Source organism: Janthinobacterium sp. SUN026 (assembly GCF_030397625.1).
GTDB classification, from domain to species: Bacteria; Pseudomonadota; Gammaproteobacteria; order Burkholderiales; family Burkholderiaceae_D; genus Janthinobacterium; species Janthinobacterium kumbetense.
The window spans coordinates 1-57671 of record NZ_JAPQNU010000007.1; the positions used below are offsets into that span (position 1 = coordinate 1).

Here is a 57671-nt window from a genome sequence, read left to right on the forward strand (position 1 = left end):
GCACTGACATCAAATGCCCACACTTATCGACTGTTAATTGTTAAAGAACTGTATTCGGTACTGCTTTCGCGCTATCGACAAAGCGTTGTGTTTGTCAGCTGCGAAGAAGGAAGAGTATGAAGCAATTTGCTACGTCCGTCAACTCCTTCTTTTTCTCGTCTCACTCGGCATTTGCATGCGTCGTTCAGCGAGGGGGCGAATTATAGCCAAGCAACAGCGTGTCCGCAAGAGCCATTTATGGCAAGACGAACGATTTCACCAAGGTCAGTTCGCCGGCGGCCCGCATCGGCACCTGGAAGCTCTGCAACTTTTCACGTGGCGTGCCTTCGTTGGTGATGACCGATATGCGGGCGACGGTCAGCATCGCGGTATTCTCGCCGCTGCCGTAGTAATTCACATAGACGTGATAATTGCCCTTCACGGGCGCCGCACTGGAGAAAATTTCCGGACCATAGCCGGTGGTCACGTCCACATCCAGCGCGCCGCCATCTTTCAAGACGCGATTGCCGTACCAGGCATGGCCACCGTCCGGCGTGACCACGTGCATATCGAGGTCGGTGCCGGCGCTGTCCCAGGACAGCACGATGCGCAAGCGCGCCTGGGTCTTGCCCTGGTAGCTGTCGACAAACTGGGTGCGCGCGCGGCTCCGGCCATCCGGCGAGCGCACTTCCACGCTGTTCGAGCCGCTGCCAAAGCCATACGGACGGCCATAGCTGCCATCCTCTCCCACTTCCATCGGCATCGCCACGCCATTGACCACCAAAGTAGCGGGCTTGCCCTTGACGGCGCCTGCGATGCGTCCCCGTATCTGCGCCGTCTCGGCCTGGCCCGGCTGCAGGTTGACCGACGCGGCGGGGTAGTTTACCGCTTGCGTGTATTGCTCGCTGGCGCCGGCCGAATTGCGCCAGCCGCTCCTGGGGGCGTCGATGGTGACCTGGGCCTGCGCCCAGATTGGCAATAGCATTAGCGGAATCGAGCAGCGGATATAAAAACTCACAGGGCCTCCAGGTTAAGGTCGACGAGCCGGCGGGCCAGCCGCTCGACATATTCTTCGTCCTGGCCGCGCGGATGGTTGCGCAGGCCAAGATGCAGGTATTCATGGGCCAAGGTAATGCGGTCTTCGCGCGTGGCCAGCGGCCGCATGAAGATGCGGTTACGCGACTGCTCTGAATACGGCGCGCCGCTCTGCAAGGCGCAGACCAGCGGCGCTTGCGACGGCGTCTCGTAACCGGCCTCGCGCAGCAGCACGCGCTGCCAGCGCGGCACGGACCGCGCCAGCCAGTCTTCGTTCTGCGCCAGGCGCCGGCAACGTGCGCCGGTATTGCCAAAGGTACTCAGCGCGCCACCAGGATACGCCGCCGCCAGCAATTCATCATAGTGCTTGCCTTGTCTGGCCTGCCGCACCGCCTCGCTCCACGCCATCGTCCCCTCGGACGGCTGGTTACTGTGATAGCGCACGGTGACGCCATCGACGATCAGCTGGTCGGTCCAGCGCGCAATCGCCAGCGCCGCCGGCGTGGCGGGGCTGGGACTGACACGCTGGGTCGCGCTGCTGTCGGCGATCTGCTGGCAGCCCGCCACCGTCACCGCGTTCTGCTGTAGATACGTGCGCGCGGCGATTGCCAGCGCCTTGGCCGCTTCCGGCTCGCCGGTGTTCGCTTCGCGGTCGAGCACGCGCGCCACATATTCATTGACGCCGAAGCGGCCGCGCAATTGCGGGCGGCCGCCCTTCTCCTGCAACAGCATCAGTTCACCGGTGCTGCGCAAGGCGAGGTTCTGACCATTCTCGAATTGCACATGGTAGCGGCCATTCAGCGGGCCAGCTGCGGCCACGCCACGCTCGCCGCGCACGGCGCGGATCGGATAGCGCTTGAAGTAATCGACGACCACGCAGCCGCCATCGTCGGCCGCGCCCACTTTCGGCAAGCTGGCGGCCAGCCTGGGTGCCCACTGTGCGAAGACATTGCTGCTGCCGCCCGCGCCGCCAAACCAGATCGGCGTGCCGTCGGCCAGCCAGCCGGCCGCGCCGCCGATACGCTCTTCTGCCTGACCCTTTTTCTGCTCGTGCCAGGAATACGTCTTTACGCGCAGCTGGCTGCCGAACCAGCGAGCCGTACCGGCGCCGCGTCCGTCGAGCACCACGCGCAGCAGCGCTGCCTCGGCATCCACGCGGCTGGCGGCCGGGATGCTGTCCAGCGCGCGCAGCAGGCTATCCAGGCGCACCGTGCGCGCCGGCGCCATCTGCGCGGGATCCGCCAGCCAGGCAAAGTCGCCTGCCGGCGCGCTCCCCAGACGGCCGGTCCAGTAGTTGCGCCACGGCGCTGCCGTGATCATCAAGCGCCTGGGCGAGAAAAATGGGCCGCAGGACTGCGCCAGCGCCGCGTCGTGACCGATGCTCTGGCCCGCATCGCAGCAATACACCTCTTCCGGATCGCGGCCGCCGCAGCGGTAATCCGGCATCGCTACCTTGTTATCCGTCGCATAGACATACACGAACAGCTTCCACAGGCTGGCCAGCGGTACTTGCCGCGCGCCGTCAAACGGCGGCGAGGGGGGCTGCGTGGCGCCGCCCTGGCGCAACTGCCGCACTTCCGTCTTGCCATCGCGCCACCAGGCCATGTCCAGCGATGCAGACCACGCAGGTACGGCCAGCAGCAGGGTTGCCGTCAATGCAGGAAGTGCCACGCGCATCACTCGACCTTCAGCGCGCGCGTGGTCTTGCCGCCGCCTTCGAAGGCTTTCTGCTCCGGCTGGTACATGCGGTAAAAGCGCGCAGGCGGCAGCACATAGCTGCCCTTCTGCGCAAAGCGCAGCAAATGGCGCACCGTCACGTCGCCGGCCAAAGGCTCGATGGGCACGGCATAGCCGTCGCGGCGTTCGGTGTGGCGCGCGCGTTCCAGCGCGGCCGGCTTGTCACCTGCCATGACCATGCCCCATGTAGTCGATTCGACCATGGCGCCAGGTGGCAGCGCCACTTCCAGCAAGCCAAAACGGTGCTTCGCTCCCGGTGCAGCCTTCAAGGTGATTTCATCGAGATACAGCGCGTCCGTGCTCAGCGCCTCGCCCGGCTTGACCAGCTCCGTCGTGTAGCCGCCCTTGCCCGCCTTCATGCGCAGGATGCGGCGCTCGACGGCAACCGGCAAGGTTTGTGCTTCGACGGCGTGGCTGTCGTACTGCAGCACGGCCACCGTGCCTGCGGGCGCCGGTGCAGCGAGACGCAGTTTGTCGGGCTGGCCCTTGGCGTCGCTCCAGCGCCAGACCGGCTGGCCGCTGCGGCTGTCGCGTTTTTGCCAGGCGCCGTCCAGCGTGACGGCCGCCCCCTTGCCGAACGATGCGCCGCCCAGCTTCTTTTGCACCCACATCAACGTCATCGCGCGGTCCAGGGTCGGCATCTCGGCGCGCACGCCAGCCAGCACCGCGTCGGCCTGCGATGGCGATACTTCGCCGGCCAGCATCAGCAAGGCTTGTGCCACCGGCGCTTTCGATTCGCGCAAGACTTGCCAGGCGCTGGCCACTTGCAGTTGCAGCCCATGCGGCAAGGCGATGCCATTCTGGCCGGCGACCAGCGCCACCAGGCCCAGCGACATCGCTTGCGCTTCGCGGTCAAGAGCCCCGCCCAGCAGCAGGCTGCTACTGTCGCCCGCCTGGCGCGGTTTACCGCCCAGGACAGCGATGGCGCTGTCGTCCACCAGGCCAGCTGCCAATGTCTGCGTGGGCAAGCCCATCTCGCGCGCCATCCACAGCACCAGCGCGCGGTCGCCCATCGCATCCTTCAAGCCATGTTCGCTGTAGACGGCCAGCAGCTTGTTCCAGTGCTCGGGCGACAGCTCGATGCGCAGCACGCGCGCCGCGTACCAGTCCGCATAATAAGCGTAGGCCGTCATCAAGGCATTGCCGGCCGTGGCGTTGCCCCACCAGCCGAAGACGGCGTTGGGGCCCGCCATGGACACCAGGCGCAGGCGCTGCGCCGTCAGCAGCGTTTGCAGACGCTCACCCGCCGCGCCGGCGTCCGGCCCCAGGCTTTGCGTGGCCAGCGCCAGCGGAATCAGGCGGCTCGCCGTCTGCTCCACGCAGCCATATGGATAGTCGATCAGGTCGTCGGCAATGCGCGCGAACTGGCTGGCGGCTCCTTGCGCGAACGAGACGCGGATATTGCGCGCGTCCGCCGGCAACTTGAGTGGAATATCACCGGCGGCGCCATCGAGCGGCAGCACCAGGGTGCGCGGGCTGCTCCAGGCGGCGGGCAAGGTTTGCATGGCCGTGTCCAGCGCGTCGACCAGCTTGTCGTTCTGTTTCAGCTCCAGGCGCAGCGGCCCGGTAGCGCCAGCAGCGAGCGGAAACTCGACGTAGTTGACGCCCGGTTTGGCGGACAGTTTTTCCGTCTTCGGCTGCGCACCGCCGGAGAGAACGACGTCAAGCGCCTGCTCCTTGCCAGTCTGGTTGAACACGGCCACCGAGGCACGCGGCGCATCGCCAGCGCGCATCCAGTCGGGCGCCGTCCACTTGGCATAGAAGTTTTTGTCCGAACGCAGATAGGCCGTGCGTTGGCCCACGCGCCCCTGCTCGTCCATCGCGCGGCCCGTAATCCTCCAGCGGGTCAGCGCGTCCGGCATGGAGAAACTCACGCGCGCATTGCCATTCGCGTCGGTCTTCAGCGATGGCGCCCAGTACGCCGTATCGATATTGTCGCGGCGCGGACGTTCGAGCACCTTGACGCCGCGCTCGTTGTAATTGTGGCGCGCGGGCGCACCGGCGGTGCGGCCCTGCGCCATATCGTAGCTGATGAAAGACAGGCTGGCCGTGGTGCGCACGTTGTTGCGGCGCGGATGGTAGAAGAAGTCGCCGATGTCCGGCGCGATTTCCGGCTGCAGCACATAAATCATTTCATCGACCACGCCCAGCGCCACCATGGTGCTCAACGGCTTGCCGTCGAGGGTGGCCTTGACGTCCAGGGTCACCTTCTCGCCGGGCTGATATACCTCCTTGTCGCTCTTGAACTGCAGCGCGATGCGCGGCTCGATCACTTGCAGGCCCGCATTCTCGAAGACGAAATCGCCATGGCGCGTGTACGCCACCGAAAACGTCATGTTCGGGCCATGCTCCTCCCTGACGGGAATGCGCACGCGCCACTGCCGCGGCGCCACGCGCTTCGCCTGGTACCAGTCCGCGGCGCCGGCCATCAAGCCATGGTGCTCCACCTTGTCGCGTTCGAGCGTCAACAGCGCTTGGTCGACCTTGTCCGAGAACGTGATCAAGGCTTCGGCGGTGTCGCCCGGACGATAGCGGGCGCGGTCCAGCACGATCTCGATGCTGCCCGGCGTCGTTTGCACGCCATCGCCGGCGACCCAGTGGCTGGCGGCGGCCAGCAGGTTGCCCCGTTCGTCGCGCAGCGCCAGCTGATACGAACCCGAAGCGGGGAATGTCACGTCCCAGCCCTTGGCGTTTGGATCGAATGCGCCCTCGGTCTTGCTTTGTTTTTCCAGCTGCACCATCTCCCAGCGCACGGGCTTGGCCGCGCCCTGGCCGTCGGCCAGCAAGTCGAAGTGCACGGACTGGCCCGGATCGGAAAACTGGCGCGCGGCCTTCAACTGGTAGCTGCTGCTCGAACGCTCGATCATCAGCTCGCGCGTCGCCTTGACGCGGTAGGCCGCGCCATCGGTCGCCAGCACGGTCAATATATAGCGCGACGGGTCGGCGGCGGGCGGCAAGGTGAAGTCCACATTGCCGCTGCCGTCGCTCGTCACCTCTTCGGTTTTCAAGGCCACGGGGAACAGGCCGCTGTAACGCAACTCACCCTCGACCATGGTGTTTTGCTGACCGCGCAGCGACAGGGTCATCTTCGCGTTTTTCACCGGCTTGCCATCGGGGTAGCGCAGCGCGATGCTGCCCTTGACCGCCTCGCCCGTCTTGAATTCCGGTTTCGCTGGCTGGACGTTGATTTCAAAGTGCGGCTTGATGTATTCGGCCACGCGGAAGGCCGCGCCATATGCGCCATCCTTGTAATTGAAGCGCAGTTCATAGCCGCCGGCGGTGGCTTCCGTCGGCAGGCGGAAGCGCGTGTCGGCGCCCGTGTCGCCGGACAGCTGCAGCGTTTGTGTCAGCAGCGGCGTGCCGTTCGGATTGAGCACGGTCAAGCTTAGCGGTGCGCTGGCCGCCGCCTGCGAATTGCGCGCCGACGTGAATTCGCGGCCCACAAACTTGACGTTGACCTCGTCGCCTGGCCGGTAAAGGGGCCGGTCCGTCACCGCATAAATCTTGGTGTTATAGATTTCGCTGTCATAGTAAAAATTCTCGGACACGAACACGCCGCCGGCGCGGTCCTGGCCCAGCACATACGTGTGTTCGGGGCTGCCGCGCTCGAGCGATGCGACACCGTCGGCGCCCGTGGTGGCCGACTGCAGCACACCGGTGCCGTCGGTCCACGCCACGCTGGCGCCGGCCACGGCGGCGCTGTTGTCGCGCCGCGCCGTCCACACCAGCATCTGGCCGGACGATACCTTGGTGACGGCCACCGTATCCGACACGAACACCAGGGTGGTGGCGCGGTGTTCACCGATGATCGCTTCGATCAGGTACAAGCCAGGCTGGCGTTTGCCCAGCGGGATCATCACGTTGCCGGCACCGGCGACGATGAAATCGCTGCTCGATCCATCGAGCTTGACGCCTTTCGGCGGTGTGATGGCCTTGGCTTGCCAGATCGGATAGCGGAAGCTGTCGACCAGCTCCATGCCCTTGATCGGCTTGTATTGCGGATGGTTGGCGAACACAGTGCGCCGGCGGATCGCGTCATTCGTCGCCAATTGCGGCTGCTCCTTCGTTACCGCAAGGCGCGCCTCGCCGGAAAACAGCTTGCGCCAGGCCAGGCGCGACTGCTTCCACCAGCTATCCCACAGAAAGCTCAAGGTGTTGGCCAGGCCCTCGCCCTGGTAATTGCCCTCCACCTGGATGCGGTGCAGATTGCGCTGCTTTTTCAGGAATTCCATCGGTTCGGGCACGCGGTAGACGACGATGTCGGCGCCCGAATACGCTTCCAGGTTCATGCGCCCCATGTCGCGCCCCGGCACTTCCAGGCGCACGCACGCTTCATCAAGACTGCCGTAGCTGGCGTCCGACAGCAGAAAGAAGGGTTCGCCCTTGAAGGTGGCGTAGTTGCTCGGTTCGCGTTCCTGCGCCGAGGCGCCGCCAATGAGGACCAACGCCAGCAGGCTGGAAAATAACAGCGTCATGAGAAGCTTCATGACAGGAACGCCAGCCGGAACACACCGGCGAAATTCGGATTGTTGACCACAGGTTGCCACCGCGTGTCCTTCCAGCTCGTAAGTTCTTTGATATCGACGGTCCGCAGACCATTGTCGTCGGGGGTGACGGTGCCGGTGTGGTAGGCGATGCGCGCCCCCATCCAGACCATCAGATGCTGTTCATCGCCCTGGTCGAAAAACAGCAGGTCGCCGGGCAGCGCCTGGCTGATTTCGCGGGCGATGAAACGGCTGTTGTGCTGCACCAGCGCCAGCGCCGTGACGAAATGGCCGACCTTGCCATCCGTCTGCACCCAGCGGTTGCGCAGGGCCGCCTGGGCCCCGCTCAATTCCAGCTCGGGCGGCAGGCGCCGGTCGCTGGCGATGCCGTTCGCGCGTAGCCACTTCGCATCATGCACGGTGAGCGCCTCATTGACGGCAAAGCGCACGAGGCCTGCGCAATCGCGGTGCGTCCAGCGCGGCGACGGCCCCCGTTCGATCTGCACATTGACAATGCGCAACATCCAGGCCTGGAAGGCGCGGCTCTGGGCTTGCGACAGCTGCACTTGCGGTTCGGCGGCCGCGCGCAGGGCCCACGCCCGGGGCACTGCCGCGGTGGCGGCACAAGCCGCGAGCCAGCGCAAGGTGGCGCGGCGCGCGTGCCGCACCGTCATCGCGCAGTCTCCTGCCATTCCAGCGCTTCCCATGCGGTGCCGCTGGCTGGCTGCCGCTTGAGCACCATGCGCAGCGGCGGATATTTTTTCAAGGCGTTCAGGCGCGGCACCAAGTGTTCGTTGGCGGCCGCGCGCAGTACCGGTTCGTTATTCGCCGGCAGGGTATCGAAGGCTTCCAGCTGGATCAGCCGGGCCAGCGACGCGGGCGCGATCAGGCCGATGGTGTGCGCGCCATCGGGCAGCAGGTCGCTGGCCGCCGGCGCCTGCTTGCGGCGCACGGCCAGCACCTGGTCCACCAGCTTGCCGTCGGCCGAGAAGACAACCGTATTGCCGGCCACAGCCAGCGCCGGCGTGGACTGGCCCAGGGCCGTGGCGACGCTGCGCTCCCAACGTACGAACCCACCTTTAGCATCCTTGCCGGTAGTCTTGCGCACGGGGTCCTTGCCGCCGATGGCCGCCTCGAACAGGCTGCCATATGCAGCGTCATCCCCGGCCTGCGCACTGCGCGTGGCGACAAACACCGGCGTATGCAGGCGCGACGTGCCGTACCAGCAGGCGGCGGCCGGCCCTTGCAAGTGCCCGGCCAGCGGCACCACCGGCTCGGAAGTCTTGCTCCCCAGGCGCTTGAGCACGGGTTGCAGCGCGGACCAGTCCACCGGCACGCTGAAGCAGGCGCTGGGACTGTGCGGCAGCACGGGCCACAGGGCGCTGCTGTCATAGCCGCCGTTTTTCAGCTTGTCGGCATTGAGCAGCACCTTGGACTGCCAGGCGCCCTGTTGAAAATCGAAGCGCAGCGCTTCGAGCGCGCCAAAGAAGGGCTGGTAGCCGAACGACAGGAAGTCCGCCTTGACGGCGATGCTGTGGCCCTCGGGCGCGGCGCCGTCGAGATGGAATTGCGCATGAAAGACGTTCTGTTTGGCCGCTTCCGGCGCCAGCAGGCTGGCCACGGTTTTCTCGGCCGTGCCATCGCCGCTCTTGCCGTCGCTGCCGCCATACAGCATGCCGGGATGGGACAGGATAACCAGGCGCTGGCCGTGCGCGGCAAACAGCAAGGTGCGCTGGTAGGCGTAATTGAGCGCATACACGGGCACCTGGCCGCCATCGACGCGCAAGCTGCCGGCCACGCGCATTTGCGTATCCTTCAAGGCGATCTTGCCCGCTTCCTCGAGCAGGCGCGTCAGCTGGTTGCGCGACACGGCGATGGCGAAATGCTTGAGCGAGCCGTCGGCGTCGCGCCACAGGGCCACTTCCGCGGGCTGATCCAGCACCATGCGCAGCAGCTGGTCGCCCCAGCCCAGTTCATGTTCGTAGGCGATGCGGCGCAGGCTGCCCTTGAGCCCCAGCCGGTCTTCGCTCTGCTCGTAATAGAACAGGAAATCCTCGCGCAGCACGTCGCGCGCCAGCGGCACCGTCAGCAAGTCGCGCGGCAAGGTCGACAGACTTTTCGTGCGGACCAGCGCGTCGGGCCTGGACAAGTCCAGCTTCAAGCCGTTGACCGGCCCCAGCATGCCCCAGCCGAAGACCCGGTAGCCGACCAGCGCGGCAGCCACCACGGCCACGCCAGCCAGCGCCCCGAGCAGAACTTTCTTATTGAGTACTTTTTTCGCCAGCACCGTATATCCCTTTTACCCGCCGTAGCATTGACAAGTTAGTAATTATTGACAAATGGTAACATGGCATTTGTGGCCGCAGCGCACAGCTGACGCGACAGCGTAAAATAGCGGTTTCGCCGTTTCAATCGCCTCCCATGACCATCCTGCTCTCCACCCTGAACGCCCGCTACACCCACGCCTCGCTGGGATTGCGCTATTTGCTGGCCAATATGGGGCCGCTGCAAGCGCAGACGCGGCTGCAGGAATTCGTCATCGGCACGAAAACCACGGAACTGGTCGAGCGCATCCTCGTCAACAAGCCGCGCATCATCGGTTTTGGCGTGTATATATGGAACGTCGAGGAAACGACGAAGCTGGTGGCCATGCTCAAGCGCGTGGCGCCCGAGGTCGTCATCGTGCTGGGCGGGCCGGAAGTGTCGCATGAGGCAGGCGAGCAAGAGATCGTCAAGCTGGCCGACTACCTGATCACGGGCTGGGGCGACGTCACCTTCCCCAAGCTGTGCGGCGAGATCCTCCACGGCCCCAAGCCGCTGATGAAGATCCACGCGGGCGTGCAGGCGCCGCTGGCGGAACTGCAGCTGCCCTACTCCTTGTATACGGACGACGATATCCGCCACCGCACGATCTACGTGGAAGCGTCGCGCGGCTGCCCGTTCAAATGCGAATTCTGTCTGTCCGCGCTGGACAAGACGGCCTGGCCCTTCGCCCTGGAAAATTTCCTGGCAGAAATGGAATCCCTGCATGCGCGCGGCGCCCGCCTGTTCAAGTTCGTCGACCGCACCTTCAACCTGAACATCAAGACCAGCCTGAAGATCATGCAGTTCTTCCTGGACAAGATCGAGGCGAATCCCAACGACCCGATCTACGCCCATTTCGAGCTGGTGCCCGACCACCTGCCCGATGCCTTGAAAGAAGGCATCAGCAAGTTCCCGCCCGGCGCGCTGCAGTTCGAGATCGGCATCCAGAGTTTCAATCCGGACGTGCAATCGCTGGTCAGCCGCAAGCAGGACAATCAAAAGGCGGCCGACAACATCCGCTGGCTATGCGAAGAATCGAACGCCCACTTGCACGTGGACTTGATCGCCGGCTTGCCGGGCGAGGATGAAGCGAGCTTTGCAGCCGGTTTCAACAAGCTGGTGGCCCTGAAACCGCATGAAATCCAGTTCGGCATATTAAAACGGCTGCGCGGCACGCCCATCATCCGCCATACGGAAAACTATGGCATGGTGTTCGACCCGCACCCGCCGTACACCATCCTGGCGAACAAACAGCTCGATTTCATGAGCATGCAGCGCCTCGTGCGCTTCGCCCGCTACTGGGACCTGGTGGCCAACTCGGGCCGCTTCGCCAATACGGTGCAATGGATGCTGGGCGATGCGCCGTTTGAAAACTTCATGGACTTTTCGAACTGGCTGTACGCCCACACGGATGCCACGCACCGCATCGCCATGGAACGCCTGGCCAAGCTGGTGGCGCAATGGCTGCAGACGCGCGGCATGAGCGCGCTTGAAGCCAATGCCCTCGTGGCCAGCGACTATGCGGGCGGCGCGCAGGCGGCCGCGCACGCCAAGCCAGCCGAAGTGAGTACTAGCAATGCCAAGGTGCGTCCGGACGTCGCCCTGCCGCAGCGGCAGGCGCGCCACCTGGCGTCCTGACAGGCCGGCGATTGAACAGCGGTGGCGGTCTGCGCCATTCTCCCTTAAACTGGCACGATGCCGACTGTACAATCGCCGAAACTGACCCTCTCCCAGACCAGCTCCCAACAGGGAGCCCTTGTCACTGCCAGCGGCACCTGGCAGGTGCACGCGCTGGCGCATGACAATGCGATCAAGGCCATCGAGGCCCAGCTCAAGCCCTTGCAGGGCGATGCGAAGGCGCAATGGGACCTGTCCGCCATCGACAGCATGGACCATATCGGCGCCCAGCTGTTCTGGAATGCCTGGGGCAAGCGGCGTCCCGCGCAACTGACCCTGGCGCCGTCGCAGGAAGAGTTTTTCCGGCGCATCGAGGAAACGGGGCCACTGGAAACGCCGCCCTCGCGCGCCAACCGCCTCACGCCCGTGATGAAGCTGGGCATGGCTATTTTGCTGTTTTTCCAACATTTAAAGGGTTTTATCGCCCTCGTGGGCCAGGTGACGCAGGATATCGGCCGCTTTGCGCGCCATCCCATGCGCGGGCCGTGGCGCGAAATTTCCGCCAATATCTTCCATGCGGGCTTCCAGGCGCTGGGCATCACGGCCCTCGTCGGCTTCCTGATCGGTGTCGTGCTGTCCTATCTGTCCGCGCAGCAACTGCGCGCCTTTGGCGGCGACATTTACCTGGTCAACCTGCTGGGCATGAGCGTCATCCGCGAACTGGGGCCATTGTTGGCCGCCATCCTCGTGGCGGGCCGCTCGGGCTCCTCCATCACGGCCCAGCTGGGCGTCATGCGCGTCACGGAAGAGCTCGACGCCATGCTGGTGATGGGCATTTCGCACGGTTTCCGCCTGATCATGCCGAAAGTGCTGGCCCTGGCCATTTCCATGCCCCTGCTCGTCATCTGGACGGACACGGCCGCGCTGATCGGCGGCATGGTGGCGGCCAAGGTGGAACTGAACCTGTCGGCGCGCTACTTCATCCAGAAGCTGCCGGATGCCGTGCCGCTGGCCAACTACATGATCGGCCTGGGCAAGGGCGTGATTTTCGGCATGCTGATCGCGCTCGTCTCGTGCCATTTCGGCCTGCGCATCAAGGCCAACACGGAAAGCCTGGGGCGCGGCACCACCACTGCCGTCGTCACGGCCATCACGGTCGTGATCCTGGCCGACGCCGTGTTCGCCATCGTCTTCAATGGAGTGGGCTACTGATGGCGGACGACACCAATATCGCCTGTGGCACGGGCAAGGAAGGCCAGTTCAACCTGCATGGCGACGCGCCCGTGGTGGAAATCACCAATCTGTGGACCAAGTTCGGCCGCACCGTCGTGCACCAGGACTTGAACCTGGAAATCGAACGGGGCGAGATCCTTTCCATCGTGGGCGGCTCCGGCACGGGCAAGACGGTGCTGCTGCGCCAGATGCTGGGCCTGGAACATCCGGCGCGCGGATGCGTCAAAGTCTTTGGCGAAGATATCAACCAGGCAAGTTCCGACCAGCTGCAGCAATTGCGCAACCACTGGGGCATGCTGTTCCAGCAAGGCGCCCTGTATTCGGCCCTGACCGTGTTCGACAATGTGGCCCAGCCCATGCGCGAATTGCGCGTGCTGCCCGAGGCGCTGGTGTACGACGCGGTACTATTGAAGATGAATATGGTGGGCCTGGGTCCGGAACATGCGCTGAAAATGCCGTCGGACTTGTCGGGCGGCATGATCAAGCGCGTGGCCCTGGCGCGCGCCCTGGCGCTGGAACCAAAGCTGCTGTTCCTCGACGAGCCGACGGCCGGCCTGGATCCGGACCTGTCGGAAAGTTTCGTGTCCCTGATCCAGTCGCTGCACCGCGAACTGGGCTTGACGGTGGTGATGGTCACGCATGACCTCGACACTTTGTTCGCCCTGTCCACGCGCATCGCCGTGCTGGCGGAAAAACACGTGATCGCCATCGGCCCCACGCGCGAAGTGATCGAAGTCGACCACCCGTTCATCAAGCAATTTTTCCTCGGCGACCGCGGCAAGCGCGCGCTGGCCGTCCTCGACGAGAAACAGGCGGCCGGCAAGGCGGCGCAGCCGGGCGACGACGCCGGCACAGACAAGAAAGCGGAGAAGTAATGGAAAACAGATCACATGCCCTGATGACGGGATTTTTTACACTCACCCTGCTGGTGGCCGCCATCCTGTTCGGCGTCTGGTTCAACCGCGACCGCGTGGAACGGGTGCCGTACCTGCTCGCCACCACCCTGTCCGTGCCGGGCCTCAATCCGCAGGCGACCGTGCGCTACCGGGGCCTGGAAGTGGGCAAGGTGGACGCCATCGACTTCGACACGCAAAAAGCGGGGCAAATCCTCGTGCACATCAGCGTGGCGCCGGACACCCCCGTCACGAATACCACCTTTGCCACCCTGGGCTACCAGGGCGTGACGGGTATCGCCTACATCCAGCTCGACGACGAGCACGTGGGCTCGACACTGCTGGGCACCAGCAAGGACAAGCCCTCGCTGATCCCCCTGCGCGCCGGCTTGCTCGACCAGTTGGAAAAACGGGGCAAGCGCATCCTCGACCAGGCCGAACAGATCACCAACAAGGTCAACAACCTGCTCAGCCCCGACAACCAGGCGGCCATGCTGGGCGCCTTCAACGAAGTGGGCAAGGCGGCCAAGGCCTTCGGCGCCATTCCGCAGCAGCTGGAACCGACCTTGACGCAATTGCCGCAGTTGACGGAACAAACGCGCCAAACCTTGACGGCCGTCAGTACGGCCAGCAAGAACGTGTCGGACTTGACAGCCACGTGGAAAAAGCTGGGCAACGATATCCAGGCGCCCGGCGGCGTGCTCGAGAAGGTCAATGGCACGGTCGACCGGGTCGGCAATTCCGTGGAAACGGTGGCGAATGGCGTATCGCTGGAAGTCTTGCCGCAGGTAATCGAGCTGAGCGGCGAGGCGCGTTCCTCGATGCGCGCCTTGAAAACCACCATGAGCACGCTCAATGAACAGCCGCAGAGCATCTTGTTCGGCGCCCCAGACATTCCGCCCGGCCCGGGCGAGCCCGGTTTTTCGGCACCGGGCAAATAAGGAGATTGCACGATGAACTTCCCCCGCTTTTCCCCTGTCAGCGTGCTGGCCCTGGCCACGGCATTGTTGCTCGGCGGCTGCGCCAGCCGCGGCCCTGTCCCCACTTTCTATGATTTCGGCCCGGCCGCGCCGCCGGCAGCCGCGCAACCGGCGGCGCCCGCCGTGCCCGTGCTGGTGATCGCCGACGCCAACGGCCCGTCCTGGCTGGACAGCCAGCGCATGTATTACCGATTGCTGTACGCCGACGCGCAGCAATCGCGGCCCTACGCCTACAACCGCTGGAACACGCCGCCGCTGCAATTGCTGAGCCAGCGCCTGAAGACGCGCGTGGCACAAAGCGGCGTAAAAGTGCTGTCGACCACGGATGCGGCGGCCGGCATGCCCCTGCTGCGCATCGACGTCGATGATTTTTCGCAAGCTTTCGATACGCAAACGCAGAGCAGCGGCCACGTGTCGCTGCGCGCCTCGCTGTTTCGCGGCCACCGCCTGATCGACCAGAAAACCTTCAGCCGCAGCGGCCCGGCAAGCAGCGCCGACGCGCAAGGGGGCGCGCAGGCGCTGGCGGCGGCCTCGGACGCCATCGCCGCCGACCTGCTGACCTGGCTGGGCACGCTGACCATCCCGAAAGAATGACGGCGCCAGCTTCCCCCGCCAGTCCGGCGGCACCACTGCCGCCCGTCCGCTCCTCGCCCGTGTCGCGCGCGACCCTGCTCGCCTACGTCTTCCTGATCGTGTACGCCAGCTGGTTTCCATTCACGGGCTGGCACAGCAATGGCTTGTCGCCGCTGACGTTCCTGGAAAACACGCGCATGCCCCGTTACTGGACGGGCTTCGACGTGGGCATCAACGTCGTCGGCTACATCCCGCTGGGCGCCTTGATCGTGTATTCGCTGTTTCCAAGGATCACAGGTTTCTTTGCCGTCATCGTCGCCAGCCTGTGCGGCGTGTTGATTTCCGGCAGCATGGAAGCCGTGCAAACCTATCTGCCCAGCCGCGTTTCGTCGAACCTGGACTTTTATACGAACTCGGCCGGCTGCTTCATCGGTTCCCTCATCGGCGCCTTGACGGCGCGCAAGCTGCTCGACCATAGCCATTTGTACCGCTTGCGTCAGCGCTGGTTTGCCCAGCACGCCAGCCAGGGCCTGGTGCTGGTGGCCCTGTGGCCGCTGGCGCAGATCTATCCGCAAGGCTATCTGTTCGGCCTGGGCCAGCTGCTGCCCATCCTGTCGGACTGGCTGTCGCGCCTGGCGGGCATGGAGATCGACCTGGCCACCTACCTGCGCCCCGACGTAATCTTAACGGTCGAGCAATATTGGCTTTCAGAAACCATTATCACGGCCTGCGGCATGACGGGCGCCGTGCTCACCTTGCTGTGCCTGCTGCGCCGCGCCGCGCCCCGCGCCGTGCTGATGCTGATCCTCATCGCCGCCGCCCTGACCGTGCGCTCGATGGCCAGCGCGCTGCTGTTTTCGCCGGAAAACGCCTTCGTCTGGATCACGCCGGGCGCCCAGGGCGGTTTCCTGATCGGCCTGATCATGCTGGGCGGCCTGGCGTTCGCGCCGCACGTGGCGCAACGCCGCATCGCGGCCGCCACCTTGCTGTTGAGCCTGGTAATGGTGAATACGACGCCGATCAACCCGTATTTCATGTCGACCTTGCAAGGTTGGGTGCAAGGCAAGTTCCTCAACTTCAATGGCGCGGCGCAATTCCTCGCCTTGCTGTGGCCCTTCATGGCCCTGTGGTTCCTGTGCCTGCCCTCGCACCGCCTGAACCGGCAGGAAGACGCGCAGCGCCAGCGTCGCGAAGACCACCCATAAGCGTTATCATGGCGCATTGATGAATCAGCAGGAGAATAGTATGAGCGACGCACCGTATTTTGAACGCCACGTTTTTTTCTGCATGAATAAACGTGAAGACGGCCGCAACAGCTGCGGCGACCATGGCGCGGAAGCGGCGCAAAAGCATTGCAAGCGCCGCATCAAGGAGCTCGACATGAATGGCGCAGGCAAGATCCGCATCAACCAGGCCGGCTGCATGGACCGCTGCGAAGAAGGCCCGCTGCTGGTGATCTACCCGGAAGCGACCTGGTACACCTATGTCGACACCAGCGATATCGATGAAATCATCGATACGCACCTGGTGGGCGGCAAAATTGTCGAACGCCTCAAGATTTAATGCCAATTTAAGAGATACCCACCAGTATGAGCATCATGAACAGAAACTCGGAAAAATTTACCCTCGCCGGCCATGCAGGCAGCATGGAAGGCTTGCTCGATTTCCCGGCAGACACTCCGCGCGGCATCGCCCTCGTTGCCCACCCGCACCCGCTGTACGGCGGCACGATGGATAACAAGGTCACGCAAACCCTGGCGCGCGCGTTTGTCGCGCTCGGTTACGTGGTGGCGCGCATCAACTTCCGCGGCGTCGGCGCGTCCGAAGGCGTGCACGACCATGGCGTGGGCGAGACGGACGACATGCAATTGCTGTATGAACACATGCGCAGCCTGTATCCGGGCTTGCCCGTGGCCTTGTCCGGTTTCTCGTTCGGCACCTTCGTGCAATCGAAACTGCAGGAACGCCTGGCCGCCGCCGGCACGCCCGCCGAGCGCCTGGCGCTGATCGGCAGCGCGGCCGGCAAGTGGGCCATGGCGGACATTCCCGCCGACACCATCCTGATCCACGGCGAACTGGACGACACGATTCCCCTGTCCGCCGTCTTCGACTGGGCCCGTCCACAAGACATTCCCGTGATCGTGATCCCCGGCGCCGACCATTTTTTCCACCGCAAGCTCAATCACATCAAGAACCTCGTGATTGCCCTGTGGCATGGTGACAAACCCGCAATAGCAGCAGATGATCATTGAAGTGTGGGCTTACTAGCGCCTCCACGGCTATAATTGATCCGTTTTTTCCACGCGGCCATGCAGGTAGCAACAGCATGGCCCTCAGCCTTCATCTTTTTCTCGCAGACCAGCCCCATGAAAAAACTTTTAGCGGCACTGGCCTCCAGTGTATTGTTCTTTTCCGCCGCCTACGCCCAGAGCGTTCCAGCCCCGACCATCGCCGCCAAGTCCTGGCTGTTGCTTGACGCCACCAGTGGCCAGATCATTGCTTCGCAAGATCCGGACGCGCGCATCGAGCCGGCTTCGTTGACCAAGATCATGACGGCTTACCTGACGTTTGCCGCCATCCGCGAAAAGAAACTGGCGCTGGACCAAAAAGTGAATGTGTCCGTGCGTGCCTGGAAAGTCGATTCGAGCAGCTCGAAGATGTTCATCGACCCGGCCACGCCCGTGTCGATCGACGACTTGCTGCATGGCCTGATGATTCAATCGGGTAACGATGCCGCCGTGGCCCTGGCTGAAGCCGTTGCCGGCGATGAAGGCACCTTCGTCGTGCTGATGAACCGCGAAGCGCAACGCATGGGTCTGAAAAACACGCGTTTTGCCAATCCGCATGGCTTGCCTAGCCCAGATAACTATTCCACAGCACAAGACCTGTCCGTGCTGGCCAAGCGCGTGATCGCCGATTACCCGGAATTCTACAAAATCGATTCCGTGAAAAGCTTTACGTACAACAAGATCACCCAGCCTAACCGCAACCGCCTGCTGTGGCTGGACCCAACCGTGGACGGCATGAAGACGGGCCACACGGAAGCGGCCGGCTATTGCATGATCGCCTCGGCCCGCCGTCCAGGCGGCACGGGCGAGCGCCGCCTGATCTCCGTGGTGCTGGGCACCACGTCGGACCAGGCCCGCACGCAGGAAAGCCAGAAGCTGCTGAACTGGGGCTTCCAGAACTTCGATACGGTCAAGCTGTACTCGAAAGGCCAGGCCGTGGCCACGCCGGAAGTGTGGAAGGGCTCGAAAGGCACCGTGAAAATCGGTTTCGCCCGCGATGTGCTCGTCACCGTACCAAAAGGCACGGCTGCCAAGATGAAACCTGTGCTGGAACGCAAGGACCCGCTGGTCGCGCCACTGGCTGAAAACGCGCCTGTCGGCAAGCTGAAAATGATGGTCGACGACAAGGTCCTGCTGGAACTGCCGGTCGTTGCGCTGGAAACCATCAACCAGGCCACGATCTTCGGCCGCGCCTGGGATTCGATGCGCCTGTGGTTGAAATAAGCAGTTAGCGTTCCCCATAAAAAATGCCCGCAGATGCTGCGGGCATTTTTTTCGTCTTGCGTTACGTCAATTACTTCGCCGGCACATCCTTCAAGTGCGGCTTGCGCGCCACGGGCGGGAAGGTGCCGTGGCGGCCTGCGGCAAACGTCGCTTCCGTCTGCGATGGCTCCACCGGCACGGACACCTTGCGCACCTTGGCCACCTGCGCCGCCGTCACGGGCGTGCCGCGGTTGCCCCAGCTGGTCTGGATGAAGGTCACCACCTGGGCAGTCTGCTCATCGTTGAAGATGTCGGCATACGGCGCCATCGTCAGCGCCGACGGCGCCGTGCGCGTGGCGGGCACGGCGCCGCCCGACAGCACGATATTGATGGCAGACGTGGGATCGTTCGTCTGCAGCACGGCATTGCCGGCCAGCGCAGGGAAAGCCTTGTCGTAGCCCTTGCCGTCGGAACGGTGACAACCGGCGCAACGGTCCAGGTACAACTGCGCGCCCGTGGAATGGACGATGCCGCTGAACAATTGCTTGCCCAGCTTGTCGTCCGCCACGAAGGCGGGCGTGGCCGGATTCGCTGGCGGCAGGGATTTCAGGTATTTCGCCATCGCCGCCAGGTCGCCATCCGTCATGTGCTGCATGGAATGGGCCACCACGTCGTTCATGGCGCCGAACGAGGCCGTATGGCTGTTGCGGCCCGTCTTGAGGAATTCGGCGATCTCCGCCGCGCTCCAGCGCGCCAAACCGCCGCCGTGTTCATTGCGCAGCGAGGGCACGGACCAGCCGTCGATCACGCCGCCGCCCGCCAGGAAGGTGGTATTGCCCTCGTCCGTCAGCGACTTTTCCTGCATGCCCACGCCGCGCGCCGTATGGCAGGCGCCGCAGTGGCCCAGGCCCTGCACCAGGTAGGCGCCGCGCAGCAATTGCGCGTCGCCCGTGACCGGCGTTTTATACGGCTGCGGCGTGGGAGCGAAGGCCCAGCGCCAGATGGTCAAGGGGAAACGCATCGACAATGGCCACGGGATGTCGGCCGCCTTGTTCGGCGTCGGGTCCGCCTTCACGCCATGCATGAAATAGGCGTACAGCGCCTGCATGTCCGCCTCGCTCAGGCGCGAGTACGACGGATACGGCATGGCCGGATACACGGTATAGCCGTGCTTGGTCACGCCCGTGCGCATCAGCTTGTCGAAATCGGCAAAGCTCCAGTCGCCGATGCCGGCCTTCTTGTCCGGCGTGATGTTGGTGGAATACACCTTGCCGATCGGCGTTTCCATGCCCAGGCCACCCGCGAACGGATGGCCTTTCGTGCCGGCCGTATGACAGGCGATGCAATCGCCCGCGCGGGCCAGGTATTCGCCCTGGCGTATCAGCTGGGCGTTCGGAGTGGTGGCAGCGGCCGTGGTGGCGGACCAGGCAGTGCCGGAGGCGAGCGCCAGCAGCAGCGCGCCCACGGTATGGGTGAATGTGTTGTTCATCTTCTTGTTCTTTATCAAGCGACCAGGGGACGGGGATCTTTCAGGTATTGCTCGCGGATGGCCTTGGCCGACCAGTAGGTCAGCGCGCAAGCGAGACCCGTCGGGTTGTAGCCGATGCCGACCGGGAACACGCTGGAACCGACGGCAAACACGTTGTGCACGTCCCAGCTCTGCAGGTAGCGGTTGACGACGCTGGTCTTGCGGTCCGCGCCCATGGCCGTGCCGCCCGCCCAGTGGGTGGTCTGGTAATTGCGCAAGTCGAGGTGGTCGCCCACGTTCTTGACGGACACCTTGATAGCTTCCGGATTCATGGCCTCGGCCACCTTCATCATCTTGTCGGTGACGAAACGGCTCATCTTGATGTCGTTTTCCTTCCAGTCGAAGGTAAAGCGCAGCAATTGCTGGCCATACTTGTCAGTGTAGGTGGGGTCGAGGTCGACATAGCAGTCGCGATACGTCATGTTGGCGCCGTGGCAGTCGAACGATACCGTGTTCAAATAGCTCTTCTTGACGGCCTTTTTCCAGGCCGAACCCCAGGCGGGCGTGCCGTCCGGCGTGGCGATGCCGGAAATCGGCTTGGAGCCGGCCGGGTTGCACCAGGCGGGCGAGCCGCCCACAAAGCCCAGCGGGCCATGGTCGAAGTTGTCGCCATTCCAGTCGTCGAGCGCGACGCCGGTGCCGCCGGCGCCGATGAAGGGGTTCGTGTTCGTGTCTTCCTTAAAGAAGGTCTGGATGGTGGACATCATCTGGTAGGCGATGTTGCGTCCCACCACACCTTCATTGCTGACGGGGTCATATGGCTTGCCGATGCCCGACAACAGGAACAGGTGCGCATTGTTGTAGGCAAAGGCGCTGGCGATGACCAGGTCGGCCGGCTGCTCGACGGCCTTGCCGTCCGCATTGATGTAGGTCACGCCCGTCGCGCGTTTTTTGCTGCCGTCGAGGTTGATGCGCACGACGTTGCAGTTGGCGCGCAATTCGAAGTTGGCCACCATGCGCAGGGCCGGCATGATGTTGACGTTGGGCGAAGCCTTGGAATAGTTGTAGCAGGCGTAGCCGGAGCAGAAACCGCAGAAGTTGCACGGTCCCATCTGGCAGCCGTACGGGTTCGTGTACGGGCCGGAGGCGTTCGACGAAGCGTTGACGAACGGGTGGTAGCCGACGGCCTTGGCCGCGCGGCGGAACAGTTCGGCCGTGTACGGCACTTTTTGCGGCGCCAGCGCGTAATTGTCGGAGCGGTCGCCCTCGAACACATTGCCGTCGCCGACGACGATGCCGTTGACCTTATACGCCTGGCCCGAGGTGCCGAAAACTTTCTCCACAAAATCGAAGTGCGGCTCCAGCTCGGCGTAAGTCACGCCAAAGTCCTGGATCGTCATGCCTTCGGGGATGAATTTCTTGCCGTAACGACGTTCGTAATGGCTGCGGATCTGCAGCTCTTCCGGCAAGACGCGCCAGTGCATGCCCGACCAGTGCAAGCCCGCGCCGCCCACGCCCGTGCCGGGCTTGAAGGCGCCGATCTGGCGGTAGGGCACGGCCACGCCCGTGATGCTGTGGCGGAAGGTGAACGTGCTTTTCGACATGTCCTGGAACAGCTTGCTGCGCTGGATGTAGGTCAGCTCGTCGAGGGTCTTCGGATAGGCGCCGTCGGGATAGGTGTCGCGGTACTCGCCGCGTTCCAGCGCGACCACGTTCAGGCCCGCTTCCGTCAATTCCTTGGCCATGATGGCGCCGGTCCAGCCGAAGCCGACAATCACGGCATCGACAGGCTTCATTTTTACATCTGGTTTGATATCACTCATGATGGTTTTTCTTTTTCTTTGATCTGCTACAAAAAGTCTTATGCGATAGAAACAGGGGGCAGCGGGTATTTCTTGCCATACTGTTCGACCCAATCCATGTAGTCGGCGCGCGCGCCGGGGAAACCGACCATCTTCCAGGCCAGCATGTCCTTGTTGCCGCCGTGCACGGGATCGCAAAAGTAACCTTCGCGCGTGTTTTGCAGCAGCTGGTTGAAGAAGACTTTGGCGGGCACTTCGCCGATGTCCAACGTCCCCTTTTGCAATTGCGTGATGACGGCGTCGCGCTCGGCCCCGTTCAGCTGCACGAAAGGCTTGCCGGACTGTTTATGGACGGCTGCGTTGACGCCGGCCAGGGCGCTCTTGTACAGCTCGCGCGGCGCCATGTGGAACTGGTAGCCGAACTGTTCGATCGACGGCACGAACGGCCCTTGCATGTACCACAGCGCGCCATACGCGTAGGGCGTGTTCATCTGCGCATCGATGAATTCATGCGCGCCCGATTCCAGCGCGCCCGGCCCTTCGCCGTCGGCGGGGATCAGGCGGTCGACCAGCGCCGTCAGGGTGGCCCATTCGGTGGCGTCGAAAAAGCGCGGTTTGTAGGCAGGCTGGTCCTTGGAGACGGCCATGGCCAGGCCGCCGCCGGCGCCGGCCAGCAAGGCCACGGCAGGCGCGGCGCCGACGGCCTTGCGCAGGAAGTTACGCCGATGGGGCGAAATCCCGATGATTTTCATAGGTTTTCCTCAGGCGGCACGAGCCGCCACAGTGATGGATGTGGGAGTCAGAAAGAAAATGCGGACACGCGCCGCGGAGAGTGCAGATTTCACGTAGAGATGACTGGAGTATCGCGGCGCGGCGTACCTGCCTGTCGGTTAATTGATCAGGATGATTGACAAGCAGTTGCTTTGCATTTACGGTGCGCATCGTACCATAATTAAAAGAAACATTCAGAGACAGGTTAGACGTGATCAAAAAAGAGGCAGTGGCGCGTGGCCGCCCGCGCAAGGCGGGTGTGGAAGATGCGGTATTGGAAGCGATCGTCATGCTGGTGCGCCTGCATGGGCTCGACGCGGTGACGATACAGATGGTGGCCGACGCTGCCGGCGTGGGGCGCCAGACGATCTACCGGCGCTGGCCGCGCCGCGAAGACATGCTGCTCGACGCGCTCGTCAAGCGCACGGCGGAAAAGCTGCAGCGCGCGCTCGACATGCCGGACGGCCAGGAAATCGAGGCGATCTGCGCGCGCATCTTCGACAACCTGAACGCCGACGGCCGCTTCACCTGCGATTTATTGGTGCTGATCCACAACGATGCGGCGGCGCAACTGCGCTTTCGCGAGCAGATCGTCGCGCCGTGGATCAGCCTGGTGGTGCAGCGCCTGCTCAACATCGGCGTGCGCGCCGACCTCGACCTGCGCCTGTTCGCCTTCATGCTGCAATCGGCGCTCGTGTACCAGATGCAGCTGGGCGGCCAGCTCGATGCGGCCTTGCAGGAGCGGTGTTGCCGCTTTATCCGCAGCATGCTCTAGATTAGCTGGCTATAATCGTGGCGAGTCCCCTCACGCCACCATCAGAAAGCCAGCCCATGAGCCATGTATTTCCCGCCAGCCTGCAAGCGCCGCGCAGCCGTTTGAGCAGCAACGGTCCCGAACTGTCGCGCATCGTCGCCGGCATGTGGCGCATCGGCGAGTGGAATATGTCTGCGCAGCAACGCCTGGCCTTCATCGAGCAATGCCTGGCGCTGGGCGTATCGAGCTTCGACCATGCCGACATCTATGGCGATTACAGCGCCGAAGGCCTGTTCGGCGAAGCGCTGGCCCTGCAGCCGGGCTTGCGCGACAAGATGGAGCTGGTCAGCAAATGCGGCATCAAGCTGCTGTCGCCGCACCGTCCCGGCCATGCCATCCAGCATTACGACACGAGCGCGGCGCACATCACCAGTTCCGTGGAACACACCTTGCGCCAGTTGCAGACGGACCGCCTGGACTTGCTGCTGATCCACCGCCCCGACCCGCTGATGGATTTCGACGAGATCGCCGGCGCCTTCACGCAATTGAAAGCGGCGGGCAAGGTCTTGCACTTTGGCGTGTCGAATTTCAGCCGCCACCAGTTCGAGTGCCTGCACCGGCGCTTCCCGCTGGTGACGAACCAGGTGGAATTTTCACCGCTGCACGTGACGCCGCTGTTCGATGAAACTTTCGACGGCTTGCAGGACGTGGGCGTGGCGCCGATGATCTGGTCGCCGCTGGCGGGCGGACGGCTGTTCCAGGGCGGCGATGCGAATGTGGAGAACTTGCGCAATGTCATCAAGCAGATCGCGGATGAACTGCAGCGTCCGTTTGCCAGCGTGGTATTCGCCTGGATCATGCAACTGCCATGCCGCCCCCTGCCGCTGACGGGCACGGGCCGCATCGAAGCCGTCGGCGTGGCCGTGGAGGGCACGCAATTTGCGCTCAGCCGCAGCGATTGGTTCGCCATCCTGCGCGCCGCGCGCGGGCACGAGGTGGCTTAGTCTATCTCGTCCGGGTCATTGAAGACTTGCGGCAACGCAATACCCCGCCAGCCCAGGTGCCACGCCAAGTTGAGCGCCAGGGTGGCGCCGATGTAGACGGCGAAGAACAGCGCGAAGAAGCTGGTCTTCAGCCACACCAGCAGGGCGACGGCGACGATCAGCACCAGCAGCGCGGCCAGGCTTTTCTTTTGCTTGGAGCTGGGGAAGCGCAAGGTCGACACCATCAGGCTGCCCACGCCCACCAGCAATAGCATCAGCAGATAGCTGTGCAACATGGAATCGATGGGCGCCGGCCAGGCCACCACGACGGCCGCCACGCAGGCGGCCCCGGCCGTGATCGGCATGCCGACGAAATACAGGGGATCCGTCCGTCCCACGTTCACATTGAAGCGTGCCAGGCGCATAGCGCCGCACGCGACAAAGAAGAAGCTGGCCATGCCGCCAAAGCGCAGCAGCAGCGGATCGTGCACGCCCATCTGCACGAAGCCGTAGCAGTACAGCAATACGGCCGGGGCGCAGCCGAAATTCATCACGTCGGCGATGGAATCGAGCTGCACGCCGAACTGCGAGCTGGTGTTCGTCAGGCGCGCCACGTAGCCGTCGAGCGCGTCGAACACGCCGGCCAGCACCAGCAGCGCGGCCGCCAGCCGGTAATCGGCGGGGTTGCCGACACCGGCGTTATCGACGGAGATGACGATGCTGGCAAAACCGCAGGCTATCGAAAGCAAAGTCACCATGCTGGGCAAGGCGTATTTGGCGCGCTGCAGGCGCGACTTGGGCAATGTGTTCAAATTTGTGGGCAATCAAAGTAGCGGAAATGAGGCAACGCAGCGGCAAACGCTGCACTATGCTCATTCTACCCTGCGCAGCTGCGGCACCGTCTGCGCACGAGCACGCGACATATCTTGTCATTGATGCTCTACGGCATATAAAAATGCCTTAGAATCGTTTCACAGGGCAGCACGCCAGCCCCCACCGCTGCCCGCCTACCTATACAGGAGTCAACTTGATTGTCTCGTCACTGCGTTGGAAGTACTGGATACCCGCCCTGCTGAGTGCAGCCCTGCTGAGCGCCTGCGGCGGCGGCGATAACGGCGGCAAGACGTCGCTGAACACCTCGACCCAGGCCGGGCAGCTGACACAGGAGCCGGGCGCTCCCGTCCTCAGCAACAATATCGCCACCGATGGTTTCAACTGGATCAATTACCGGCGCGGCCAGATCGGCCTGGCGCCGCTGGTGCGCAATAGCCAGATCGACAACGCGGCACTCGGCCACTCCAATTATCTGAACAGCAATAATGTGGTGGTGCACAATCAAGTGAAAGGCAAGCCCGGCTTTACCGGCGAAACACTGTATGACCGCCTGACCGCGTCCGGCTATGGCGTCACTTCCGTCTGGGGCGAAGTCATCGCGGGCGTGTCGACCAATTCCGGTTTCTACATGGCGGAAAACCTGATCACGGCCGTGTATCACCGCTTCCTCATCTTTGAACCGGTCTTCAAGGAAGGCGGCGCCGGCGCGGCCGTCAACAACAGCGGCTATGCGTATTTCACCACCGACCTGGCGGGCAACAGCCGCTACGGTCCCGGCTTGCCGGCCGGCCAGATCGTCAGCTACCCGTTCGACGGACAGACCAAGGTCGCCACCAGTTTCGCCAGCAATGAAGAGGAACCCGATCCCGTGCCCAACCAGGACGTGGTCGGCTACCCCATCAGCGTCCATGCGAATTTCGACGCCACCCTCAGCGTGACGACATTCACCGTGCGCCAGCGTGGCGCCGGCACGGACCTGACGGTACGCCTGCTCAGCAAGGAAACCGATGCCGTCAATACATCGCGCTCGGTGGCCGCCATCATCCCGCTGGCCCCCCTGCTGGCGGCCACCACCTATGACGTGAGTTTCATCGGCAAAGTCAATGGCGCGAGCGTCACGCGCAGCTGGTCATTCACGACGCGTTAATCTGGCAGCGTCTGCCAAGCGGACGCAGTAGCGAGGGCAACTGGATGTAAAATGATGGATATTGCGTGAATGCAATTGACAAGTTTTGGGGCCCTCTGCACACCAGGCATGATGAAACCACACGCCACTTGCGATGATGATGCCGCCCTCGCGGCATCCGACATGGTCCGTATTCTCGATGTCGAGAACGGACTGGGCCGCATCATGGGCGACCGCATCCTGTATCTGAAAATCCTGCGCCGCTTCCTGCATGACCACGGCACCACGCCGTGCCAGATCCGCGCCGAATTCGACACGGGCAACTATGCCTCCGCGCGCCTGAAGGCGCATACGCTGAAGGGCGCCGCCGGCATGATCGGCGCGCACCACGTGCACGGCCTGGCGGAAACGCTGGAATCGGCACTGCGCGCGCAAGCGCCCGACCTGGCCCGGCAGATGCTGCAGCTGGAACTGGCGCAGGATCAATTGCTGGGCGCGGTCAGCAGCATGCTGGGCACGCCGGAGGCCACCCATACGGCGGCGCAGGACGTGGCACCCGATCCGGCCGCGCCCGCCATCCAGCTGCTGCTGGCGCGCCTGGCCAGCCACCTGCGCGAAGGCGACGGCGCAGCCATCGACATCCTGGAAAACTCGGCCAGCCTGCTGGCGGCCAGCCTGGGCGTGCATGTCTACCAGGAAGTAGCGGCTGCCGCGCATGAGTTCGACTACGACGGCGCACTGGCGGCGCTGCTGCGGCGCCGCTAGCCGCCCCCCCCCCTCAAGGGTGGTATTGCGCCTCTTCCGCGTAAGCCATGCCACAGCTCTTGCCGCAAAAGCGGCGCACGGCGTCGAGCGGCTTGTCGCAGTACCAGCACGCGCCTTTCGGCGGCAAGGTGGCGATCAATTCCGGCATGGCGGGCAATCGTCGCGCCACGACCTCATCCCCGCATTCCACGACATCCGGCTGTTTGCTGTCCATGGCGCTTCCTTTCCTAGCGGCACTTCAAGGCCGCTCAGCAAGATTACGTCAGCACAGTTTGAAGCCCATGACATTTCTCAACGGCGGCCACGCTTGCCCCATCGGCGCCATGAAATTTCCAAACGACAACGTTGTCACTTCACACTACAATCGGTGTTCCGTCCACTTGCGCGCTTGCCATGAAACACATCCCCCTGCTGCTCTCCTGCTTGCTGCTCAGCGCCTGCGCCACGCGCACGCCCACCGCCTACACCCTCAATTCGGGCGCCGAACGCACGCCGGAACAATTGGCGGTGGTGTTCGAACACGCCGACCTGACCTTGCGCATCGACCCGGCCAGCCGCAGCATCGCCGGCGACGCGCGCCTGACCTTCCTGGCGACGCAGCCGATCTCGCGCTTCGCGCTGGACCTGGACCGCAACCTGCCCGTCGATGCCATCGAAATCGACGGCAAGGCGCTGCGGCCGCAAGACTACGCCAACCCGGACGGGCGCCTGAGCATGACCTTGCCGGCCACCCTCGCGGCCGGCGCGCGCACCACCATCCGCGTCGTCTACCACGGCGTGCCGCACGTCGCCGTGAAAGCGCCGTGGGATGGCGGCATGGTGTGGTCGAGCACGGCCGATGGCGCGCCGTGGATCGCCAGCGCCGTGCAAGGCGAAGGCTGCGACCTGTTCTGGCCCTGCATCGACCACCCGATGGGCAAGGCCCAGCTGATCGACCAGCACATCCAGGTGCCGGCGCCGCTGGTGGCGGCCGGCAACGGCGTCGCGCTTGGCATGGATGAGGCCGACGGCTGGCGCACCTGGCACTGGCGCGCCAAACATCCGAGCACCTATGGCATCGCCCTCAACGTGGCGCCCTACCGCAGCTTGCAGGGCGAGTATGCTAGCCGCTACGGCAACCGCATCCCCCTGCAATTCTGGTATCTGCCGGAAAGCGAAGCCAAGGCGGGCGCCCTGTTCGCGGAATTGCCGCCCATGCTAGATTTTTTTGAAAGCGTCATCGGCCCCTACCCGTTTGGCGATGAAAAGGTCGGCATCGCCGAAACACCGCACAAGGGCATGGAGCACCAGACCATCAATGCCTATGGCAACAAATTCGCCAAGACCAGCTATGGCTACGACGAACTGCTGCAGCATGAATTTGCGCACGAATGGTTCGGCAACCAGCTCACCAACAGCAACTGGGACGACATGTGGCTGCACGAAGGTTTCGGCACGTACATGCAACCGCTGTACATGCAATATCTGCGGGGGGAGCAGGAGTATTTTGCTGCGTTACAGCAAATGCGCGCCGGCATCGCCAACAAGGCGCCCATGGTCTCGGGCAAGCCGAAAAGCGAGGAAGAGGTCTACGACGAGAAAAAAGGAGGGCCCGGCGGCGACATCTATGCCAAAGGCGCGCTGGTGCTGCACACCTTGCGCGGCCTGATCGGCGACGACGCCTTCTTCCGCGCCGTGCGCCTGCTCGTCTACGGCACGGAACAGCCGCAGCCGGGCCAGTTCCAGCCCCGCTATGGCAGCACGCAGGAATTCATGGCCATCGTCAACAAAGTCACGGGCAGCAATTACGACTGGTTCTTCCAGACCTATCTGTACCAGGCCGCGCTGCCGGAGCTGTCCGCCGTGCGGGACGGCGACACCCTGCGCCTGCTGTGGAAGACGCCTGCCGACCTCGCCTTCCTGATGCCGGTGGAAGTTCGTATCGGCAAGGAAATCCATACCGTTTCCATGGCGCTGGGCTTTGGCGAACTGCCCCTGCCGGCTGGCGCCACGTACACGCTCGACCCGCGCTCGCGCGTGCTGCGGCGGGCCGAGCATATCGAAGCCTTCCAGACATTCAGGGAAGAGCAAGCCAAGCGCAAGAAGAGCTGAGCCGCCGCAAGCCAGGGCAGCCGTTATTTCCGGAAACTGCGCACCGCGTCATTGGCATTGTCGGCAATGACTTTTTCCAGCTTCGGCTGTCCCGCATACTTGGCGGACAGCCGTTTCCACTGCCGCTGCGCCTGGCCGCAAAAAGCGGCCACGGCTTGCGTGATCTCGCGCTGGCGCGCCTTGTCGTTGTCATCCCACTCGCCGGCAAAGTGTTCGCACATTTGCGCATGATCAATGAACTGCACCACGTCGCGCGGCAGCTTTTCCTCTGCCTGAACCAGCAAGGGCAGACAGCACAGTGCGGCAGCGATCAACATTTTCATCGTGTGCCCTTACTTGCCGATGCAGAAACGGCTGAAAATCACGCCCAGCAGATCGTCAGGCGAAAACTCGCCCGTGATGCTCGACAGCTGCACCTGCGCCAGGCGCAGTTCTTCCGCAAACAAGTCCAGCGACTGGTCGTCCTGCGCCGCGTGTTCGGCGGCGATGTCCAGGTGCTTGCCGGCCGATTTGAGCGCGATCAAATGGCGTTCGCGCGCCAGGTACAGCGATTCGCCCGTCTGCTGCCAGCCGGCGATGCGCAACAGCTCGGCACGCAGCAAGTCGATGCCGATGTGCTCGTGCGCGGACAGATACACGTGGGTGGCGTCGGGCAAGCTGTCGACGCTGGGCTTGTGGCCCGACAGGTCGATCTTGTTCCACACGCGCACCACCGGCACGCCTTCCGGGAAGGCGGCGACGATGGTTTCATCGGCCAGGGTGGGACCGTGGTCGGCATCGAGCAGGTGCAGGATCACGTCGGCCTTGCCGATCTCGCCCCAGGTGCGTTCGATGCCGATGCGCTCGACGGCGTCGATGGTGTCGCCCGCGCTGCGGATGCCGGCCGTGTCGATGATGTTGAGCGGAATGCCTTCGATCTGGATGGTTTCGCTGACCTTGTCGCGCGTGGTGCCGGCGATCGGCGTGACGATCGCCACGTCGGCGCCCGCCAGCGCGTTCAGCAGCGACGATTTGCCCACGTTCGGCTGGCCCGCCAGCACGACATTGAGACCTTCGCGCAGCAGCGCGCCCTGCGCCGCCTGCGCAAACACTTTATGCAACGCTGCGATGACGGCTTTCAACTGGCCGCGCGCATTCGATTTTTCCAGGAAGTCGATCTCTTCTTCCGGGAAGTCCAGGGTCGCCTCGACCAGCATGCGCAGTCCCGTCACCTGCTCGACCAGCGCGTGGATGGTGTTCGAAAACGCGCCCGACAGCGATTGCGAAGCGGACTTGGCGGCCGCCTCCGTGGAGGCATCGATCAGGTCGGCCACGGCTTCGGCTTGCGCCAGATCAAGCTTGTCATTCAAAAACGCGCGCCGCGTGAATTCGCCCGGTTCGGCCAGGCGCAAGCCGCTGTCACGGCCCGCTTCCAGCACGCGCGCCAGCAGCAGCTGCAGCACCACGGGGCCGCCGTGGCCCTGCAATTCCAGCACGTCTTCGCCCGTGTACGAATGCGGGCCCTTGAAATGGATGGCGATGCCCTGGTCGATGATGGCGCCGTCGCTTTCCGTAAATGGCAGGTAGGTGGCGTGGCGCGGTTTCAGTTGCTGCGCGCCGAACAGGGCCGTCATTAACGGAGCGAGATTTTTGCCGGAGGCGCGTACCACGCCGATGCCGCCGCGTCCGGGAGCGGTGGCGATGGCGGCGATAGGGGAAGAGTCGAGTTTCATGGGGATATTGTAGATTATTCGGGGAAGGCTGCGGGAGCCGCGCTATGTTCAGCGACAAACCGGGTGCACATGAAGGGGGTCAGTGGAAAACCGGCAAAACCCACTTTTTTGACATCGTACCCACTGGGTAGGATGTCAAAAAAAAGCCCGCGCGAGGCGGGCTTTCTGTTCGCTGGCCGGACTTACTTGACGGCAGGCGCGTATTTCTTGGTGATCACCCATTGCTGGCCGATCGACAGGACGTTGTTGACGACCCAGTAGAGTACCAAGCCCGACGGGAAGAAGAAGAACATCACCGAGAATGCCAGTGGCATGAACAGCATCATCTTCGCTTGCATCGGATCGGCCGGGGCCGGGTTCAGCTTGGTCGTGATGAACATCGAGATCGCGTACAGCACGGGCAGGATGCACCATGGGTCATGCTGGGCCAGGTCGGTGATCCAGCCGATCCATGGCGCGCCGCGGATTTCCACGGACGCGTTCAAGACCCAGTACAGGGCGATAAAGACGGGCATCTGGATCAGGATCGGCAGGCAGCCGCCCAGCGGATTGATCTTTTCCGTCTTGTACAGCTCCATCGTGGCCTGGTTCATCTTTTGCGGATCGCCCTTGAAGCGTTCGCGGATCGCTTGCATCTTCGGCGTGACCAGTTTCATCTTCGCCATGCTGCGGTAGCCGGCGGCCGACAGCGGGAAGAACAGCAGCTTGATCAGGATCGTGAAGGCGATGATGGTCCAGCCCCAGTTGCCCAGCACGCTGTGGATCTGTTCCATGACCCAGAACATCGGCTTGGCGATGATGGTCAGCCAGCCATAATCCTTGACCAGTTCCAGGCCAGGCGAGACGTTTTCCAGCAGGTGCGCGATTTGCGGACCCGAGTACAGCTTGCTGTCCATGCTGGCCGAAGCGCCTGGCGCCAGGGTAGGCAGGGGCAGCACGTTGCCGATGGCGTACAGGTTGGGGCCGACCTTCTTCGTGAAGATGTCGCGCTTGGCGTTCTCAGGTGGAACGAAAGCGGACACGAAGAAGTGTTGCGAAATCGCAAACCAGCCGCCATTCGCCGTCGCCGGGTGCAGGCCCTTCATGGCGTTGTCGTTGCCCTTCTTCTCGTCTTCCAAGGCCGCTTTTTCGATTTTCTCGAACGTCAGCTTCTGGTACTTGTCTTGCGGCGTGTACAGGGTCGGGCCCGTGAAGCTGCTGTTGAAGAAGGAGTCGCCGACCGGCTTGTTGCCGTCATGCGTCAGTTGCAGATACAACTGCGGCGTGACAGGGGCCGCGCCCACGTTGGACACGTCATGGCGCACGTCGATGACGTAATCGCCGCGCTTGAAGGTAAACGTCTTGGTCAGCTTGACGCCGCCTTCGACCGCTTCCATCACCAGTTGAATTTGCTTGCCATCGGCCAGGGTACGCACGCCAGGCTGCACGGTGAAACCGCTCGCATGGGTAGGGAAGGGACCGCCGACCAGGCCCGATTGCGCCAGGTAAGTGTGGTTCGCGCCTTCGTCGAACAGCACTTCGTTTTGCTTGCCGTCATCCGGCTGGCATACCTTGAACAGGCCGAAGCAGCCGCCAAACCAGCCCGGATTACCCGCGCCCTTGAATTTCAGCAATTCCAGACGCTTGACCTGGCCGCCCAGGGTGTCGATATCGACCTTGATGACGTCGGTGGTGATGGTAATCACTTCGCGCTTGAACGCGGCGGGATCGACAGCGTCACCCGGCAGGGCAGGCACGCCTGCCGCGGCTGGCAAGGCAGCCGTCTTGGCAGGGGTCGCAGGCGCCTTGGCGGTTTGTTCCGTGTTCGCGGAGAACATCGACGGCTTGCCGTTCGAGATCATCCATTCGTTCCAGAGAATTACCAGCGAGACGGAAAACACGATCCACAGGATGGTACGTTTATTGATATCCATTAGGGTATTTGTCAGGAGTGGTTGCAACCGCAAGCGGTCGTTGAAGATTGTTTGCAATCGGCCGGCGGCACCGGGTCGACGCCCCCTTCATTCCAGGGGTGGCAACGGCACAGGCGCTTGGCAGCCAGCAGGCTGCCCTTGGCAGTACCGTGCACGCGCAGCGCTTCCATCGCGTAATGCGAACAGCTCGGATAGAAACGGCAATTCTGTCCCAGCATGGGGCTGATCAGCAACTGATAAGCGCGCAGCAGGAACAGCAGCAGGGTTTTCATGGCGCGGATGGTGGTGGCGCAGCAACAGAACGGGCCTGGGCGGCGATTTGCGCCGCGAACAGGCGGCTCAATTCCTCGCGCAGCTCGGCTTTGAGCTGCGTCGTGGTGGCCGGACCATCCTTGCTGTTGACGGCGCGCGACAAACGCACCACGCAGTCGACCGGCGGCATCGCGCTGTTGCGAAACAGCTCGCGCGTGACGCGCTTGATCGTGTTGCGGGTCGCCGCGCGCGGCGCGAAACGCTTGGCCACAACGACGCCCAGCCGCGCATGCGGCAATTGATTGTGTCGGGTGTACAGCACAAAATGCGCTGTTTTTTGCGAAGGGCGCAAACGAAAAACGGATGAAAATTCATCCGTTTTAACGATACGCCGAACGCGCGCGAAGTCGTGTGAACCTTCGCGTTGATTGCCGACTGGAGTACAGCTAGCCACGCGATCAGCTGTCAACGACAAGCCTAGACGGCCAGACGTTTGCGGCCCTTTGCGCGACGTGCGTTGAGCACATCACGGCCACCACGGGTAGCCATACGAGCGCGGAAGCCGTGCGTACGCTTGCGGCGAACGACGGAAGGTTGGTAAGTACGTTTCATGTTGGTCTCGCTAAAAACAAAAAAAATGCAAAATCGGGTCTGACGTCCCGTCAGTTTTTGGTGCCAATGACAATCGCGCACTTATGCCAAGGCACAAGCTGGCCAATCTCATCGCCCGCTTAATCCACGCTTAGTCCATATTGTCGTTCCAAATGAATAAACACGGAATACGGGCGGGGAACCCTGAATTATTCAGCATATGCCCCCCTCTTGTCAAGGATTGCCGTGATCGCCTGGAAATTTGCGCGCCGGCCCCCATCTGCCGGCAAGGCCCCGCCACAGGCCGCGCCAGCACTGCCTGTGACGGGATAACCGGGGGATAAGTCGCCTCTTATGCACACGGCGCCCCACCCCGCCACACAAAAATAACAGCCGTGCCTGTGGATAACTTTCGCAGTCGGGAGTAGAATAGCGCGTTACGTGTGGCGAGCCCTCGCGCGACGCCGGCCTTGCAACACGGTGAACGCAGGGCAGAATCGATACGCCCTCCCACACCTTTTCACATAGACATACATGGATAATTTCTGGCAGGCCTGTTCCGCGCAGTTGGAACTGGAGCTGACACCGCAACAATTCAGTGCGTGGATCAAACCGCTTATCCCTCTCGATTACGAAGAGGGCAAGCTGCGCATTGCTGCGCCCAATCGCTTCAAGCTCGATTGGGTCAAGACCCAGTTCGCCAGCCGCATCACTGCCCTGGCCATTCAGTACTTCGAAGCGCCGACGGAAGTGCAGTTCGTGCTCGACCCGCGCCTGGCCTTGCCGAAGAAACCCGTCACCGCCAGCACCCCGGCCAGCGATCCGAATGGCGGCGCGCCCAGCGCGCGCGCCGCGGAACCGCAGCCGAGCGTGCCGGAACTGAGCATCGGCGCCGCGCCGCGCCGCGAGCAGAGCCGCATCAACACCGACCTGACCTTCGACAGCTTCGTGACGGGTAAGGCCAACCAGCTGGCGCGCGCCGCCGCCATCCAGGTGGCGAACAATCCGGGCGTGTCGTACAACCCGCTGTTCTTCTACGGCGGCGTCGGCCTGGGTAAGACCCACTTGATCCACGCCATCGGCAACCAGGTGATGGCCGACAATCCGGGCGCGAAGATCCGCTACATCCACGCAGAACAGTACGTTCGCGACGTAGTGACCGCTTACCAGCGCAAGGGTTTCGACGACTTCAAGCATTACTATCACTCGCTCGACATGCTGCTGATCGATGATATCCAGTTCTTTGGCGGCAAGAGCCGCACGCAGGAAGAGTTCTTCTATGCATTCGAGGCATTAATTGCCGCAAAGAAACAGATCATCATCACCTCGGATACGTATCCGAAGGAAATCACGGGCATGGACGACCGTCTGATCTCGCGCTTCGACTCGGGCCTGACGGTGGCCATCGAACCGCCGGAACTGGAAATGCGCGTGGCGATTCTGTTGAAAAAAGCCAAACAGGAAGGCGTGACCTTCTCCGACGACGTGGCGTTCTTTGTCGCCAAGCACTTGCGTTCGAACGTACGCGAGCTGGAAGGCGCGCTGCGCAAGATCCTCGCGTATTCGCGTTTCCATGGCAAAGATATCACCATCGATATCGTCAAGGAAGCCCTGAAGGACTTGCTGTCGGTGCAGAATCGCCAGATTTCCGTGGAAAACATCCAGAAAACGGTGGCCGACTTCTTCAATATCAAGGTTGCCGACATGTATTCGAAGCGCCGCCCCGCGAATATCGCCCGGCCGCGCCAGATCGCCATGTACCTGGCCAAGGAATTGACACAGAAGAGCCTGCCGGAAATCGGCGAGTTGTTCGGCGGCCGCGACCACACCACGGTGCTGCATGCCGTGCGCAAGATCGCGCTGGACCGCACCAAGAACCCGGAATGCAACCATGAATTGCATGTGCTGGAACAAACGTTAAAAGGCTAAGCGCCGCTTGGGCAAGGCTGGCTCAAAACGTGCTTTACCCTTATTATCTGGGAGAGCGCCGCAGCCGGCCTGCCGGGGCTCCCCTTGCAATGATTGTTAAATTACTACGTTAAACTTCATACCTATACATTGAGGATAAATATGCAATTGGTCAAAACCACCCGAGATACCCTTCTCCGGCCACTGCAGATCGTGAGCGGTATTGTCGAGCGTCGGCACACTATGCCGATTCTGGCCAATATCCTCATCCGCAAAGACGGTGAAAATGTCTCCTTCCTGTCGACCGACACCGAAGTGCAGATCACCACGCACGCGGAAATCGGTTCCGGCGCGGACGTCACCGGCACCACCGTGGCCGCGCGCAAGCTGCTGGACATCCTGCGCGCCCTGCCCGAATCGGGCGACGTCACGATGACCCTGCTGAACAAGCGCCTGACCGTGCAAACGGGCAAGTCGCGCTTCGCCCTGCAAACCTTGGCGGCGGAAGAGTTTCCAACCGTGCAACAAGCGGAAAGCTACAACGCGTCCGTCACCCTGCCCCAGAAAACCTTGAAGCACCTGTTCAACATGGTGCATTTCTCGATGGCGCAGCAAGACATCCGCTACTACCTGAATGGCTTGCTGCTGGTTCTGGATGGCAATAATGTGATCGCCGTGGCCACCGACGGCCACCGCCTGGCGTTTTGCCAGGTCGCTACCGAGCAGACGTTTGCGCGCCAGGAAGTGATTATTCCGCGCAAGACCATCATCGAACTGCAGCGCCTGCTGGAAGAGAACGATGAGCCGGTGCAGCTGGACATCGCCGCCAACCAGGTGAAACTGACCTTTGCCGACATCGAGCTGATCTCGAAGCTGGTGGAAGGCAAGTTCCCCGATTACACGCGCGTGATTCCTAAAGGCTACAAAAACGACTTCACCATCGGCCGCGATGAACTGCTGCGTTCGCTGCAACGTGCCGCCATCATGACCAGCGACAAGTTCAAGGGCGTGCGCTGCATCATCACCCCGGGCAGCATGAAGATCAGCTCGACCAATGCGGACCAGGAAGAAGCCGTCGAAGAGCTGGAAATCGACTACGGCGGCGACTCCGTCGACATCGGCTTCAACGTGACGTATCTGCTGGACGTGCTGAACAACCTGAAATGCGAATACGTCAACATCGCGCTGGGCGACTCGAACTCGTCCGCCCTGATCTCCATCCCTGACAACGCGGACTTCAAGTACGTTGTCATGCCGATGCGCATTTAAGCGTAACCCAATGCAAAACTGGGGTCTGATCCGACAGGGTCAGGCCCCGCAATCAGCAATCGTTATTTGAGAAAGCAGTCCATGTCCGAGAATCCACAAGACACCCCGATCCAGGCCAAAACGGAAGAATACGGCGCCGCCTCCATCCAGATCCTGGAAGGCCTGGAAGCCGTACGCAAACGCCCGGGCATGTACATTGGCGACACCTCGGACGGCACCGGCTTGCACCATCTGGTATTCGAAGTGCTGGACAACTCGATCGATGAATCGCTGGCCGGCCACTGCACGGAAATCCACGTCACCATCCACAGCGACAATTCGATCTCGATCACCGACAATGGCCGCGGCGTGCCGACCGGCCTGAAAATGGACGACAAGCACGATCCGAAGCGTTCGGCGGCAGAAATCGTCATGACCGAACTGCACGCGGGCGGCAAGTTCGACCAGAACTCGTACAAAGTATCGGGCGGTTTGCATGGCGTGGGTGTGTCCTGCGTCAATGGTCTGTCGAAATTGCTGAAACTGACCATCCGCCGCGACGGCAAAGTGCATCACATGGAATTCGTGCGCGGCGTGCCGCAAGACCGCCAGATCGTCATGGTGGGCGACATCGCCACCTCGCCGATCAAGGTCATCGGCGAAACGGACAAGCGCGGCACCGACGTGCATTTCTGGGCCGACGAAGAGATTTTCACGCACGTGGAATTCCACTACGAAATCCTGGCCAAGCGTATCCGCGAACTGTCCTTCCTGAACAATGGCGTCAACATCAAGTTGTCGGACCAGCGCACGGGCAAGGAAGAAGTCTTCGCCTTCGAAGGCGGCACGCGCGGCTTCGTCGAATACATCAACAAGGCCAAATCGGTCTTGCACCCGACCATTTTCCAGGCCACGGGCGAGCGCATGTCCGACCAGAACACGAATATCTCGGTCGACGTGTCGATGCAGTGGAACGATGCCTACAATGAACAGGTGCTGTGCTTCACAAATAACATCCCGCAACGCGACGGCGGCACCCACCTGACGGGCTTGCGCGCGGCGATGACGCGCGTGATCAACAAATACATCGATGAACACGAGTTCGCCAAAAAGGCGAAAGTGGAAATCAACGGCGACGACATGCGCGAAGGCTTGACCTGCGTCCTGTCCGTGAAAGTGCCGGAACCAAAATTCTCGTCGCAGACGAAAGACAAGCTGGTGTCGTCGGAAGTGCGCGGCCCCGTCGAAGAGATCGTCGCCAAGACGCTGGCTGATTACCTGCAAGAAAAACCAAACGACGCCAAGATCATTTGCGGCAAGATCGTCGAAGCGGCGCGCGCCCGCGAAGCGGCCCGCAAGGCCCGCGACTTGACGCGCCGCAAAGGCATCATGGATGGCCTGGGCCTGTCGGCCAAGCTGGCCGACTGCCAGGAAAAAGACCCCGCCCTGTGCGAACTGTACATCGTCGAGGGTGACTCGGCAGGTGGCTCGGCAAAACAAGGGCGCGACCGCAAGTTCCAGGCGATTCTGCCGCTGCGCGGCAAAGTCTTGAACGTGGAAAAAGCCCGTTTCGAAAAAATGCTGTCGTCGGAGCAGATCACCACCCTGATCGCCACGCTCGGCACCTCGATCGGGCCGGACGAATTCAACGTCGAGAAACTGCGCTACCACCGCATCATCATCATGACCGATGCGGACGTCGACGGCGCCCACATCCGTACCCTGCTGCTGACCCTGTTCTACCGCCAGATGCCGCAACTGGTCGAGCGCGGCCACATCTACATCGCGCAACCGCCGCTGTACAAGGTGAAGGCGGGCCGCGACGAGCGCTATCTGAAAGATGACGCCGAGGAAGCGAGCTACATGATGACCGTGGCGCTGAACACGGCCGTGCTGGTGCCGCGCGAAGGCGCGGAAGGCATTTCCGGCGAAACGCTGACCGAACTGGTGCGCAAGTTCAACCTGTCGAACACCATCATGACGCGTTTGACGCGCGTCATCGACCGCGCCGCCCTGACGGCCATCATGACGGGCGTGCAGCTGGACCTGTCGACCCTGGACCTGGCGGAAACCTCCGCCCTGGCCCTGCAGACGGCCATCAACGACAGCGCCGTGCGCGTGCATGTGCGTTCCGACGACTTGTCGGAAAAACACAAGCTGCACATCGAGCGCATGTACCACGGCAACGTCAAAGTGACGGCCATCGACGCCGACTTCGTGCAAGGCCCGGACTACGCCGTGCTGAGCAGCGGCGCCGCCACCTTCGAAGGCCTGATCGGCGAAGGCGCGTTTGTCCGCCGCGGCGAAGGCGAGCGCATCAAGGAAATCGCCGTGGTCGACTTCCACCAGGCCATGCAATGGCTGCGCGACGAAGCCGAACGCACCGTCTCGAAACAGCGCTACAAAGGTCTGGGCGAAATGAACCCGGATCAACTGTGGGAAACGACGATGGACCCGACCGTGCGCCGCTTGTTGAAAGTGCAGATCGAAGACGCCATTGCGGCGGATCAAATCTTCACCACCCTGATGGGCGACGACGTGGAACCGCGCCGCGCCTTCATCGAAAACAACGCGTTGCGCGCAGGCAATATCGACGTGTAAGCCAGCTTCCCTGGTTTGCGTGACTGCCAAGGCGGCCCTCTTCAGGGCCGCTTTTTTTATGCCTGCCAGAATCCTGCCGCCCTATTGACATACTTGCTTTAAGCAAGCAATAATCTGCCATAAGCAAGTAAATGGAGGTGTCACATGCAAGCGGATCAACTCGGCGAACGCACGGAGATCGTGCGTCGTTTCAACCGTTTCTATACGCGCCAGATTGGCGTGCTACATGAGCACTTGCTGGACAGCGCATTTTCTCTGACGGAAGTGCGCATTCTGTATGAATTGGCGCATCGTGAGCAGCTGACCAGCGCGGACCTGTGCCGCGAGCTGGGCTTGAATGCGGGCTATCTGAGCCGGGTCATTGCCGGGTTCGAAAAGCAGGGGCTGATCGCCAAGACGCGCTCGCCCACGGATGCGCGCGCGGCCCGATTGCAGCTGACCGAGCAGGGACAGCGCACCCTTGCCCCCCTGGTCGACGCCTCGCGGCGCGAAGTGGCCGCCATGCTGGAACGTTTGCCGCCGACGGCGCAGCAGGAGCTGGTCGCTGCCATGGAGCAAATCCAGGGTTTGCTGGGGGAACCATCGCCCAGCTATCTCCTGCGCAATCCGCAGCCGGGCGACATGGGCTGGATCATCCACCGACAAGCCGTGCTGTATGCGCAGGAATATGGCTGGAACAATGAATACGAGGCGCTCGTTGCCGACATCCTCGCCAAGTTCGTGCGGGAGTTCGACCCGGCCCGTGAGCGCTGCTGGATCGCCGAGAAAGACGGCAAGGTGATCGGTTCGGTCTTCATCGTGCGCCAGGACGACACGACGGCCAAGCTGCGCCTGCTGTATGTCGATCCCTGCGCGCGCGGCCTGGGCATCGGCAGCCGCCTGGTCGACGAGTGCCTGCGCTTCAGCCGCCAAGTCGGCTATACGAAAATGGTGTTGTGGACTAACAGCATCCTCACCGATGCGCGCCGCATCTACGACAAGGCCGGCTTCCAGCTGGTCGAGGAAGAGGCGCATCACAGCTTTGGCAAGGACTTGATCGGCCAGGTGCTGGCGCGCGACCTGTGACGACCCGCGCTGCCGCCGCCATATGCCACTGTGGCGGCGGCAGGACAGTGTCAGCCGTTTTCCTCGCCACTCTCCCCACTCCCCCCAAGAAACCAGTACACTAGTTCCTGAGCGCAACTAATTTTGTGCGCGCGCCATGCCGCCTGCCGTTGCCGGGAGGCGTCCCTGCCGCAAGGCGTGTTGTCTGCCTGGACAAATGCAATGTTCACTTCGCGCAGCCTGTCTCCTGCCTTCTATTACCTGTTCTTTTCAGGAGAACGGGAGCAGCAGCAGCGCTTTTTCAAGGAACTGCATTTCATTTCGATAGCCATCCTGACGTTTGGCCTGGCTTGCTGGCTGGTCACGTTCAGCCTGACCTTGCCGCGCGCTTCGCTCGATCATGCGCAGGCGGCGCTGGGCTTGACGGGCATGCTGGTCGGGCTGCTGCTGACCGTGTATGCGAAGTCCTTGCAAGCCATCATCGCCAGCGGCACCATCAGCGTGCTGTTCATCGGTTTCAGCTTTCGCGTGCTGATGCTGGGCACGGAAGACCCCGCTTTCTGGGTATTGCCGCTGGGCGTGATGATCACCCTGACGACGGCGCCCATCTTCAGCGGCATCGCGTATTACCTGGGCGTATCGCTGTGCGTGTGGGCCATCCTGGGGCTGGGGCAATTTCCCGTGCATGCGGGCCAGGCCGACCAGCATTGGCCCGTGCTGGCCGTCACCATCAGCGTGATCATCGGCCTGGCGTTGAATATCTATTTTCTCGTCTTGCGCATCAACAACTACCGCGCCCAGCGCGAACTGGCGACGATGGCCTACAAGGATGGCTTGACCGGGCTCAACAACCGGCGCATGTTCACGCAAAGCGCCCGCACCTTGCAGCGCACGGCGCATACGCCCGCGTATTTTTTAATGATCGACATCGACGACTTCAAGCAGATCAACGACGTGTACGGGCATGACGTGGGTGACGAAGTGTTGAAAAAGATCGCCGAGGTGATCGGTGAACTGTCGGGCGAGCACCTGTGCGGCCGCCTGGGCGGCGAGGAGTTTGCCGTCATTTACCTGGGCGAAAAGAATGCCGCCTGCGCCTTTGCCGCGCAGCTGGTCGACAGCGTCGAGGCTGCTTTCGTGCCGGAACGCAAGGTGTCCGTCAGCATCGGCATGGCGGAACTGATCAAGGAAGCCGACTTGTCGCACAGCTACCGGCGCGCCGATGAATCCTTGTACCAGGCCAAGAAAAGCGGCAAGAACCGCTACGTGCTCAACGCCGCCTGAACGCCACCGTCCGGCGCCGCATCGAGCAGCGCCAGCAAGGCTTGCGGCGGAATCTTCCAGGGATCGCGCCGCTCGGGATCCACCTCATACCAGCTATCCTGGCCACCGATCTTGAGGATGGTCAAGGGGATATCCTTGCTCTCGAAGAAAGCCAGCATGCGGCGGATCAAACGGCTCACCTTGGCGTGCTCGTCCGTATACAAGGAGCAAGTATAGAAACAGCCCTTCTCGCCCATGTGCAACAATTTGGCCGAGCCGAGGCGCGAGCGCCCCAGATGCTTGTGCAGGAACTCGGTCACTGCCGCATCGTCGACGGGAATACTGCAGGAAATAGTGATCTGGGCCATGACAACGGGGGACAGTGATTCAATAGCCAAGCTTAGCAGAAAGAGATTCATTCCTGAAATGCTAAGATCGCGGCCCGCGCATGCCGGCAAGCCCTCCGGCATGGCGTCCCGACAAGGATTGCCATTGAACATTCCAGCAAAAAACACTGTCCGCATGCTGTCGCTGTGCGCCGCCCTGTGCCTGCCGCTTGCCAGCATGGCACAAGCCATTCCTGCCGAGGATGCCGCCTTCGTGGCCGCCACCGTGCCCGTGCCGTCGCCGCCGTTGCGCCTGAGCGCGCATCCCGAAATCCGCGCCGACGTCTTGAAACTGCTGGGCTACGCGCGCGGCAGCTATACGCAGGGCAACACCCTGATCGCGCGCCAGGTGCTCGACAGCATGCAGTCGCTCGACGACATCACGCGCACCATGTTGCCCGACGGACGCTCCGTGCTGGCCTCCATCGATGCCAGCACGCACGGTGCATGGCGCGCAGCCATGCTGTTCGACCCGCAACGCAAGCTGCTGGCCCTGGGCCTCGTCAACGGCCATTGCCGGACCGCCACAGGCGACGTCGCCCCCGCCTGCCTGCCGTCCACGCACGCCGTGCTGACGGTGTTCCTGCCGCCGGGCGCAGAGGACGAGATGGCCGCGCCGCTGCTCGTGTGGGCGCGGCAACTACCGGCCATGCTGGCACAGGCCGCGCCGGAACGGCGGCAAAGCATTGCTGCGGTGGAATACATCACCACCCGCCCCGGCCAGCCCGGCTGGGAAGCGCGCGACGTGCCGCCCGGCTTTCCCGCCAGCTTGCTGCACCTGCTGCTGCCGAATGCGGAACTCAACAGCAGTTCCAGCGGCGGCAAGCTCATCGCGCCGGCGGGCCTGGCCGGTTTGCCCATGCGCACACAAACGGACGCAACCGAGGCTGGCGACGAGCCCATGCCCGACGCCAGCATCACCCTGCGCAGCTATGCCGATTTCCACTGGGTGCTCAACACCTACGCCACGCTGGCCAAGGGCGCGCAAGTGAAGGGCCATGACGACAAGGTCGTGTTCACGGGCAGCGATGCGAGCGGCCGCTATACGGTGACACTGCGCGAACCCGACAAGGACGACGGCGTCTTCATCACCGTCGCCAGCTGGCGGGAAAAATAGGCCTGAGGGGAGTCCAGACAGGGAAAAGCATTGCCATTACGCACAAGAGCATGGCATTTTGGCATTTTGCGGTATGATTTCCGGCCGTGCGGCGCGGCCCGATCCCTGCCTTGCCCACCCTGCCCTTCAAGCCAGTCACGCTTGCGTCGCATCCTGCCCTAAGGAATTCATATGTTCGGTTTTAACTTGCGCGTTGCCAAGATGGTGTGGACGGCTTTCCTCATCGCCTTCCTGCTCTTTCTTACCTACAAGGTCTCGTCGACCCTGATCGTCGTGGTCTTTGCCATTTTCTTCAGCTACCTCGTGTATCCGCTGATCGGCCTGCTGGAGCGCCATGGCCCGAAGCGCTTGCCGCGCACGGCTTCCATCGGCATCGTCTTCCTCGTGGTGATCTTGCTGGTGGCAATACTGGGCTCCATCTTCGGCGCCCGCATCGAGGAAGAAGCCAGCAAACTCAGCGCGCAATTGCCGACCCTGCTCAAGGGCAATAATTTTGCCGAGCGGATTCCTTTGCCGGAATTCATGGAACCGTTGCGCGCGCGCCTGCTGTCGTTCATGCAGACGCAGCTGAGCAGCGGTACGGGACAAGCCATGCCGCTGGCGAAGGAACTGGGCTTGACCGTCATGCATGCGGCCAGCAACCTGATCTATCTGGTGCTGGTGCCCGTGCTGAGCTTTTTGCTGATCAAGGAAGGCCCGGACATGCGCGACGGCTTGCTGTCCCTGCTGAACCGTCCCAACAAGAAACTGTGGGGTGCCATCATCGACGACCTCGACATCTTGCTGTCGCGCTATGTGCGCGCCCTGCTGCTGCTGTCGATCGCCACTTTTGTGTCCTACAGCATCGCCTTTTCCCTGATGGGCGTGCCGTACAGCCTGCTGCTGGCCGGTGCGGCCGCCTTGCTGGAATTCATCCCGTTTGCCGGCCCGCTGGCGGCCGCCGTCATCGCCGTGGTCGTGGCCGGTTTCAGCGGTTTCGAGCACGTGTTCTGGCTGATCGGCTTTATCGCCGCCTACCGCTTGTTCCAGGATTACGTGGTCAACCCATACTTGATGAGCGAAGGCGTGGAAGTGAGCCCGCTGATGGTGATCGTCGGCTTGCTGGCCGGCGACCAGCTGGGGGGCGTGGTGGGCATTTTCCTGTCCGTGCCCGTAATGGCGGCCATCAAGATCGTCTTCGTGCGCGCCCGGGCGGCCTTGCAGGCGCGCCATGATGCACTGGAGAAAGCGGAACAGGCGGCAGAGGAAGCGCGCGCCCAGGCCCTGGCCGAGGCGGCGCGCTTGCAGGAACAGGGCAGCAAAGTTGCCCTGGAAGCGCAGTAACGCAAGCAGTAACTTAGAACTCTTCCCACTCGCCGCTGTTGTCTGCGGCAGGCTTGGCCGGACGCGGTTTGGCGGCGGCGGCAGGGGCAGCAGCGGCACCGGCCGGCGCCAGGCGCAGCGCCGGGCGTTTCAAGGCCGTGCTGGCGGCGGCTACGGCAGGCTTGCGCAAGGCAGGCTTGGCCGCTGCCGGACCGCTATGGTTGGCGTCGAGCTTGAAAATGCTGACCATTTCGGCCAGCGCCGCCGCCTGCTCCTGCATCGATTCCGAGGCGGCCGCCGCTTCTTCCACCAGCGCCGCATTCTGTTGCGTCACGGTATCCATTTCCGCCACAGCTTGATTGATCTGGCCAATGCCCAGTTCCTGCTCGCGGCCGGCGGCGCTGATCTCGCCCATGATGTCCGTCACGCGGCGGATGCTGGAAACGATTTCATCCATCGTCGTGCCCGTCTGGCTGACGAGCGCGCTGCCGGCGCCCACGTTCTGCACCGACGCTTCGATAAGCACTTTAATATCCTTGGCGGCGCTGGCCGAGCGGTGCGCCAGGTTGCGTACTTCCGTGGCGACGACGGCAAAGCCACGGCCTTGCTCGCCGGCACGGGCCGCTTCCACGGCCGCGTTCAAGGCCAGGATATTCGTCTGGAAGGCGATGCCATCGATCACGCCGATGATGTCGGCGATCTTTTTCGACGATTCGCTGATGGTGCCCATGGTATCGACCACTTGCGCCACCAGTGCGCCACCCTTGACGGCCACGTCCGATGCAGAGACGGCCAGCTGGTTCGCCTGGCGCGCATTGTCGGAATTCTGCTTGACGGTCGAAGTCAGCTCTTCCAGCGAGGATGCCGTTTCTTCCAGGCTCGACGCTTGCTGTTCCGTGCGGCTCGACAAATCCAGGTTGCCCGAAGCGATTTCATTGCTGGCCGTGGCGATGGCGCCGCTGCCGTCGCGCACGCCGCGCACGGTGCTCGACAGGCGTTCCTGCATTTTCTGCAAGCCCGTCAGCAAAGCGCCCATCTCGTCGTGGCGCGTGATGACGATGTCGTTGGCCAGGTTACCGTCGGAAATGGCGCCGAAATGGCGCAGGGCCTGGTCCAGCGGGCCAAAGATGGCGCGCAGCAGCAGGATGCTGGAAATGATGGTCAGCAAGGCGCCGACGATCATGCCGCCGATGGCCATGGTCACCTGCGTGTGGTAGCTGGACTGGCTTTCCGCATACATCGCGGCGGCCGAAGTGGCTTGGTATTGGGTCAATGTTTCGGCAGCCTGGTCCAGGGTACGATACAGCGGCGTCAGCCCCTTCATCATCATGCCGTCGGCTTGCTCGATGTTACCCTCACGCAAAGCCTTGCTCATGGCCAGCACGCCATTGTTCATGTAGTCGCTGCGCTTCTTGTCCATATCGTCAGACAGGCGCTTTTCATCCGCGCTTTGCGGCAAGCCCAGGTACACCTTCCAGGCCTTGTTGGACGCTTCCAGGAATTGTTCGGCGCGGGCCAGGGTCTCCTTGGCATCCGGCGCATCCGGGTGCACCATCACGCGGTCCATCGTGAAACGGGCGCGGCCCAGGGCAATTTGCGATTCGCCGATCGCTTGCGTCGATGCCAGCTGATTGCTGTAGACCTCGTTGAGGCTGTTGTTGGCCGATTTCAGGCTGATGATACTCATGACGCCCAGTACGGCGATCAGCAAGCCCAGCACACTCATGGTGGCGATCAGGCGCATTTTTATTGTTATGTTCGACAACATGCAGTTTCCTTGGTAAGGGCGCAACCATGCCTGCGTATGCCGGACGAGATAGCGGCAAACGCCAGATGGGCGGGTCACGTGAATTGTTCAGGACAGGTCGATACGGCGTGTGCGGCAGCAGGGGGGAAGGCGGCCCGCGCATATCGTCAGGAGTGCAATACAGGGCAACGAGGTTGAGGTTTCCCGTACTTTTAATTTCCTGACTGCAAGATACAGGGAAAGATTACCAGTAGCAACATCCAGCATGGATTTTCACGATTTGTAACAAGTGGATGATGTTTTTTGCGCAGAACTGGCATTCCGCTGTCGTGCGCGGTCGCGGCGGAATGCCATTTATGCTAGTCAGCAAGTTAATACATGGTTTCTTCGATCAGCTGGCCATCGTCGCGGAAATACTGGAAGCGGCCCGTTTTCCTGCCCATGTCGTAGGCGCCGATCTGCTTCGGTTTTCCGTTCTGGAAATTCTCGATGTTGACGCCATGCAACACGCCCTGCTGCCAGTTGCGGTGAAATTGCGGCAATTCGCCATCGGGATAAAACAGGGTTTCCGCGCCATCGCGCTCGCCGTCGACAAACGCCCCCTGGTAGCGCCGCTTGCCATCCGGATAAAAACTCTCCATCGGCCCTTCCAGCTTGCCCAGGCGGTAATGTTCGACCAGTTCCAGCTGGCCATCGGCCCCGTATTGTTCCAGCTTGCCTTCCGGTTTGCCATCGAGCATGGTCAGCACTTGCCAGCCGCCGTCCGGCGTCGCCTTCTTCCACGGCCCCTGCTTGACGTCGTCGACATAACGGCCGCCACCGCCAGGTTCCACCCACTGGCCCTGCTTCTTGCCGTTCACATAGTTGCCCTGCCATTGCACCACACCATCGATGCGGCGCTCGCTGGGGCCGTCCAGGCGATCTTTCACGAAATGGTCGTAACCGGTGAAGCTGTGCATGTCCGCTTCGCGCCATTCGGCTACGCCAGGACTCACTTCCCAACGGCCCGTGCGCTGGCCCTTGAGCATCTGTCCCGTCGTCGTTTCATCGCCGCTTTCATACGTCCATGGTCCTTCCGCTTTGTCGTCGACAAAGGCGCCAGACGAGCGGATGGTGTTCGGCTCTTCGTAGTGCCATACGCCGGTACGCTTGCCGTGCGCATACTGGCCGCGGGCAAACACGCTGCCCACGCAGCAATTCACGTCATATTCGATAAATACGCCATCCTGGCTGGCGGCAAAATGCTGCGGTTGCGTTTCCCAGGTGATCCACTTGGCGTGATAACTGGGCGCGCGCCCCCCTTGCCAGCCCTTGCCCAGCAGATAGGTGACCGTGAGGAAATGACCGTCTTTCTCCTGGAAAGTCTTTTTATAGGCAAACGCGGGCTTATCGGCCGGCTTGCCGGGCAATAACTCGCCATCGATATTGAAATAGCCGACCAGGGTGCCATGGCCATGCTCGATGGCGTCGAATTCGGCCACGCCCGTGGGCGCGTAATCGATGCTGTAGTCGATCAGCTGCAAACGGCCCAGCGCGGCGCGCACCCGCGCTTCATCCATGACCTTGACGCCGCGCACGAGGGCGTCCAGGGTGGGCTGCAGGGCGGCGACCTTGAGCATCTTGCCGCCGCTGGATTCGTAGCGGTAAGCATGCAAACCATACGCCGCGCCGCTGCCAGCGCTGCGGCTGAGCACGAACGTCGTTTCGCCTTCGCTGTCGAGGTCGACCTGGAACACGGCCGCGATGCTGGCCTTGCCATACTTGTCCAGGTTCATGCGCTTGTCGCTGATGCCCTTGCACTGGCAATAGTAGCCGTTGACTTCGCCGTTTTCCCGCAGGAAAGCCAGCACCACGCCGCCATCGCGGCGCTCGACAACCTTGGCGGTGGCCATGGGGACGCCTTCATAGAAACGCGCCGCCTGCGCCGGCGCCGCATTTCCCAGCGCCAGCAGCGCCGCCATCGTGCTCATCCAAAATGTTTGCCGCATGTCAACTCCACTGCCGAAAAACCGCCATTATGCATGGCCATTCAGGCAAGACCGGACACGCGAGGACGCTGGCGCCACAGGGGCCGCTGCACCGTCTGCGCCAGCAGCACGCCCAGCAGCGAAATCCCGCCGCCGACCAGGTGGTACACATGCATGCTTTCGTGCAACCAGACAATGGCCAGCAAGGCCGTCAGCAAAGGCAGCAGGTTGACGTAAATGCTGCAGCGGTTCGGCCCCAGCAGTTTTACGCCTTCGATCCACAGGTAGGACAGCACGATGGACGAACCGATGCCCGCATAGCCGATCAGCGGCAAGGTGGTGGCGTCCAGCCTGGCGCTGCCGGGCGGCAACAGCAGGAACAGCGGCAGCATGCAGGCCAGCGCCGCCAGCGCCTGGCAATAAATGGCTTGCCAGGCGGGAATCGATAAACGCCAGCGGCGCAGCAGCACGCCGTACAAAGCAAAGATCAAGCAAGCCAGCAGCATCAGTGCATCGCCCGCATGCACGCCCTGCTGCAGCAAGGCCAGCACGTCGCCGCGCCCCACCAGGTACAGCAAGCCGCCAAACGACAGCACGCCGCCGGCCGCCATGCCCAGCGTCAGGCGTTCGCCCAGCAGCAGCACGCTGAGCAGGGCCGTCATCAGGGGCGCCAGCGCCGTGACGATGGCCATATTCGTCGCCGTCGTCGATTCGGCGGCGCGGTAGGACAGGCTCTGGAACAGGGCCATCGACATCAGGCCGCACAGGGCCAGCTGCCACCACTGGCGGCGCAGGGCGGCGCGGTTGCGCCACAGGGGACGGGCGATAAACGGCGTCATCACCAGCAAGACCAGCACCAGGCGGTAAAACGTGATGGCCGTGGGGGCGATGCTGGACGCGGCCAGCTTCGAGACGACGACGTTGCCGGCCCACAGCAGCATGGCCAGGAACGGGTACAGATAGGCGCGCACAGGCATGTGTCACTCCAGGAATAGTTGCGGGGAACCATCATGCCGCAGGCGCGCGGCGCCTTCTCGCGCTAAGATGTCTCTATCTATCGCAAAACTGACCCTCTTTCATGGATTGTTCCTCCGCCGCCTTTCAGGAATTGCTGCCAGTCACGGCGCGCGCCATGGCGCTGGCCGTCGACTATGCGCATGGCCACGTGATTTCCGTGCACCGCCACACGCATGCGCAATTGCTGTACGCCATCGAAGGCGTGATGACCATCGAAGCGCAGGGCGGGCGCTGGGTGGTGCCGCCCACGCGCGGCGTGTGGCTGCAGCCCGGCATCGCGCACCAGGTGCGCATGAGCGGCGCCGTGAAAATGCGCACCGTCTTCATCGATTGCGCCAGCTCGCCATTGCTGCCGCGCCACAGTTGTGTGCTCGACATCAGCCCCCTGCTGCGGCAACTGATCGTGGCGGCCGTCGACATCGCGCCCGATTTCGCGGAAGGCAGCCGCGACTGGCATCTGCTGCAATTGCTGTTGCACGAGCTTGACAGCCTGCCCGTGCTGCCCCTGTACCTGCCGCTGCCCATCGATGCGCGCCTGCGCGGCATTTGCGCGCGGCTGATGGCGCAGCCGGGCGAACAGCAGACGGTGGCGCACTGGGCGCAGGAATTGGCGATCACCGAGCGCAGCCTGCACCGCTTGTTCCAGAAACAGACGGGCATGCGCTTTGGCCAGTGGCGCCAGCAGGCGCGCTTGCTGCGGGCGCTGGAACAATTGGCGCACGGCAGCAAGGTCATCGACGTGGCCATGGACAATGGCTACACGAGCCAAAGTGCGTTCACCGCCATGTTCAGGAAGCATTTCGGCACCACGCCCACCGCGTTTTACCAGGCAAAAGTCATCGCTGCGTAAAAAAAATGCTGCTATGCATCAATAATCATGGGCGATAGCCGCCGCTCTTGTTATCATCGCAAGCCTTATCGCACCGCGCCCATCCTGGCAGCGGTGTTGACCTCAATCACACCACCATGACACAGAATTTCTTCCAGACTTTTATCCTGCTCTTGCTCGTCACCGACCCGTTCGGCAACGTTTCCCTGTTCGTCAATGCCCTCAAGCGTGTGCCGGTCGAGCGGCGCTGGAAAGTCGTGGTGCGCGAGTGCATGATCGCCTTCGGCATCTTGCTGCTGTTTATGTTCTTCGGCCGCCATTTCCTGAACGCCTTGCAATTGTCGGAAGTCGCGCTGCGCATCGGCGGCGGCGTGATCCTGTTCCTGATCGCCATGCGCATGGTGTTTCCACAGCCCAACGCCGGCAATAGCGACCACGAGATGGGCGGCGAACCGTTCATCGTGCCGCTGGCCATCCCCGCGCTGGCCGGCCCGTCGGCCCTGGCGACCGTCTTGCTGTTTTCCTCGCATGAAATGAACGACGTCATCGCCCACGTGGCGGGCTTGACAGCCGTGGCCGCCGTCTGGCTGGCCGTCTTCCTGTGCGCGGAACGCTTGCAGCGGGCGCTCGGTCCAAGGGTCATGACGGCATTCGAGCGCCTGATGGGCTTGATCCTGACGGCGATGGCCATTGAAATGTTGCTCGCTGGCATACGGGCGTTCCTGAAATCCGTTTAACATAGTCATTCATCCACTGAAGGAGTCCAGCATGAGCCGTTGCGCCCACCTTTGCCTGATGGCCGATTACAACCAGTGGATGAATGCCAAGGTCTACGCGGCGGCGGCCAGCCTGCCGCCCGAAGAGCTGCAACGCGAACGGGGCGCCTTCTTCGGCTCCCTGCTGGCCACCCTGAACCACGTGATGGTGGGCGACACCCTGTGGCTGCAGCGCTATGCGAAGCACCCGGCCGGCTTCCCCCTGCTCGACCCCATCCGTGCCATCACGCCGCCCGCGTCGCTCACGCACCCGCTGTTCGCGGCCGAGGATTTTGCCGCCATGCACGCGCACCGGCAATGGCTGGACCGGCTCATCGTCGACTGGGCCGCCTCCATCCGCGAAGAAGACCTGGACCACCTGCTCGATTACCGCAACAGCAAGGGGCCGAACCGGCGCGAATTTTTCAGCCTGCTCATGCATTTCTTCAATCACCAGACCCATCACCGGGGCCAGGCCAGCACCCTGCTGTCGCAGGCGGGCGTGGACATCGGCGACACGGATCTACTGTTTCGCATCCCCAACCATATTCAAGACTGACGATGGGCGGTAGCGCCACGCCTTGAGCAAGATCAAGCCCAGCGCCAGCGCACCGAACAGCCCGCCACACGCCAGCGCCCCCTGCATGCCGTAGCGGGCGATGGCCACGCCGCCCGCCAGCGCGCCCACCGTCACGCCCAGGTTGATGGCGGCGATATACACGCCGATGGCGAACGCGGGTGCCTCGCGCGCTTCGCTGCTGAGCCACACTTGCGTGACGATCAGTCCGCTCGTGTGCGCCGCGCCCCAGAACAGCAGCAAGACGGCCAGCACCGCCCAGCCGGGACCAGTTCCCGCATGGCGGTACAGCAGCCAGTACGCCAGCCCCAGCAGCAGTGGCTGCAGCACGACCGTGCGCAGCACATGCGTGCCCAGCTGGCGCCCCGCGAACAGATTGCCCGCCACGCCGCCCACGCCAAACACCACCAGCGCCAGCCCCGTCTGGCGCACCGACAAGCCCGCCACCTGCTGCAGGTAAGCGGCCGCATACGCATACACGGCAAACATGGCGGCAAACACCAGCACGGCGGCGGCAATCGCGAGCCACAAGGCGGGTTTGCGCAGCACGGCCAGCTGGCGGCCATACGCCATCGGCGCCTCGCGCGGCGTGTCCGGCAAGAACAGGAACAGCCCCAGCGCGGCCAGCGCGTTGACGAGGGCGCAGGCAAGAAACGATGCCTCATCGCCATACTGCGCAGCAATCCAGGTGGTGAGCGGAATCCCCAGCACCATGCCCATGCTGGTGCCCGTGAACGCATGCGCTCCGGCCCGCGCCGCCTCGCGTGGCGAATACAGGGCGGCAGTCGCCACCATGGCCAGCGAGAAATACACGGGATGGAACAGGGCCGGCACGATGCGCAGCGCCAGCAGCAGTTCGAAGCGGGGCGCATAGGCGGACGCCACGCTGGCCAGCGCGAACACGAGCAGGGAAACGATCAGCACGCGCTTGCGGCGCCAGCGCGTGGCCAGCAGCACGAGGAAGGGACCGCCCACGGCGATCACCAGGGCGAACAGGCTCACCAGCGAGCCCGCCTGCGCGGCCGTCACGGCATAGCGCTGCATGATCATCGGCAAGATACCCACCACGCCAAACTCGATGCAATACACGCCGAACAAGCCCAGCGCGAGGAAGACCACGGGATGCGGGCGGGTCATTGCCCCTGCTCCACGCCATACACTGCCTGGCACAGCTCCGTCACGAACGGCCCCGCCATGCCCTCCAATGCCGTATTCGTGAACGCCACCACGGACAATTCTTGCGCAGGGTCAACAAACCACGAATGGCCATACGTGCCGCCCATGCGCCAGCTGCCAGCCGACTCGGGCGTAGCGGCCAGTTGCGGGTCCGTCAGCACGGTAAAACCCAGGCCGAAGCCGCGGCCGGGCCAGAACGGCAAGTCGAAATCACCCGTCTGGCTTTCGCCCATCTGGCGCGCCAGCGCCGGCGGCAACAGCGGCGCGCCGCCCAGCCGCAAGGTTTCCAGCAGGCACATGAAGTCGGGGGCGGAACCGACCATGCCGGCGCCGCCGGACGGGTAGGCGTGCGCATCGCGGGCGCGGGCCGGCGACAAGGTAAAACCTGCCATGCCATCGAGAAACGGCAGATGGTCTTCCCCCGCGTCCAGCAAACGGCGCGGCCGGGATTCCCCCGCTGCGCGGTCCGCATAGGCGACGGCCAGGCGCGCCGGGTCCATCGCCAGGAAACCCGTGTCGCACATGGCCAGCGGCGCCGTCACCAGGTATTCCACGGCGCGCGCCAGCGGCAAGCCCGTCACCGCTTCGATCACGGCGCCCAGCACGTCGGTGGCGATCGAATACCCCCAGCGCTCGCCCGGCGCATACGCGAGCGGCACGGTGGCCAGGCGGCGCAGGTTGTCTGCCAGGGTCATGCGGGACGCATCCATGCCGTCCGACACCCCCGCCTGTGCATACGCGCCGCCCGGCGGCTGGAAGAAGCCATAGTCGAGGCCGGCCGTGTGCGTGAGCAAGTGGCGCACGGTCATCGCCGCCACGGCGCCGTCCGGCTGGCGCGGCGCAAAATACGGCAGCCAGCGCGCCACCAGGTCGTCCAGCCCCAGGCGCTGCTGCCCCACCAGCGCCAGCGCGGCAGTCGAGACGATGGGTTTGCTGACGGACGCCAGGCGAAAGACGGCATCCTCACGCATGGGCGTGCCCGCCTCGCGGTCCAGGTGGCCGGCCGCGCGGCGATACACGTCCTGGCCACGGTGGCGCACGAGCACCACGGCGCCCGCCAAACGCTGCTGCTGCAAAACAAGGTCCAGCAAGGCATCGATGCGGCCGGACAGGGCCGCGGGAGAGAAGTTGTACATCATGGCTGAGCCTTTCAAATGATCAGGCTGCCAAGGTAAGCCAGGCGTGATCAAAGAAAAACAGGCTATAGTTTCTGTCTGTGCGGACGCTGGCATCCGCAATCAACGGTGATGGAACGGACACGACATGGATAACCTGGCGGGATTCACGGCCTTCGTGCAGGCGGCCGAAACGCGCAGTTTCGTGGCGGCGGGCCGGGTGCTCGGCATTTCCGCCTCGGCCGTGGGCAAGAGCATCGCGCGGCTGGAACAGCGCCTGGACGTGCGCCTGTTTCAGCGCAGCACGCGCAGCATCGCGCTGACGAGCGAAGGCACCGTGTTCCTCGAACGCTGCCGGCGCATCCTGGGCGAGATCGAGGCGGCCGAGCTGGAGTTGTCGAACAGCAAGAGCTCACCCCGAGGCCGGCTGCGCGTCAGCCTGCCGCAAGTGGGCAGCCTGCTCAATCCCGTGCTGGCGGCCTTTGCGCGCGCCTATCCGCTGGTGGAACTCGACCTCGATTTCAGCGACCGCCGGGTCGATGTCATCGAGGAAGGCTACGACGCCGTCGTGCGCGCGGGCGAAAGCGCCGACAGCCGCTTGATGAGCCGCCAGCTGGGCCAGTTCCAGCTGCAGCTGGTGGCCGCGCCCGCCTATCTGGCGCAGCACGGCACGCCGGAGCTGCCCGCCGACCTGGCGCAGCACACTTGTTTGCTGTACAAGTTTCCCAGCAGCGGCAAGGTCGAGGCCTGGCCTTTGGCCGAATGGCCCGCCTTGCACGCGGCGGGCTTGCCGGCCCTGCTCAACTGCAACAATGTCGAGACCCTGCTGCACTTTGCCGAAAGCGGCCTGGGCATCGCCGCCCTGCCCGACTTTGCCGTGCGCGCGGCGCTCGCTAGCGGCCGCTTGCAGCCGGTGCTGGACGCGCACCACCGGCACGACGGGGCCTTTCGCATCCTGTGGCCCAGCAGCCGCCACCTGACGCCGAAACTGCGCGCCTTCATCGACTTCCTGGCCACGCACGTGTTTCCGGAAAGCTGAGTCCGCGTCCGGCGCCGTGCTCGTTGTTTCCACACGACAACTTATTTAATTTGCTACCAATTTTTAAACTTTTCGGGGACTTGATACAAGTTTTTGTATTGCAGTGCGGAATTTTGAGGAACAATTACAGGCTGGTCGCCCTTACGTATAAACCCGTAACCCTGGCCTGTCGACGTTTTCCTTCACTTCCGCAACACGAAAGCAATCATGTCACTCACACAATTCAAAATCGGCACCCGGCTCGGGATCGGGTTTGCTGTCGTCCTCGGCCTGCTGGTGGCCGTCTTGCTCGTCGGCCTGTATTCCATGGGGCAACTGAGCGCGCGCACGCACGACATCGTGGCCGACAAGAACGTCAAGATGGCGGCCGCCAATACCATGAGCGACAACGTGCGCAACATTACCTTGGCGATCACGAGCATTGTGGTGGCGCCGACGGAAGCGCTGGTACAGGCGGAACTGGCCAAGATCGGCGAAGCGCGCAAGAAATACGGCGCCGCCAAGGAAACCTTGCAAAAGAAGATTTCGACGGACAAGGAAACGGCGCTGATGGCCGAACTGGACGCGGCCCTGAAATCGGGTGCGCCGCTGAACAACAAGGTCATCGAGCTGCGCAATGCGGGCCAGACGGAAGAAGCGATCGCCTTTTTGACGCAGCAGGCGGCACCGAGCCTGAAGATCGTGCTGGGCGCGCTCGACAGCCTGGTCGCCTATGAAGCGCAGCAGGCGGCGCAGGCGGCGACGGACGCCGAAACGCTGAGCACGAGCGCGCGCGCTTCCATGATAGCCCTGGGCAGCGTGGCCGTGCTGCTGGGCGCCTTCGTTGCCTGGATCATCACGCGCTCGATCACCCAGCCCATCAATGCGGCCGTCAGCGTGGCCGAAACCGTGGCCTCGGGCGACTTGTCGTCGCACATCGTCGTCAATTCCAGCGATGAAACGGGCCGCCTGCTGGGCGCCCTGAAAGCCATGAACACGAGCTTGCTGGGCGTGGTGGCGCAAGTGCGCCACGGCACGGATGCCATCTCCACGGCGTCGAGCGAAATTGCCGCAGGCAACCTCGACCTGTCCTCGCGCACGGAAGAGCAAGCCAGTTCGCTGGAAGAAACGGCGTCGGCCATGGAAGAGCTGACCTCGACCGTGAAACAGAACGCGGACAATGCGCGCCAGGCGAACCAGCTGGCGAAAAGCGCGTCGGAAGTGGCCGTGCGCGGCGGCAGCATCGTTTCGCAAGTGGTCGACACCATGGGCACCATCAATGCATCGTCGCGCAAGATCGTCGACATCATCGGCGTCATCGACGGCATCGCCTTCCAGACCAACATCCTGGCCTTGAACGCGGCCGTGGAAGCGGCACGCGCGGGTGAACAGGGCCGTGGCTTCGCCGTCGTGGCCACGGAAGTGCGCAACCTGGCCCACCGTTCGGCCTCGGCCGCCAAGGAAATCAAGGAACTGATCGCCGCGTCCGTCGCCAACGTGGACACGGGCTCGCGCCTCGTCAATGAAGCGGGCCAGACCATGGGTGACATCGTCGACAGCATCGTGCGCGTGACCGACATCATGGGCGAAATCACTTCCGCCACGCACGAGCAGACCATCGGCATCGAGCAAATCAACATGGCCATTGCCCAGATGGATGAAGTGACGCAGCAAAACGCGGCCCTCGTGGAAGAGGCGGCTGCCGCTTCGCAAAGCATGCAGGAACAGGCTGGCGAGCTGGCCCACGTCGTGGGTTTCTTTAAAACCGGCAACCATGTCGCCAGCGCACCCAAGTTGACGCCGGTACGCACCGCAGCGGCACCCGCGGCGGCGAAAATCGCGCCCCCCGCAACCCGGCCCGCGCCCGCGCGCAAGGCCGTCGCGGCCGCGCCGGCACGCCGCAGCAATGCCGGCGCCGAGAGCGAATGGGAAGAGTTTTAACCAATAGCAACATCCTCACTACGGGAAAGCCAGGCAGGAAGTTGCTGCCTGGCTTTTTTTCGTCCGCAATCGCCACTTTTTTTGCGGCAAAGCCCGCGCAATAGACAAAAGTGCAAAACGTGCACCGCGCATACGCTTTACAATCCTCGCTCGCTTTACAAAATATTGGTCATCATGAATCAGGCAGAACAGCAGCGCCTCCTGGCTATCCTGGAGTATTGGCACAAGATCGAATTCTTTATCCCGTTTGACCTGAATCAAATCACGGACGTTGAAGACCCGTCCACCGTGCGCCTCCTGCAGCGCGAACAGCTGGCGCAATTGCCGCCGCAGTTCGCCACGCAATGGCAAGTGCCGTCCGACCGCGAGATCGACGGCTTCAGCCTGTTCCTCGGCGTGTTCGACAAGGCCGAAATCAACAAGGCTTGTCCGCCGGCCAACGGCCCGGAAAACATGGCCGAAACAGAAAAAACAGAACTGCTGGGACGTTCGTGCTTTGCCCGCCTGAACCTCAATGCGCTGGGTGAGCCGCAGTTCGATCCCGTCTCCGTGTCGACCTTGCCGTGGGCCCTGGGCCGTGCCCGCACGCCGGACTGGTCCGGCCTGAGCCTGGACGCCTTCAGCGACAGCCAGCTGGCGCTGCAAGACAGCCTGCGCAACTTCGCGGCAAGCCGCGCGCCGCAGCCCGTGACGGACGAAGCCGGCAATGTCTCGTCGCCCCTGTCCGGCATGGAAATCGCCGCGCTGGCCGACCTGCTGATGGACTGGGCCGGTTTCCGCCCATCCGCCGGCCAGCCGCTGGCCGTGCTGGAATTGCGCACGCGCAAGAAACGCGCCCCCGCGACGGACGCCGATATGCTGGAGACCAGCCAGAACCGCACGCTGGACTTCGGCGACGCGGTGGAACCTTCGATCGATATCCTCAACAGCTTTTACCTGGACGACCTGGAACAGATCATCCGCGCCTTGCGTGGCGGCAAGCTGCCCGCGACGGTCGCCGCCTACCTGACGCCGCTGGCGCAGGATGAACGCATCGACCTGTACAGCCCGGCAGGACGCCAGGCGCTGGCCGCCATGCTCAATCCGGCCAACATGAACCGGGGACACTGGCTGGAAGACGCCAGCTACGCCATGAGCCTGATGCAGCAGTTCGCCATCCATGGCGCGCGCACGGGCTTGCACGAACGGGGCATCTTTTCCGTCAACGGCCCGCCGGGCACGGGCAAGACGACCTTGTTGCGTGAATTGTTCGCCGACAACATCGTGCGCCGC

Annotated in this window: 49 protein-coding genes (1 of these 49 running past the window's edge); 27 read left to right on the top strand and 22 right to left on the bottom strand. The window is 63.0% G+C overall.

Annotated elements, in window-relative coordinates; all coding sequences use genetic code 11:
* Nucleotides 1-235: 235 nt before the first annotated feature.
* The 5 genes from OX459_RS24620 to OX459_RS24640 are packed head-to-tail and all read right to left on the bottom strand — an operon-like array spanning nucleotide 236 to nucleotide 9522.
* Nucleotides 236-964: a DUF2135 domain-containing protein gene (locus OX459_RS24620; protein WP_099666184.1), complete on the bottom strand. Its 729-nt coding sequence runs from the start codon at nucleotides 962-964 to the stop codon at nucleotides 236-238.
* A 29-nt stretch (nucleotides 965-993) separates the two neighbouring features.
* Nucleotides 994-2685, bottom strand: coding sequence for a DUF2300 domain-containing protein (locus OX459_RS24625; protein ID WP_289906921.1), 1692 nt, complete (start codon nucleotides 2683-2685; stop codon nucleotides 994-996).
* A 5-nt stretch (nucleotides 2686-2690) separates the two neighbouring features.
* Nucleotides 2691-7226, bottom strand: a complete 4536-nt coding sequence (locus OX459_RS24630) for an alpha-2-macroglobulin (RefSeq protein ID WP_289906922.1) — start codon at nucleotides 7224-7226, stop codon at nucleotides 2691-2693.
* 8 nt (nucleotides 7227-7234) lie between these two features.
* On the bottom strand, nucleotides 7235-7909 hold the full coding sequence (locus OX459_RS24635) for a DUF1175 family protein (RefSeq protein ID WP_289906923.1): 675 nt from the start codon (nucleotides 7907-7909) through the stop codon (nucleotides 7235-7237).
* Nucleotides 7906-9522 carry a DUF2138 family protein gene (locus OX459_RS24640; protein WP_289906924.1) on the bottom strand — a complete coding sequence of 539 codons (1617 nt, stop codon included), beginning with the start codon at nucleotides 9520-9522 and terminating at the stop codon, nucleotides 7906-7908. Before OX459_RS24640 ends, OX459_RS24635 begins: the two co-directional genes overlap by 4 nt.
* A 134-nt stretch (nucleotides 9523-9656) precedes the next feature.
* Between OX459_RS24640 and OX459_RS24645 the strand changes: the two genes are divergently transcribed.
* From OX459_RS24645 to OX459_RS24685, 9 genes are all read left to right on the top strand, one after another.
* Nucleotides 9657-11177, top strand: coding sequence for a radical SAM protein (locus OX459_RS24645; protein ID WP_289906925.1), 1521 nt, complete (start codon nucleotides 9657-9659; stop codon nucleotides 11175-11177).
* Between the two features lie 57 nt (nucleotides 11178-11234).
* Entirely contained in the window at nucleotides 11235-12368 is a 1134-nt protein-coding gene (locus tag OX459_RS24650; protein WP_289906926.1) for an ABC transporter permease, read from the top strand.
* Nucleotides 12368-13264, top strand: a complete 897-nt coding sequence (locus tag OX459_RS24655; protein WP_289906927.1) for an ATP-binding cassette domain-containing protein — start codon at nucleotides 12368-12370, stop codon at nucleotides 13262-13264. Before OX459_RS24650 ends, OX459_RS24655 begins: the two co-directional genes overlap by 1 nt.
* On the top strand, nucleotides 13264-14223 hold the full coding sequence (locus tag OX459_RS24660; RefSeq protein ID WP_099666176.1) for an MlaD family protein: 960 nt from the start codon (nucleotides 13264-13266) through the stop codon (nucleotides 14221-14223). Before OX459_RS24655 ends, OX459_RS24660 begins: the two co-directional genes overlap by 1 nt.
* A gap of 12 nt (nucleotides 14224-14235) precedes the next feature.
* Nucleotides 14236-14856 (top strand): ABC-type transport auxiliary lipoprotein family protein, encoded by a 621-nt coding sequence (locus OX459_RS24665; RefSeq protein ID WP_289906928.1) that lies wholly within the window; start codon nucleotides 14236-14238, stop codon nucleotides 14854-14856.
* Entirely contained in the window at nucleotides 14853-16040 is a 1188-nt protein-coding gene (locus tag OX459_RS24670) for a VanZ family protein (RefSeq protein WP_289906929.1), read from the top strand. The genes OX459_RS24665 and OX459_RS24670 overlap by 4 nt, the downstream gene beginning before the upstream one ends.
* 40 nt (nucleotides 16041-16080) lie before the next feature.
* Nucleotides 16081-16398, top strand: coding sequence for a ferredoxin (locus tag OX459_RS24675; RefSeq protein WP_034781335.1), 318 nt, complete (start codon nucleotides 16081-16083; stop codon nucleotides 16396-16398).
* A gap of 35 nt (nucleotides 16399-16433) precedes the next feature.
* Nucleotides 16434-17087, top strand: a complete 654-nt coding sequence (locus OX459_RS24680; protein ID WP_289906930.1) for an alpha/beta hydrolase — start codon at nucleotides 16434-16436, stop codon at nucleotides 17085-17087.
* 114 nt (nucleotides 17088-17201) lie between these two features.
* Complete coding sequence (locus tag OX459_RS24685) at nucleotides 17202-18347, top strand: D-alanyl-D-alanine carboxypeptidase family protein (RefSeq protein ID WP_099668326.1); 1146 nt, start codon at nucleotides 17202-17204, stop codon at nucleotides 18345-18347.
* A gap of 70 nt (nucleotides 18348-18417) precedes the next feature.
* On the opposite strand, the gene OX459_RS24690 is transcribed toward OX459_RS24685, so the two are convergent.
* Genes OX459_RS24690 through OX459_RS24700 form a run of 3 tightly spaced genes read right to left on the bottom strand, consistent with a single transcriptional unit; the run spans nucleotide 18418 to nucleotide 22348 of the window.
* Nucleotides 18418-19815 carry a cytochrome c gene (locus OX459_RS24690; RefSeq protein ID WP_289906931.1) on the bottom strand — a complete coding sequence of 466 codons (1398 nt, stop codon included), beginning with the start codon at nucleotides 19813-19815 and terminating at the stop codon, nucleotides 18418-18420.
* 14 nt (nucleotides 19816-19829) lie between these two features.
* The gene (locus OX459_RS24695) at nucleotides 19830-21617 is read right to left on the bottom strand and encodes a GMC family oxidoreductase (protein WP_257218818.1); all 1788 of its coding nucleotides are present in this window, start codon (nucleotides 21615-21617) and stop codon (nucleotides 19830-19832) included.
* A 38-nt stretch (nucleotides 21618-21655) separates the two neighbouring features.
* Nucleotides 21656-22348 carry a gluconate 2-dehydrogenase subunit 3 family protein gene (locus OX459_RS24700; protein WP_289900485.1) on the bottom strand — a complete coding sequence of 231 codons (693 nt, stop codon included), beginning with the start codon at nucleotides 22346-22348 and terminating at the stop codon, nucleotides 21656-21658.
* Between the two features lie 230 nt (nucleotides 22349-22578).
* Between OX459_RS24700 and OX459_RS24705 the strand changes: the two genes are divergently transcribed.
* Nucleotides 22579-23142, top strand: a complete 564-nt coding sequence (locus tag OX459_RS24705) for a TetR/AcrR family transcriptional regulator (protein WP_218965297.1) — start codon at nucleotides 22579-22581, stop codon at nucleotides 23140-23142.
* Nucleotides 23143-23198: 56 nt separating this feature from the next.
* Nucleotides 23199-24125: an aldo/keto reductase gene (locus tag OX459_RS24710; protein ID WP_251351656.1), complete on the top strand. Its 927-nt coding sequence runs from the start codon at nucleotides 23199-23201 to the stop codon at nucleotides 24123-24125.
* On the opposite strand, the gene pssA is transcribed toward OX459_RS24710, so the two are convergent.
* On the bottom strand, nucleotides 24122-24862 hold the full coding sequence (pssA, locus tag OX459_RS24715; protein WP_289907057.1) for a CDP-diacylglycerol--serine O-phosphatidyltransferase: 741 nt from the start codon (nucleotides 24860-24862) through the stop codon (nucleotides 24122-24124). The genes OX459_RS24710 and pssA overlap by 4 nt on opposite strands.
* Before the next feature lie 269 nt (nucleotides 24863-25131).
* Here pssA and OX459_RS24720 point away from each other — a divergent pair, with 269 nt between their 5' ends.
* Both OX459_RS24720 and OX459_RS24725 read left to right on the top strand, forming a co-directional pair.
* A complete protein-coding gene (locus tag OX459_RS24720) occupies nucleotides 25132-26085 on the top strand; it encodes a CAP domain-containing protein (protein ID WP_354669681.1) in 954 nt (317 codons plus the stop codon).
* A 108-nt stretch (nucleotides 26086-26193) separates the two neighbouring features.
* The gene (locus OX459_RS24725) at nucleotides 26194-26829 is read left to right on the top strand and encodes an Hpt domain-containing protein (RefSeq protein ID WP_099666169.1); all 636 of its coding nucleotides are present in this window, start codon (nucleotides 26194-26196) and stop codon (nucleotides 26827-26829) included.
* Nucleotides 26830-26842: 13 nt separating this feature from the next.
* Here the strand turns inward: OX459_RS24725 and OX459_RS24730 are convergent, their stop codons facing one another.
* Nucleotides 26843-27043, bottom strand: coding sequence for a hypothetical protein (locus tag OX459_RS24730; RefSeq protein WP_077408887.1), 201 nt, complete (start codon nucleotides 27041-27043; stop codon nucleotides 26843-26845).
* Nucleotides 27044-27222: 179 nt separating this feature from the next.
* Between OX459_RS24730 and OX459_RS24735 the strand changes: the two genes are divergently transcribed.
* Nucleotides 27223-28920, top strand: coding sequence for a M1 family metallopeptidase (locus OX459_RS24735; RefSeq protein ID WP_289906932.1), 1698 nt, complete (start codon nucleotides 27223-27225; stop codon nucleotides 28918-28920).
* 23 nt (nucleotides 28921-28943) lie between these two features.
* Here the strand turns inward: OX459_RS24735 and OX459_RS24740 are convergent, their stop codons facing one another.
* The 6 genes from OX459_RS24740 to rpmH all read right to left on the bottom strand — a co-directional run bounded on the left by OX459_RS24740 (nucleotide 28944) and on the right by rpmH (nucleotide 33409).
* Complete coding sequence (locus OX459_RS24740) at nucleotides 28944-29243, bottom strand: hypothetical protein (protein WP_143451424.1); 300 nt, start codon at nucleotides 29241-29243, stop codon at nucleotides 28944-28946.
* Between the two features lie 9 nt (nucleotides 29244-29252).
* Nucleotides 29253-30632: a tRNA uridine-5-carboxymethylaminomethyl(34) synthesis GTPase MnmE gene (gene mnmE, locus OX459_RS24745; RefSeq protein ID WP_289906933.1), complete on the bottom strand. Its 1380-nt coding sequence runs from the start codon at nucleotides 30630-30632 to the stop codon at nucleotides 29253-29255.
* A 182-nt stretch (nucleotides 30633-30814) separates the two neighbouring features.
* Nucleotides 30815-32545, bottom strand: a complete 1731-nt coding sequence (gene yidC, locus OX459_RS24750; protein WP_077408891.1) for a membrane protein insertase YidC — start codon at nucleotides 32543-32545, stop codon at nucleotides 30815-30817.
* 11 nt (nucleotides 32546-32556) lie between these two features.
* Entirely contained in the window at nucleotides 32557-32817 is a 261-nt protein-coding gene (yidD, locus tag OX459_RS24755; RefSeq protein ID WP_010401993.1) for a membrane protein insertion efficiency factor YidD, read from the bottom strand.
* Nucleotides 32814-33251 (bottom strand): ribonuclease P protein component, encoded by a 438-nt coding sequence (gene rnpA, locus OX459_RS24760; protein WP_099380766.1) that lies wholly within the window; start codon nucleotides 33249-33251, stop codon nucleotides 32814-32816. The genes yidD and rnpA overlap by 4 nt, the downstream gene beginning before the upstream one ends.
* Before the next feature lie 23 nt (nucleotides 33252-33274).
* Entirely contained in the window at nucleotides 33275-33409 is a 135-nt protein-coding gene (gene rpmH / locus OX459_RS24765) for a 50S ribosomal protein L34 (protein WP_010401996.1), read from the bottom strand.
* A 513-nt stretch (nucleotides 33410-33922) separates the two neighbouring features.
* Here rpmH and dnaA point away from each other — a divergent pair.
* The 5 genes from dnaA to OX459_RS24790 all read left to right on the top strand — a co-directional run bounded on the left by dnaA (nucleotide 33923) and on the right by OX459_RS24790 (nucleotide 41473).
* The gene (dnaA, locus tag OX459_RS24770; protein ID WP_034781304.1) at nucleotides 33923-35317 is read left to right on the top strand and encodes a chromosomal replication initiator protein DnaA; all 1395 of its coding nucleotides are present in this window, start codon (nucleotides 33923-33925) and stop codon (nucleotides 35315-35317) included.
* 141 nt (nucleotides 35318-35458) lie between these two features.
* Nucleotides 35459-36565, top strand: a complete 1107-nt coding sequence (gene dnaN / locus OX459_RS24775; RefSeq protein ID WP_034754341.1) for a DNA polymerase III subunit beta — start codon at nucleotides 35459-35461, stop codon at nucleotides 36563-36565.
* 81 nt (nucleotides 36566-36646) lie between these two features.
* Nucleotides 36647-39145, top strand: a complete 2499-nt coding sequence (gene gyrB, locus OX459_RS24780; protein ID WP_099666165.1) for a DNA topoisomerase (ATP-hydrolyzing) subunit B — start codon at nucleotides 36647-36649, stop codon at nucleotides 39143-39145.
* A 144-nt stretch (nucleotides 39146-39289) separates the two neighbouring features.
* Nucleotides 39290-40210 carry a bifunctional helix-turn-helix transcriptional regulator/GNAT family N-acetyltransferase gene (locus OX459_RS24785; RefSeq protein ID WP_289906934.1) on the top strand — a complete coding sequence of 307 codons (921 nt, stop codon included), beginning with the start codon at nucleotides 39290-39292 and terminating at the stop codon, nucleotides 40208-40210.
* Nucleotides 40211-40411: 201 nt separating this feature from the next.
* Nucleotides 40412-41473: a GGDEF domain-containing protein gene (locus tag OX459_RS24790; protein ID WP_289906935.1), complete on the top strand. Its 1062-nt coding sequence runs from the start codon at nucleotides 40412-40414 to the stop codon at nucleotides 41471-41473.
* Here OX459_RS24790 and OX459_RS24795 read toward each other — a convergent pair.
* Nucleotides 41452-41820, bottom strand: coding sequence for a hypothetical protein (locus OX459_RS24795; protein ID WP_289906936.1), 369 nt, complete (start codon nucleotides 41818-41820; stop codon nucleotides 41452-41454). The two genes, OX459_RS24790 and OX459_RS24795, sit on opposite strands and share 22 nt — an antisense overlap.
* A gap of 124 nt (nucleotides 41821-41944) precedes the next feature.
* Between OX459_RS24795 and OX459_RS24800 the strand changes: the two genes are divergently transcribed.
* Both OX459_RS24800 and OX459_RS24805 read left to right on the top strand, forming a co-directional pair.
* Nucleotides 41945-42955, top strand: a complete 1011-nt coding sequence (locus OX459_RS24800) for a hypothetical protein (protein ID WP_289906937.1) — start codon at nucleotides 41945-41947, stop codon at nucleotides 42953-42955.
* Between the two features lie 171 nt (nucleotides 42956-43126).
* Nucleotides 43127-44278 (top strand): AI-2E family transporter, encoded by a 1152-nt coding sequence (locus tag OX459_RS24805; RefSeq protein ID WP_289906938.1) that lies wholly within the window; start codon nucleotides 43127-43129, stop codon nucleotides 44276-44278.
* Nucleotides 44279-44291: 13 nt separating this feature from the next.
* On the opposite strand, the gene OX459_RS24810 is transcribed toward OX459_RS24805, so the two are convergent.
* From OX459_RS24810 to OX459_RS24820, 3 genes are all read right to left on the bottom strand, one after another.
* Complete coding sequence (locus tag OX459_RS24810; protein WP_289906939.1) at nucleotides 44292-46025, bottom strand: methyl-accepting chemotaxis protein; 1734 nt, start codon at nucleotides 46023-46025, stop codon at nucleotides 44292-44294.
* Between the two features lie 350 nt (nucleotides 46026-46375).
* Nucleotides 46376-47992, bottom strand: coding sequence for a hypothetical protein (locus OX459_RS24815; RefSeq protein ID WP_289906940.1), 1617 nt, complete (start codon nucleotides 47990-47992; stop codon nucleotides 46376-46378).
* Between the two features lie 41 nt (nucleotides 47993-48033).
* Entirely contained in the window at nucleotides 48034-48948 is a 915-nt protein-coding gene (locus tag OX459_RS24820) for a DMT family transporter (protein ID WP_289906941.1), read from the bottom strand.
* A 101-nt stretch (nucleotides 48949-49049) separates the two neighbouring features.
* Here OX459_RS24820 and OX459_RS24825 point away from each other — a divergent pair, with 101 nt between their 5' ends.
* The 3 genes from OX459_RS24825 to OX459_RS24835 all read left to right on the top strand — a co-directional run bounded on the left by OX459_RS24825 (nucleotide 49050) and on the right by OX459_RS24835 (nucleotide 51131).
* A complete protein-coding gene (locus OX459_RS24825) occupies nucleotides 49050-49838 on the top strand; it encodes a helix-turn-helix transcriptional regulator (protein WP_289906942.1) in 789 nt (262 codons plus the stop codon).
* 116 nt (nucleotides 49839-49954) lie between these two features.
* Entirely contained in the window at nucleotides 49955-50554 is a 600-nt protein-coding gene (locus tag OX459_RS24830; RefSeq protein ID WP_077398149.1) for a MarC family protein, read from the top strand.
* A 31-nt stretch (nucleotides 50555-50585) separates the two neighbouring features.
* Entirely contained in the window at nucleotides 50586-51131 is a 546-nt protein-coding gene (locus tag OX459_RS24835) for a DinB family protein (RefSeq protein ID WP_289900498.1), read from the top strand.
* Here OX459_RS24835 and OX459_RS24840 read toward each other — a convergent pair.
* Both OX459_RS24840 and OX459_RS24845 read right to left on the bottom strand, forming a co-directional pair.
* The gene (locus OX459_RS24840) at nucleotides 51096-52286 is read right to left on the bottom strand and encodes an MFS transporter (RefSeq protein WP_289906943.1); all 1191 of its coding nucleotides are present in this window, start codon (nucleotides 52284-52286) and stop codon (nucleotides 51096-51098) included. The genes OX459_RS24835 and OX459_RS24840 overlap by 36 nt on opposite strands.
* A complete protein-coding gene (locus tag OX459_RS24845; RefSeq protein ID WP_289906944.1) occupies nucleotides 52283-53464 on the bottom strand; it encodes a serine hydrolase domain-containing protein in 1182 nt (393 codons plus the stop codon). The genes OX459_RS24840 and OX459_RS24845 overlap by 4 nt, the downstream gene beginning before the upstream one ends.
* A gap of 124 nt (nucleotides 53465-53588) precedes the next feature.
* Between OX459_RS24845 and OX459_RS24850 the strand changes: the two genes are divergently transcribed.
* The 3 genes from OX459_RS24850 to OX459_RS24860 form a co-directional block, all read left to right on the top strand.
* Nucleotides 53589-54479: a LysR family transcriptional regulator gene (locus tag OX459_RS24850; protein WP_289906945.1), complete on the top strand. Its 891-nt coding sequence runs from the start codon at nucleotides 53589-53591 to the stop codon at nucleotides 54477-54479.
* A 207-nt stretch (nucleotides 54480-54686) separates the two neighbouring features.
* Nucleotides 54687-56399, top strand: coding sequence for a methyl-accepting chemotaxis protein (locus OX459_RS24855; RefSeq protein WP_289906946.1), 1713 nt, complete (start codon nucleotides 54687-54689; stop codon nucleotides 56397-56399).
* 174 nt (nucleotides 56400-56573) lie between these two features.
* Nucleotides 56574-57671, top strand: the 5' end (the start) of a protein-coding gene (locus tag OX459_RS24860) for an AAA domain-containing protein (protein ID WP_289906947.1). The gene runs 2241 nt beyond the window's last position; only the first 1098 of its 3339 coding nucleotides appear in the window; its start codon is at nucleotides 56574-56576; its stop codon lies off the right edge, out of view.

What these genes read in the sequence shown, in the direction of transcription:
- OX459_RS24620 (WP_099666184.1), bottom strand. Translation starts at nt 964, where the DNA reads ATGCTATTGCCAATCTGGGCGCAGGCCCAGGTCACCATCGACGCCCCC.
- OX459_RS24630 (WP_289906922.1), bottom strand. Translation starts at nt 7,226, where the DNA reads ATGACGCTGTTATTTTCCAGCCTGCTGGCGTTGGTCCTCATTGGCGGC.
- OX459_RS24635 (WP_289906923.1), bottom strand. Translation starts at nt 7,909, where the DNA reads ATGACGGTGCGGCACGCGCGCCGCGCCACCTTGCGCTGGCTCGCGGCT.
- OX459_RS24645 (WP_289906925.1), top strand. Translation starts at nt 9,657, where the DNA reads ATGACCATCCTGCTCTCCACCCTGAACGCCCGCTACACCCACGCCTCG.
- OX459_RS24650 (WP_289906926.1), top strand. Translation starts at nt 11,235, where the DNA reads ATGCCGACTGTACAATCGCCGAAACTGACCCTCTCCCAGACCAGCTCC.
- OX459_RS24655 (WP_289906927.1), top strand. Translation starts at nt 12,368, where the DNA reads ATGGCGGACGACACCAATATCGCCTGTGGCACGGGCAAGGAAGGCCAG.
- OX459_RS24660 (WP_099666176.1), top strand. Translation starts at nt 13,264, where the DNA reads ATGGAAAACAGATCACATGCCCTGATGACGGGATTTTTTACACTCACC.
- OX459_RS24665 (WP_289906928.1), top strand. Translation starts at nt 14,236, where the DNA reads ATGAACTTCCCCCGCTTTTCCCCTGTCAGCGTGCTGGCCCTGGCCACG.
- OX459_RS24670 (WP_289906929.1), top strand. Translation starts at nt 14,853, where the DNA reads ATGACGGCGCCAGCTTCCCCCGCCAGTCCGGCGGCACCACTGCCGCCC.
- OX459_RS24675 (WP_034781335.1), top strand. Translation starts at nt 16,081, where the DNA reads ATGAGCGACGCACCGTATTTTGAACGCCACGTTTTTTTCTGCATGAAT.
- OX459_RS24680 (WP_289906930.1), top strand. Translation starts at nt 16,434, where the DNA reads ATGAACAGAAACTCGGAAAAATTTACCCTCGCCGGCCATGCAGGCAGC.
- OX459_RS24685 (WP_099668326.1), top strand. Translation starts at nt 17,202, where the DNA reads ATGAAAAAACTTTTAGCGGCACTGGCCTCCAGTGTATTGTTCTTTTCC.
- OX459_RS24690 (WP_289906931.1), bottom strand. Translation starts at nt 19,815, where the DNA reads ATGAACAACACATTCACCCATACCGTGGGCGCGCTGCTGCTGGCGCTC.
- OX459_RS24695 (WP_257218818.1), bottom strand. Translation starts at nt 21,617, where the DNA reads ATGAGTGATATCAAACCAGATGTAAAAATGAAGCCTGTCGATGCCGTG.
- OX459_RS24700 (WP_289900485.1), bottom strand. Translation starts at nt 22,348, where the DNA reads ATGAAAATCATCGGGATTTCGCCCCATCGGCGTAACTTCCTGCGCAAG.
- OX459_RS24710 (WP_251351656.1), top strand. Translation starts at nt 23,199, where the DNA reads ATGAGCCATGTATTTCCCGCCAGCCTGCAAGCGCCGCGCAGCCGTTTG.
- pssA (WP_289907057.1), bottom strand. Translation starts at nt 24,862, where the DNA reads ATGGTGACTTTGCTTTCGATAGCCTGCGGTTTTGCCAGCATCGTCATC.
- OX459_RS24725 (WP_099666169.1), top strand. Translation starts at nt 26,194, where the DNA reads ATGATGAAACCACACGCCACTTGCGATGATGATGCCGCCCTCGCGGCA.
- OX459_RS24730 (WP_077408887.1), bottom strand. Translation starts at nt 27,043, where the DNA reads ATGGACAGCAAACAGCCGGATGTCGTGGAATGCGGGGATGAGGTCGTG.
- OX459_RS24735 (WP_289906932.1), top strand. Translation starts at nt 27,223, where the DNA reads ATGAAACACATCCCCCTGCTGCTCTCCTGCTTGCTGCTCAGCGCCTGC.
- OX459_RS24740 (WP_143451424.1), bottom strand. Translation starts at nt 29,243, where the DNA reads ATGAAAATGTTGATCGCTGCCGCACTGTGCTGTCTGCCCTTGCTGGTT.
- mnmE (WP_289906933.1), bottom strand. Translation starts at nt 30,632, where the DNA reads ATGAAACTCGACTCTTCCCCTATCGCCGCCATCGCCACCGCTCCCGGA.
- yidC (WP_077408891.1), bottom strand. Translation starts at nt 32,545, where the DNA reads ATGGATATCAATAAACGTACCATCCTGTGGATCGTGTTTTCCGTCTCG.
- yidD (WP_010401993.1), bottom strand. Translation starts at nt 32,817, where the DNA reads ATGAAAACCCTGCTGCTGTTCCTGCTGCGCGCTTATCAGTTGCTGATC.
- rpmH (WP_010401996.1), bottom strand. Translation starts at nt 33,409, where the DNA reads ATGAAACGTACTTACCAACCTTCCGTCGTTCGCCGCAAGCGTACGCAC.
- dnaA (WP_034781304.1), top strand. Translation starts at nt 33,923, where the DNA reads ATGGATAATTTCTGGCAGGCCTGTTCCGCGCAGTTGGAACTGGAGCTG.
- dnaN (WP_034754341.1), top strand. Translation starts at nt 35,459, where the DNA reads ATGCAATTGGTCAAAACCACCCGAGATACCCTTCTCCGGCCACTGCAG.
- gyrB (WP_099666165.1), top strand. Translation starts at nt 36,647, where the DNA reads ATGTCCGAGAATCCACAAGACACCCCGATCCAGGCCAAAACGGAAGAA.
- OX459_RS24785 (WP_289906934.1), top strand. Translation starts at nt 39,290, where the DNA reads ATGCAAGCGGATCAACTCGGCGAACGCACGGAGATCGTGCGTCGTTTC.
- OX459_RS24790 (WP_289906935.1), top strand. Translation starts at nt 40,412, where the DNA reads ATGTTCACTTCGCGCAGCCTGTCTCCTGCCTTCTATTACCTGTTCTTT.
- OX459_RS24795 (WP_289906936.1), bottom strand. Translation starts at nt 41,820, where the DNA reads ATGGCCCAGATCACTATTTCCTGCAGTATTCCCGTCGACGATGCGGCA.
- OX459_RS24805 (WP_289906938.1), top strand. Translation starts at nt 43,127, where the DNA reads ATGTTCGGTTTTAACTTGCGCGTTGCCAAGATGGTGTGGACGGCTTTC.
- OX459_RS24810 (WP_289906939.1), bottom strand. Translation starts at nt 46,025, where the DNA reads ATGTTGTCGAACATAACAATAAAAATGCGCCTGATCGCCACCATGAGT.
- OX459_RS24815 (WP_289906940.1), bottom strand. Translation starts at nt 47,992, where the DNA reads ATGCGGCAAACATTTTGGATGAGCACGATGGCGGCGCTGCTGGCGCTG.
- OX459_RS24820 (WP_289906941.1), bottom strand. Translation starts at nt 48,948, where the DNA reads ATGCCTGTGCGCGCCTATCTGTACCCGTTCCTGGCCATGCTGCTGTGG.
- OX459_RS24825 (WP_289906942.1), top strand. Translation starts at nt 49,050, where the DNA reads ATGGATTGTTCCTCCGCCGCCTTTCAGGAATTGCTGCCAGTCACGGCG.
- OX459_RS24830 (WP_077398149.1), top strand. Translation starts at nt 49,955, where the DNA reads ATGACACAGAATTTCTTCCAGACTTTTATCCTGCTCTTGCTCGTCACC.
- OX459_RS24835 (WP_289900498.1), top strand. Translation starts at nt 50,586, where the DNA reads ATGAGCCGTTGCGCCCACCTTTGCCTGATGGCCGATTACAACCAGTGG.
- OX459_RS24840 (WP_289906943.1), bottom strand. Translation starts at nt 52,286, where the DNA reads ATGACCCGCCCGCATCCCGTGGTCTTCCTCGCGCTGGGCTTGTTCGGC.
- OX459_RS24845 (WP_289906944.1), bottom strand. Translation starts at nt 53,464, where the DNA reads ATGATGTACAACTTCTCTCCCGCGGCCCTGTCCGGCCGCATCGATGCC.
- OX459_RS24850 (WP_289906945.1), top strand. Translation starts at nt 53,589, where the DNA reads ATGGATAACCTGGCGGGATTCACGGCCTTCGTGCAGGCGGCCGAAACG.
- OX459_RS24855 (WP_289906946.1), top strand. Translation starts at nt 54,687, where the DNA reads ATGTCACTCACACAATTCAAAATCGGCACCCGGCTCGGGATCGGGTTT.